Origin of the sequence: Paraburkholderia fungorum (assembly GCF_003610895.1) — a bacterium.
GTDB lineage: Bacteria > Pseudomonadota > Gammaproteobacteria > Burkholderiales > Burkholderiaceae > Paraburkholderia > Paraburkholderia fungorum_B.
The window spans coordinates 113173-170353 of record NZ_MCAS01000008.1 but is presented as its reverse complement, the minus strand read 5'-3'; the positions used below and the strand labels follow the sequence as shown (position 1 = coordinate 170353).

The 57181-nt window shown below is 63.4% G+C and carries 50 protein-coding genes and 3 pseudogenes (2 of these 53 running past the window's edge); 29 read left to right on the top strand and 24 right to left on the bottom strand.

The features are described from left to right. The 8 genes in view from BCY88_RS10040 to BCY88_RS10005 are tightly spaced (at most 52 nt apart) and all read left to right on the top strand, a layout consistent with a single transcriptional unit that may run on beyond the window. Window positions 1–1333, top strand: the 3' portion of a protein-coding gene (locus BCY88_RS10040; RefSeq protein ID WP_120344103.1) for a TadA family conjugal transfer-associated ATPase. Its footprint begins 35 nt before the window's first position; the window shows 1333 of its 1368 coding nt (coding positions 36–1368); the start codon falls outside the window, past its left edge; its stop codon occupies window positions 1331–1333. Continuing rightward, window positions 1326–2333, top strand: coding sequence for a type II secretion system F family protein (locus BCY88_RS10035; protein WP_120344102.1), 1008 nt, complete (start codon window positions 1326–1328; stop codon window positions 2331–2333). Before BCY88_RS10040 ends, BCY88_RS10035 begins: the two co-directional genes overlap by 8 nt. Next, a complete protein-coding gene (locus BCY88_RS10030) occupies window positions 2330–3331 on the top strand; it encodes a type II secretion system F family protein (RefSeq protein ID WP_120344101.1) in 1002 nt (333 codons plus the stop codon). The genes BCY88_RS10035 and BCY88_RS10030 overlap by 4 nt, the downstream gene beginning before the upstream one ends. Before the next feature lie 22 nt (window positions 3332–3353). Further along, the gene (locus BCY88_RS10025; protein ID WP_120344100.1) at window positions 3354–4178 is read left to right on the top strand and encodes a tetratricopeptide repeat protein; all 825 of its coding nucleotides are present in this window, start codon (window positions 3354–3356) and stop codon (window positions 4176–4178) included. A 52-nt stretch (window positions 4179–4230) separates the two neighbouring features. Beyond that, on the top strand, window positions 4231–4551 hold the full coding sequence (locus BCY88_RS10020) for a DUF3613 domain-containing protein (RefSeq protein ID WP_259461352.1): 321 nt from the start codon (window positions 4231–4233) through the stop codon (window positions 4549–4551). Between the two features lies 1 nt (window position 4552). Then, on the top strand, window positions 4553–6361 hold the full coding sequence (locus BCY88_RS10015) for a TadG family pilus assembly protein (protein ID WP_120344098.1): 1809 nt from the start codon (window positions 4553–4555) through the stop codon (window positions 6359–6361). A 10-nt stretch (window positions 6362–6371) separates the two neighbouring features. Continuing rightward, window positions 6372–7763: a sigma 54-interacting transcriptional regulator gene (locus BCY88_RS10010; RefSeq protein ID WP_120344097.1), complete on the top strand. Its 1392-nt coding sequence runs from the start codon at window positions 6372–6374 to the stop codon at window positions 7761–7763. Window positions 7764–7810: 47 nt separating this feature from the next. Next, on the top strand, window positions 7811–8527 hold the full coding sequence (locus tag BCY88_RS10005; RefSeq protein ID WP_120344096.1) for a DUF2968 domain-containing protein: 717 nt from the start codon (window positions 7811–7813) through the stop codon (window positions 8525–8527). A 733-nt stretch (window positions 8528–9260) separates the two neighbouring features. Here BCY88_RS10005 and BCY88_RS10000 read toward each other — a convergent pair. From BCY88_RS10000 to BCY88_RS09990, 3 genes are all read right to left on the bottom strand, one after another. Continuing rightward, window positions 9261–10286, bottom strand: coding sequence for an IS110 family RNA-guided transposase (locus BCY88_RS10000; RefSeq protein ID WP_120344095.1), 1026 nt, complete (start codon window positions 10284–10286; stop codon window positions 9261–9263). A gap of 196 nt (window positions 10287–10482) precedes the next feature. Next, complete coding sequence (locus BCY88_RS09995) at window positions 10483–10674, bottom strand: hypothetical protein (RefSeq protein WP_120344138.1); 192 nt, start codon at window positions 10672–10674, stop codon at window positions 10483–10485. Between the two features lie 88 nt (window positions 10675–10762). Then, window positions 10763–11017, bottom strand: a complete 255-nt coding sequence (locus tag BCY88_RS09990) for a hypothetical protein (RefSeq protein ID WP_120344094.1) — start codon at window positions 11015–11017, stop codon at window positions 10763–10765. Here BCY88_RS09990 and BCY88_RS09985 point away from each other — a divergent pair. Then, the gene (locus BCY88_RS09985; protein WP_120344093.1) at window positions 11016–11243 is read left to right on the top strand and encodes a hypothetical protein; all 228 of its coding nucleotides are present in this window, start codon (window positions 11016–11018) and stop codon (window positions 11241–11243) included. The two genes, BCY88_RS09990 and BCY88_RS09985, sit on opposite strands and share 2 nt — an antisense overlap. 21 nt (window positions 11244–11264) lie before the next feature. On the opposite strand, the gene hfq is transcribed toward BCY88_RS09985, so the two are convergent. Continuing rightward, window positions 11265–11750, bottom strand: coding sequence for an RNA chaperone Hfq (hfq, locus tag BCY88_RS09980; RefSeq protein WP_120344092.1), 486 nt, complete (start codon window positions 11748–11750; stop codon window positions 11265–11267). A gap of 350 nt (window positions 11751–12100) precedes the next feature. Here hfq and BCY88_RS39810 point away from each other — a divergent pair, with 350 nt between their 5' ends. The 6 genes from BCY88_RS39810 (at window position 12101) to BCY88_RS09955 (ending at window position 16486) form a co-directional block, all read left to right on the top strand. After that, on the top strand, window positions 12101–12247 hold the full coding sequence (locus BCY88_RS39810; RefSeq protein WP_183081330.1) for a hypothetical protein: 147 nt from the start codon (window positions 12101–12103) through the stop codon (window positions 12245–12247). A 15-nt stretch (window positions 12248–12262) separates the two neighbouring features. Further along, entirely contained in the window at window positions 12263–12805 is a 543-nt protein-coding gene (locus BCY88_RS09975) for an RNA polymerase sigma factor (RefSeq protein ID WP_120344091.1), read from the top strand. After that, window positions 12805–13674: an anti-sigma factor gene (locus tag BCY88_RS09970; protein WP_120344090.1), complete on the top strand. Its 870-nt coding sequence runs from the start codon at window positions 12805–12807 to the stop codon at window positions 13672–13674. Before BCY88_RS09975 ends, BCY88_RS09970 begins: the two co-directional genes overlap by 1 nt. Before the next feature lie 390 nt (window positions 13675–14064). Then, window positions 14065–14442, top strand: coding sequence for a hypothetical protein (locus BCY88_RS09965; RefSeq protein WP_259461347.1), 378 nt, complete (start codon window positions 14065–14067; stop codon window positions 14440–14442). A 39-nt stretch (window positions 14443–14481) separates the two neighbouring features. Continuing rightward, window positions 14482–16059, top strand: a complete 1578-nt coding sequence (locus BCY88_RS09960) for an FAD-binding oxidoreductase (RefSeq protein ID WP_120344088.1) — start codon at window positions 14482–14484, stop codon at window positions 16057–16059. Window positions 16060–16063: 4 nt separating this feature from the next. Next, on the top strand, window positions 16064–16486 hold the full coding sequence (locus BCY88_RS09955) for a hypothetical protein (protein WP_120344087.1): 423 nt from the start codon (window positions 16064–16066) through the stop codon (window positions 16484–16486). Here the strand turns inward: BCY88_RS09955 and BCY88_RS09950 are convergent. The 8 genes from BCY88_RS09950 to BCY88_RS09915 all read right to left on the bottom strand — a co-directional run bounded on the left by BCY88_RS09950 (window position 16483) and on the right by BCY88_RS09915 (window position 28792). Then, window positions 16483–17514, bottom strand: coding sequence for a DUF1571 domain-containing protein (locus tag BCY88_RS09950; protein ID WP_259461345.1), 1032 nt, complete (start codon window positions 17512–17514; stop codon window positions 16483–16485). The two genes, BCY88_RS09955 and BCY88_RS09950, sit on opposite strands and share 4 nt — an antisense overlap. Window positions 17515–17563: 49 nt before the next feature. Continuing rightward, window positions 17564–19405, bottom strand: coding sequence for an AMP-binding protein (locus tag BCY88_RS09945; RefSeq protein ID WP_120344086.1), 1842 nt, complete (start codon window positions 19403–19405; stop codon window positions 17564–17566). Window positions 19406–19554: 149 nt separating this feature from the next. Further along, window positions 19555–20856, bottom strand: coding sequence for an acetyl-CoA C-acetyltransferase (locus tag BCY88_RS09940; RefSeq protein WP_120344085.1), 1302 nt, complete (start codon window positions 20854–20856; stop codon window positions 19555–19557). Window positions 20857–21053: 197 nt separating this feature from the next. Next, window positions 21054–21974 (bottom strand): MaoC family dehydratase, encoded by a 921-nt coding sequence (locus BCY88_RS09935; protein WP_120344084.1) that lies wholly within the window; start codon window positions 21972–21974, stop codon window positions 21054–21056. 2 nt (window positions 21975–21976) lie between these two features. Then, the gene (locus BCY88_RS09930) at window positions 21977–23395 is read right to left on the bottom strand and encodes a 3-oxoacyl-ACP reductase (RefSeq protein ID WP_120344083.1); all 1419 of its coding nucleotides are present in this window, start codon (window positions 23393–23395) and stop codon (window positions 21977–21979) included. A 123-nt stretch (window positions 23396–23518) separates the two neighbouring features. Continuing rightward, window positions 23519–26017: an acyl-CoA dehydrogenase gene (locus BCY88_RS09925; RefSeq protein WP_120344082.1), complete on the bottom strand. Its 2499-nt coding sequence runs from the start codon at window positions 26015–26017 to the stop codon at window positions 23519–23521. Window positions 26018–26298: 281 nt separating this feature from the next. Then, window positions 26299–27192, bottom strand: coding sequence for a TetR/AcrR family transcriptional regulator (locus tag BCY88_RS09920; RefSeq protein ID WP_120344081.1), 894 nt, complete (start codon window positions 27190–27192; stop codon window positions 26299–26301). Between the two features lie 379 nt (window positions 27193–27571). After that, on the bottom strand, window positions 27572–28792 hold the full coding sequence (locus tag BCY88_RS09915) for an MFS transporter (RefSeq protein ID WP_120344080.1): 1221 nt from the start codon (window positions 28790–28792) through the stop codon (window positions 27572–27574). A gap of 406 nt (window positions 28793–29198) precedes the next feature. On the opposite strand from BCY88_RS09915, the gene BCY88_RS09910 reads away from it, so the two are divergent. Both BCY88_RS09910 and BCY88_RS09905 read left to right on the top strand, forming a co-directional pair. Then, entirely contained in the window at window positions 29199–29573 is a 375-nt protein-coding gene (locus tag BCY88_RS09910; protein ID WP_120344079.1) for an MAPEG family protein, read from the top strand. Between the two features lie 213 nt (window positions 29574–29786). After that, a complete protein-coding gene (locus BCY88_RS09905) occupies window positions 29787–31118 on the top strand; it encodes a chloride channel protein (protein ID WP_120344078.1) in 1332 nt (443 codons plus the stop codon). Between the two features lie 65 nt (window positions 31119–31183). Here the strand turns inward: BCY88_RS09905 and BCY88_RS09900 are convergent, their stop codons facing one another. Next, a complete protein-coding gene (locus BCY88_RS09900) occupies window positions 31184–31564 on the bottom strand; it encodes a cupin domain-containing protein (protein WP_120344077.1) in 381 nt (126 codons plus the stop codon). On the opposite strand from BCY88_RS09900, the gene BCY88_RS09895 reads away from it, so the two are divergent. The 3 genes from BCY88_RS09895 to BCY88_RS09885 are packed head-to-tail and all read left to right on the top strand — an operon-like array spanning window position 31556 to window position 34586. Continuing rightward, window positions 31556–32725, top strand: a complete 1170-nt coding sequence (locus BCY88_RS09895) for an ABC transporter substrate-binding protein (RefSeq protein WP_220669661.1) — start codon at window positions 31556–31558, stop codon at window positions 32723–32725. The genes BCY88_RS09900 and BCY88_RS09895 overlap by 9 nt on opposite strands. Window positions 32726–32739: 14 nt before the next feature. After that, window positions 32740–33816: an ABC transporter permease subunit gene (locus tag BCY88_RS09890; RefSeq protein ID WP_259461337.1), complete on the top strand. Its 1077-nt coding sequence runs from the start codon at window positions 32740–32742 to the stop codon at window positions 33814–33816. After that, on the top strand, window positions 33813–34586 hold the full coding sequence (locus BCY88_RS09885) for an ATP-binding cassette domain-containing protein (RefSeq protein WP_120344075.1): 774 nt from the start codon (window positions 33813–33815) through the stop codon (window positions 34584–34586). The genes BCY88_RS09890 and BCY88_RS09885 overlap by 4 nt, the downstream gene beginning before the upstream one ends. Window positions 34587–34661: 75 nt before the next feature. On the opposite strand, the gene BCY88_RS09880 is transcribed toward BCY88_RS09885, so the two are convergent. The 8 genes from BCY88_RS09880 to BCY88_RS09845 all read right to left on the bottom strand — a co-directional run bounded on the left by BCY88_RS09880 (window position 34662) and on the right by BCY88_RS09845 (window position 44803). Next, window positions 34662–35999, bottom strand: a complete 1338-nt coding sequence (locus tag BCY88_RS09880; RefSeq protein ID WP_120344074.1) for an LLM class flavin-dependent oxidoreductase — start codon at window positions 35997–35999, stop codon at window positions 34662–34664. Window positions 36000–36029: 30 nt separating this feature from the next. Continuing rightward, window positions 36030–37766, bottom strand: coding sequence for a dipeptide ABC transporter ATP-binding protein (locus BCY88_RS09875; protein ID WP_120344073.1), 1737 nt, complete (start codon window positions 37764–37766; stop codon window positions 36030–36032). Then, entirely contained in the window at window positions 37763–38632 is an 870-nt protein-coding gene (locus BCY88_RS09870) for an ABC transporter permease (RefSeq protein ID WP_120344072.1), read from the bottom strand. Before BCY88_RS09870 ends, BCY88_RS09875 begins: the two co-directional genes overlap by 4 nt. A 14-nt stretch (window positions 38633–38646) precedes the next feature. Further along, window positions 38647–39675 carry an ABC transporter permease gene (locus BCY88_RS09865; protein ID WP_259461334.1) on the bottom strand — a complete coding sequence of 343 codons (1029 nt, stop codon included), beginning with the start codon at window positions 39673–39675 and terminating at the stop codon, window positions 38647–38649. Window positions 39676–39712: 37 nt separating this feature from the next. Further along, on the bottom strand, window positions 39713–41386 hold the full coding sequence (locus BCY88_RS09860; RefSeq protein WP_259461332.1) for an ABC transporter substrate-binding protein: 1674 nt from the start codon (window positions 41384–41386) through the stop codon (window positions 39713–39715). 3 nt (window positions 41387–41389) lie between these two features. Further along, window positions 41390–43036, bottom strand: a complete 1647-nt coding sequence (locus BCY88_RS09855) for an ABC transporter substrate-binding protein (protein WP_120344071.1) — start codon at window positions 43034–43036, stop codon at window positions 41390–41392. Window positions 43037–43154: 118 nt separating this feature from the next. Further along, window positions 43155–43694 carry a GNAT family N-acetyltransferase gene (locus tag BCY88_RS09850; RefSeq protein WP_120344070.1) on the bottom strand — a complete coding sequence of 180 codons (540 nt, stop codon included), beginning with the start codon at window positions 43692–43694 and terminating at the stop codon, window positions 43155–43157. Next, a complete protein-coding gene (locus BCY88_RS09845; protein WP_120344069.1) occupies window positions 43691–44803 on the bottom strand; it encodes an MsnO8 family LLM class oxidoreductase in 1113 nt (370 codons plus the stop codon). The genes BCY88_RS09850 and BCY88_RS09845 overlap by 4 nt, the downstream gene beginning before the upstream one ends. A 278-nt stretch (window positions 44804–45081) precedes the next feature. On the opposite strand from BCY88_RS09845, the gene BCY88_RS09840 reads away from it, so the two are divergent. Both BCY88_RS09840 and BCY88_RS09835 read left to right on the top strand, forming a co-directional pair. Then, on the top strand, window positions 45082–46413 hold the full coding sequence (locus BCY88_RS09840; RefSeq protein WP_120344134.1) for an NtaA/DmoA family FMN-dependent monooxygenase: 1332 nt from the start codon (window positions 45082–45084) through the stop codon (window positions 46411–46413). A gap of 38 nt (window positions 46414–46451) precedes the next feature. Further along, window positions 46452–46655: pseudogene (locus BCY88_RS09835) on the top strand (hypothetical protein); the annotation flags it as partial. Window positions 46656–46715: 60 nt separating this feature from the next. Here the strand turns inward: BCY88_RS09835 and BCY88_RS09830 are convergent. Next, window positions 46716–47288: a phasin family protein gene (locus BCY88_RS09830; RefSeq protein WP_120344068.1), complete on the bottom strand. Its 573-nt coding sequence runs from the start codon at window positions 47286–47288 to the stop codon at window positions 46716–46718. A gap of 380 nt (window positions 47289–47668) precedes the next feature. On the opposite strand from BCY88_RS09830, the gene BCY88_RS09825 reads away from it, so the two are divergent. Next, entirely contained in the window at window positions 47669–49258 is a 1590-nt protein-coding gene (locus BCY88_RS09825; RefSeq protein ID WP_120344067.1) for an ABC transporter substrate-binding protein, read from the top strand. A 117-nt stretch (window positions 49259–49375) separates the two neighbouring features. On the opposite strand, the pseudogene BCY88_RS40310 reads toward BCY88_RS09825, so the two are convergent. Then, a pseudogene (locus tag BCY88_RS40310) lies at window positions 49376–50206 on the bottom strand (TauD/TfdA dioxygenase family protein); the annotation flags it as partial. A gap of 63 nt (window positions 50207–50269) precedes the next feature. After that, window positions 50270–51526: pseudogene (locus BCY88_RS40085) on the bottom strand (acyl-CoA dehydrogenase family protein); the annotation flags it as partial. A 306-nt stretch (window positions 51527–51832) separates the two neighbouring features. Between BCY88_RS40085 and BCY88_RS09815 the strand changes: the two are divergent. The 6 genes from BCY88_RS09815 to BCY88_RS09790 form a co-directional block, all read left to right on the top strand. Beyond that, window positions 51833–52852, top strand: coding sequence for an aliphatic sulfonate ABC transporter substrate-binding protein (locus BCY88_RS09815; protein WP_120344065.1), 1020 nt, complete (start codon window positions 51833–51835; stop codon window positions 52850–52852). 215 nt (window positions 52853–53067) lie between these two features. Further along, window positions 53068–53976 (top strand): TauD/TfdA dioxygenase family protein, encoded by a 909-nt coding sequence (locus tag BCY88_RS09810; RefSeq protein WP_183081329.1) that lies wholly within the window; start codon window positions 53068–53070, stop codon window positions 53974–53976. A 77-nt stretch (window positions 53977–54053) separates the two neighbouring features. Next, entirely contained in the window at window positions 54054–55106 is a 1053-nt protein-coding gene (locus BCY88_RS09805) for an ABC transporter substrate-binding protein (RefSeq protein WP_120344064.1), read from the top strand. An 82-nt stretch (window positions 55107–55188) separates the two neighbouring features. Further along, on the top strand, window positions 55189–56022 hold the full coding sequence (locus BCY88_RS09800; protein ID WP_120344063.1) for an ABC transporter ATP-binding protein: 834 nt from the start codon (window positions 55189–55191) through the stop codon (window positions 56020–56022). Continuing rightward, a complete protein-coding gene (locus BCY88_RS09795) occupies window positions 56019–56897 on the top strand; it encodes an ABC transporter permease (RefSeq protein ID WP_120344062.1) in 879 nt (292 codons plus the stop codon). Before BCY88_RS09800 ends, BCY88_RS09795 begins: the two co-directional genes overlap by 4 nt. A 137-nt stretch (window positions 56898–57034) precedes the next feature. Continuing rightward, on the top strand, window positions 57035–57181 hold the 5' end (the start) of the coding sequence (locus tag BCY88_RS09790; RefSeq protein WP_120344061.1) for a selenium-binding protein SBP56-related protein. The gene runs 1260 nt beyond the window's last position; the window shows 147 of its 1407 coding nt (coding positions 1–147); it begins with the start codon at window positions 57035–57037; its stop codon lies off the right edge, out of view.

Here is a 57181-nt window from a genome sequence, read left to right as displayed (position 1 = left end):
TTCGTTCGCGCATAGCCAGCAGTTCCAGGACATCAAGAACGCGGCGCACGAACATCTGCTCACTCGGATCGAGGAGCTCGGCTCGGAGTTCGGCCGCTGGTCGCGTAATGCGATCAACCAGTTCGTCGATCTGGAGATGGACAGCTTTGTCCGGCTGCGCAGAATTCCGATCAACGAATCCGAGGTCCGCGCGATCGCGGAGGCGCTCACCAAGGAACTGGCCGGCTTTGGGCCCATTGAGGATCTGCTGAACGATACGGCCGTTGAAGACATTCTGATCAACGGCTACAACGACGTGTACGTATCGCGCCACGGCATTCTGACCAGAATTCAGGTGCGCTTTGCCGACAACGCACATTTGTTGCGCATCGTACGGCGTATTCTTGCGCCGATTGGCCGTCGTCTTGATGAATCGAACCCGATGGTCGATGCGCGCTTGCCAAATGGCGGCCGCGTCAACGTGGTGATCGAACCACTGTCGATCGACGGGCCGATCGTATCGATCCGCAAGTTCCGTAAAGATCCGCTGCGCCCCGATGATCTGCTCGGCAACGGTACCTACAGTCCGGAAATTGGCGCGCTGCTCGAAGCCGCGGTGGCTGCGCGCTGCAACGTGCTGGTATCCGGCGGGACAAGTTCGGGAAAAACGTCGTTGCTCAATGCTCTGGCGTTTCACGTCCCTGATGCGGAACGCGTCGTGACGATCGAGGACACGGCCGAGCTTTCGCTTAACCATCCGCATGTGGTGCGGCTCGAAAGTCGTCCGGGTGGATTCGACGGCGCGGGTGTCGTAACGATTCGCGACCTGCTGCGCAATACCTTGCGGATGCGGCCCGACCGCATCATCGTCGGCGAAGTGCGTGGCGGGGAAGTACTGGAAATGCTGCAGGCAATGAACACCGGTCACGACGGCTCGATGGGCACGGTGCACGCCAGCTCGCCGCGTGAATGTCTCTACCGGCTGGAAATGCTGGCGGGGTTCGCGGGCTTTCAGGGCACCGAGTCGAGCCTGCGCCGCCAGATCGCCAATGCGATCGATTTCATTGTGCAGATCGGCCGCCTGTCGAATGGGCGCCGGCGGATTTTGTCGATTACCGAAGTGACCGGGCTTTCCGACAACATTATCGCGACTCAGGAACTCTATCGTTACGAGCCCGTGATGACACAGGATGGAGAGGAGCTGGACCAGTGGGTCTCGCTCGGCATTCATCCGCATTCGCCCAAGCTGGCGCGTTTCAGGCAGGTGCTCGGCGGTTCGACTAACACGGGTGGCTTCGGCGGCTCGGGCTTCGACACGGGCGGTGGCGGTTTCGGCGGGGGCTTCAATGTCTAGCGCAGTCATGGTCTTTGTTGCGCTTGCGCTGCTCTGCGCAGCAGGCGCGCTGCTGATATTGCAGCGCGGTGCGCAACGCAAAGACCAGGCGAGTACTGCGCGTTTCATCGACAGCCGGATGGCCGCTGCCCAGCCGGCGCCGACCGTGCAGGTGTCCCGTACTGCGACTGCGCGCCGTACGGCGCCTGCTGTTTCGTTTATGCCACAGGCTCCAGCGCCCGGGGCAGGCTGGAATGAACAATGGCGGTACATCAAAGCGCGAGTTGGCTATTCATTCGGAAACCTGATGAATCGTGCGGGTTTGCGAAATTCCCGCGCCCTTACGCTGATCGTTGCAGGCATCGGATTGGCGTTGTGCCTCCTCGCGGCAAAGGAGGGAGGCGCGCTGGCAGCCGGTGTGACGTTAGCCGCATGCCTCGTGTTTCTCTACTTCGTGCTGTCGATGCGTGCGAGCAAGCGCCGCCAGACAATCGTCCGGCAGTTGCCGTCGTTTCTTGATGGCATTGTTCGCCTGATAACGCTGGGTAACAGCGTGCCAGCGGCCTTCCAGGCCGCATTGCAAACCACCGAAGCACCGCTGCGCGAGTGCCTCGATCATGTCTCGCGGATGCTGCGCTCCGGTGTCGAGATCGATCGCGCGCTCTCTCACGTTGCGTTGCTGTATGGCGCGCGCGAGCTGGAACTAGTGGGAGCGGTATTGCGCCTGTCCGTCAAATATGGCGGTCGGGCCGACGTGATGCTAGACAGGATGGCGTCGTTCATGCGTGACCTGGAACAGGCCGAACGCGAGCTGGTGGCGATGTCCTCGGAGACGCGCATGTCGTCGTGGGTGCTCGGTATGTTGCCGGTCGGGATTGGGGGGTTTCTGATTCTCACCAATCCGAGCTATTTCGGATCGATGTGGTTCGATCCGAGCGGGCGCCAGTTGCTGTATCTCGCATTCGGTCTGCAACTGCTTGGCGCATATTTGTTGTACCGATTGGCTCGGCTGAAATCATGACAGCACAACCCAATTATCTGATTGCCCTGGCGCTTGGTCTCGCGGCGTTGGCTTCGCTCCTGATCGCGGGACTTTTGATCGCGCGGATCGTTGCCGCGCGGCGCAGCGACCGTACGCTCACGCAGGCACTCGACGAACGCGCGTTGCAAAACTCCGTCGCAGCGGCGGCACGCGGCGCTAATGCCGCACCGGCCAGGCAGGATATGGGCGTGCCTGCGAGTGGCATGAAGGGGATGCTCGAGCGCTTTGCGCATACCGGCATTCGCTGGCTCGATACGCCAATTGGCCGACACATCGTGGCGGAGGAAGATCGCCGCCTGCTGGAGCAATGCGGCTTTGTCGATGCGCGTTCTCGCGGGCTTTTCCTGATTGCCCGGATCGCCGGCGCAATCGTTTTGCCCCTGCTTGTCGGCATGATTCTCGGCGGTCATATAGATGGGCCGCGCTACGTGATGCTGGTGCTCGCCGGGATGGCGGCCGGTGTCATGCTGCCGAAGATCGTCCTGAGCAGACGCGCGGCGGCGCGGCGCCGTGGCGTCGTCGATGAATTGCCCATGCTGGTCGATCTCTTGCGCTTGCTCCAGGGCGTCGGCTTGTCACTGGATCAGAGCCTCCAGGTGATGGTCAATGACTTCCACGGAATATTGCCTGTGTTGTCTAGCGAGTTGGAGATTGCACAGCGGCAATTTGCTGCCGGCCGTACCCGCGAGCAGTCGTTGCAGCGGCTCGCTTCGAGTTACGAAAATGAGGATTTGCAAGCGGTGGTACGTTTGCTGATTCAAGTCGATCGTCACGGGGGGGCGGTGCAGGAGCCGCTCAAACAATTTGGCGACCGCTTGCGCGAAACGCGCCGCGCGATGTTGCGGGAGCGTATCGGTCGAATGACGGTGAAGATGACCGGCGTGATGATTTTGACCTTGCTGCCGGCGTTGATGATTGTCACAGCGGGGCCCGGCGTTCTGTCGGTATCGCATGCGCTGAAAGCGATGAATCGATAGGAGCATGGCGATGACTTTAAACATGAAATCGAATGGCTTTGTACGGGCGGCGCAGGGCGTCGTTCCAGTCATGGTGCTTGTGCTGCTTGGCGCTTGCGCAAAGGATATGGGCTATGGTGTCGGCCCGCAGGCCGAGCGGCAGGCTTTAATCCAGCAGGCCAATCGGGACCCTGCGCCGGATACACCCGGCATGTATCTCGGGTTGATCGACCGCATGCAGTCGCAAGGGCTGTACTTTGCCTCGCTCGCGCATATCGACGCTTATGAGAAGCAGTATGGGGTGACGCCAGACACGATTCTGTTGCGCGCCGACGCGTTGCGCATGACAGATCAACCTGAGGCAAGCGCGAGCGCGTATGCGCGCTTGCTGCAAACGCCGCTCGCGTCGCGCGGGCATCGTGGTCTGGGCTTGATCGCAGGCGCTTCAGGTGATTTCAGTCGGGCCGTGGATGAATTGCAGCAGGCGGCACAACTGGCGCCGACAGATGCATCAGTGCTCTCGGATCTCGGTTATGCGCGTATGCGTGCCGGTGATATCAATGGTGCCCGGGTGCCGTTGATGAAAGCAGCGGAGCTTGACCAGAACAATCCAAAGATCGCCAGCAATATTGCGCTGTATCTGCTCGTCGACGGAGAGGCGGATAGGGCGCAGGCGCTGATGAACCAGCAGAAATTCTCGCTGGACTTGCGTACGGCGATTCGCAATGAAGCGGCCAAAGTCGTTGCGGCAGCACGCGCACAGCCACCGGGAGCGGCGCGTTCACCAGGAACCCAGCCAGGACCTGTCGCCAGTGCTCAGGCAATGATGGAACCCGCGCCGCGTTTGCTGCAGCGGTTTGCACAATAACAGGCCGACGGGCAGGAGAGACCAAATGAAATATCAGGGAAGAAGCAGGGGAATGCCGAGGCTGGCCTGTGGCGCGCTGGTCGTGATGCTGGCGGCCGGCACGCTGGAGATTGCGCACGCTCAGACCGCTTCCGAGCCGCCGGTCGCCCGCAGCGAAGTCGATCATGCGACAACGGCGTGGCTCGATCTGCAACGCAGCAATAGTCAAGCTGCTCCGGAACAGCCGATGCTTGGCGAAGAGGCCGGTCTTGCATACCAGCGTTACATGGCGTCGTTCAAATCGAAGATCCCCGATATGTACGGGTCGGCGATCAACCAGGGCAGCGGAGGCGGGCAAGGTGGCGGCATGAGCGGGCAATTGCCCCAGAATTAACATGTTTTCACGCATTGCTTCCCACCCCTCCGTCCAGCGCTTGCGCAGTATGCGCAAGCGCCGCACGACCGCCATGTCGCCCCGCTCGCAGCGTGGCGCGGTTTCATTTCTGGCGGCCGTATGGGTGAGCATCGCGGTCATCACAATGGCTGCAATCGATATCGGCCACTTCTACTATGTGCGCCGCGATTTGCAACGCATCGCGGATCTTTCCGCTGCGGCGGGCGCACAGACGATCGGCAGCGCGGGTACCTGTACAGCGGCGATGAACTCGGCTCAACTGAATGCGACGGCGAATGGCCTGTCGAGCAGTGGCGCCCTCCAGCCAACTTGCGGCCGATGGGATCCCTCGGCGACCTCAACGCAATCTCATTTTGTGTCTGCCACGGCGTCGCCCACCGCTGTACCGCTTAACGCAGTGCAGGTCGTGGCGAGCCAGCCCGTATCGTTTTTGTTTCTGGTGGGGCAGACACGCACGCTGACGGCGACAGCGACCGCGCAGGCAACGAATATCCGGTCCTTTTCGCTTAGCACGTCGATAGTCGCCCTGTCGGGTGGGCTGGTAAATGGCCTGTTGAACGGTTTGCTCAACACGAGTCTTAATCTGGACGTGGGGTCGTACCAGGGTCTGGCGACCGCCCAGATCAAGCTGCTGGATCTGGCGATCGCGCTTGGTGTGAGCTCGATGAACGACCTGCTCAAGGCGCAGGTCACGGTCGCACAACTTGCGACGGCGATGGCGACGGTGCTGAGTCAGGGCAACGTAGCCAGCGCCAACGTAGTAAGTGCGCTGGGCACCATTGCAAGCGCGTCGACGGGCACGACGACAATCAACATAGGCAATACTTCGTCGCAGAACGGTTTGCTGGCCATTGGTCTCGGCGACCCGCAGGCGGCCGCCACCGCCACGGTCAACGCGCTTGACGTGCTGATGGCGGCTGCCGAGATCGCGAATGGGACGGCGGCCATCAATCTCGGTGCGGCGCTTAATCTCGCGCCGATTGCGAGCATCACAGCACAGGCTCAGATTATCCAGCCACCTGTCATCGCAGTTGGCGAGGCAGGCACCTACCCGGACGGCAGCTACCGGACCAGCGCGCATTCCGCCGTGGTGCGGCTGTACCTGAACGTGAATCTCGTCAGCGTGAGCATTCCGCTGGTCGCGACCATCAATGCATTGAATTTGCCGATCTACATCGAAGTTGGGCAGGGGAACGCTTATTTGCAGACCACGCAGTGTTCGACCCAGCGCGCGACTAGCTACAGCTGGATTTCCGCGACGCCGGGAATCGCGGGCCTATGCATCGGTGGCGATGCCGCCAGCAATATGACCAACACGACCGTGCCAACCAGTTGTAGCCAGCCGGCGACGATCACCCAAGTGTCGCTGCTTGGGATCGGGCTGGTAAATGTTTCGGTTCAAAGCTCAACCGGAGGCGGACTTAATCTTGCTGTGCAGGCCTCACCTACGGTTCTGAAATTTAACGGCGTGCAAGGGGACAGCGATGACTACCAGAGCACCAACACCAACGGCATCGGCTCAGCGGCAGGCGGTCTGCTGACGCAACTCGCTAGCGGATTTTCAGGGACGTCAGGAAACCCTGGAGCACTCCACGTATGGCTGTTGGGTATTGACGTCACCGGTTTGGCCGCACCCCTCGTCAGCGGCCTCGTGACATTGCTGACGCCCGTCCTGCAGTCGCTGGACGGACTGCTTATTCCTCTTTTACAACTCCTCGGTGTCCAGATCGGCGTAGCGACGGTCCACGATCTCGGGCTTGCCTGCGGTCAGGCACAACTGGTTTATTGATTTCGCGCTTATGAGAACCAACCCCAAAATCGAGGAACTCGATATCTACGTCTGGGAGGGCAAGGCCGACATCGTCGACCGGGTCGCGCGCTGCATGGCGAGCTTCGACGTCGAAGTGATCCGCGCGGACGATATCGCGATCTCGCCTGAACGGACCGCGCTGCGGCCGTCGCTCGCGATCATCAGTGTTTCGGTGATCGACAGCGGCGCGCTGCTCATGCGCGACTGGCAGGCCGCGCACGGCATCCCCGTGGTGTGGGTCGGCGCGGCACCGCGCGACCATGATCCGGCGACTTACCCGTCCGACTATTCGCATATCCTGCCGCTCGACTTCACCTGCGCCGAATTGCGCGGCATGGTTATGAAGCTCGTGCTGCAGCTGCGCGCGCACAGCGCCAAGACGCACGAGTCGGATGCGATGATCGCTAACTCGGAGTGCATGCAGGCGCTGCTGCACGAAGTCGATACGTTTGCCGACTGCGACACGAGCGTGCTGGTGCACGGCGAAACCGGCGTCGGCAAGGAGCGCATCGCGCAACTGCTGCACGAAAAACACACCCGCTACGGGCAGGGTCCGTTCGTCGCGGTGAACTGCGGCGCGATTCCGGACGGTCTGTTCGAATCGCTGTTTTTCGGCCACTCGAAAGGCTCGTTTACGGGCGCGGTGGTCGCGCACAAGGGTTACTTCGAGCAGTCCGACGGCGGCACGCTGTTTCTCGACGAAATCGGCGATTTGCCGCTCTACCAGCAGGTCAAGCTGCTGCGCGTGCTCGAAGACAGCGCGGTCACGCGAATCGGTTCGGCCACGCCGGTGAAGCTCGACTTCCGGCTGGTCGCGGCGACCAACAAGCATCTGCCGCAACTGGTCAAGGACGGCACTTTCCGCGCCGATCTTTACTATCGGCTTGCCGTGATCGAGTTGAAGATTCCGTCCCTCGAAGAGCGGGGCGCCGTCGACAAGATTGCGATCTTCAAGGCGTTCATCGCGCAGGTTGTCGGCAGCGACCGTCTTGCCGCCTTGCCGGACCTGCCATACTGGCTCGCCGACGCGGTAGCCGACACTTACTTCCCCGGCAATGTGCGCGAACTGCGCAATCTGGCCGAGCGGATCGGCGTGACGGTGCGTCAGATCGGCGCGTGGGACGCGGCGCGCCTGCAGCGGCTGCTCGCGCTTGCCCGCACCAGTCAGCCGGTGCCGGCCGAGAGCGCCGCCGAGGTGCTGGTGGACCGCAGCAAATGGGACATGGCCGAGCGCAATCGCGTGCTGGCCGCGCTCGACGCAAACGGTTGGCGCCGTCAGGACACGGCGCTTTATCTGGGTATCAGCCGCAAGGTTTTGTGGGAGAAGATGCGCAAGTACCAAATTTTCGACGAAGAGCCCGAAACCCGCGAAAGTGAGTAATAATGAGACGGTTGTACTAAAACAAAAACTGTTCAAGCAGGATTTACATGGACCGAAAGTCGAAACTACGGCAGATTGCCCTGGCCGCATTCATCGCGATGGGGGCCGTGCAGGGCGTGAATGCGCAGGCTTTGCCGGATAGTGGATCGAGCGCTGGCGTCGTTTCCCAGCCGGGCACGACGACGGCTTTGCCGGCCAATACAGTGGCTGGACAGGCGCAGACGAACGCGTTGACGCCGGACGAAGCCAAGCAGTCTGCTGCGGGCAATGTGGCGGAATTGCAGCAGATGATCCGCGGCTCGGATCTGAGCGAATTGCGCACGACGTACAACGGCAGTTACGGCGCGAGCTTGCTGTTTTACGGCAAGGAGATGACGTACTACGTGGCGTTGTTCCAGCAGAAGAATTTCTGGCGTGTCATCAAGACGCAGGATGCTTCGCGTGCCGACATGATTTACAAGGATTTTGTCCGTCAGACGGTGCAGTTGTCTGACGTCGAGATTCGCCGCACGCAGCTGGAAGCGCAGAAGGCGTTCACGGAGCGGATGATCGCGTTGTCGCAGGACCGTGCGAACCGCTTGCAGGCTGACCTTGACGTCGCGCATCAGCAGCAGACGATTGTTACGAACCAGCAGACGCAGACCCGTGCCGAGGCAACGGCGCTGGCGCAGCAGAAGGCTGCCGCGCAAGACCAGCTGCGCGCCGCGCAACGTCAGGTTCGCGAATTGCAACGTCAACTGGAAACCGGGCTGCCGACGCACTGAGCGGGCAGCCGGGAGGCGGGGAGACAGAAATGGGAGGGCGGCGCAAACGCGCCGCCTGACCCATTGGACGTTCATGGACGTATTTGGGCATCCAAGGACGTACAAACCGTTTAGTAACGCAGGTCAGCTATCAGTAGTAAAAACGGCGTTTCCGAAGCGCCGCAGCCACCAAGCTGCAATTTCCCCTTTCCGAAACACCGCAGCCGCGCAGCGGCCGTTCAGCATACTCGCCTGATCTCCGCACAGCGCGGCCGTCGACCGGCAATCACCGACCCACTCTTGGTTTCCCTGGCATACCCATCCGCGACGCACGCAGTGCGAAGTGGGAGCGGATGAGCCCTGTGTCACTAAAGCCGAATGTGCGGGGGCACAGATTCCAGATGCACCACTACCGTGGCTGCGCGGGGGACCCGCTTATGAGCTGGCGGTGTAAAGCCGCTTTCTTTGCTTATCTTTCTTTGCGGCGGCAAAGAATGTATGGTCAGCCTGGTTTCTGCAACCTCGATTTGTGAGTAGGATGAAACGGCTTGCGCAAATGTATCCGGGCTCGGTGTTGGGCGTGGTTGGACGCCCGGCCCTTGATGAGTAGCCGCACCCGATTGACCTAGAAAGTAAGGCAGTCTTGATGACTGGATTCTTTGTCAGGTTTCCGATCGGGCCGTGTGCCGTTGGTCTTCATCACAGCTCAGTGGTCGCAAAAGCAGGCATGCCGTAGCAGGCAGGTAGTACTTGATCAGGCGGGACAGGGTTGTGCCCGGTACTCGCCGCCTCTGGCCAGAATCGCCCAGACGATTCTGGCCATTTTATTGGCCAGCGCACAGGCGACGACATTGGAGTGACGGCGTTGCAGCAGGCCGCGTACCCATGTGCCGAGTGCGTCATGGCGCCGCTCGATATGTTGCATGACGGCGCGCGCGCCCTGAACCAGCAGACTGCGCAACTGGGCGTTGCCGCGCTTGCTGATGCCCAGCAGCGTGGCGCGTCCGCCAGTGGAGTGCTGTCGCGGCACCAGCCCGAGTGAGGCCGCAAAGTCGCGGGCGTGCCTGAAGGCGTGCGCATCACCGGCCACCGCGATCAGCCTGCTGGCGGTAATCGGGCCGATGCCCGGGATGGTGAGCAGGCGCTGTGCAGCCTCGTCTTCAGCGAGCTGGGCCTTGAGATCCCTTTCGATGTCGGCGATTTCATCGCTGAGCTGGCCATAGCGCCGATGCAGCCGTAGCAGCGTGGCGATGAGCCGCGGTGGCAGCTCGTGTGCCGGCTCATCGAGCAGGGCCGGCAGGCGGGCAATGGTGCGCGCCCCGGTTGGCAGGCTGATGCCAAATTCGAGCAGGAAGGCGTGAATCTGATTGCTGGTGGCGGTGCGCTCGGACACCAGCGCTTCGCGCACGCGATGCAGCGCGAGCAGGGTTTGCTGCTCGGGCGTCTTGATGGCCACAAACCGCATGGATGGACGAGAGGCGGTTTCGCAGATGGCGTGCGCGTCGCCGAAGTCGGTCTTGTTGCCCTTGACGAACGGTTTGACGAACTGCGGGGTAATCAAGCGTGGCTGGTGCCCAAAGGACTGGAATTTGCGGGCGAGCCAATGGGCGCCGGCACACGCCTCCATGGCCACGGTGCAAGGCGGATGCTGGGCCAGCATCGTGATGAGCTGATGGCGGGTGAACTTCCTGCGCCAGAGTTGCTGTCCACGGGCGTCCTGTGCGTGAACGAAAAAGAAGTGCTTGCCCAGATCGATACCGATCAACTTTGCGTCTGCCATGATGGCCCCCTTTAAAAAGGAAACGGCCCACTAAGCGTAAGCCTATGGGCCGTTTCGGTCAGGCTGACCATCTCATTAGTAAGTGCCGCCCCGCACAGGGGCAACACTAATAGACCACGAACAAATCAAGAAAAGGCCAAAGAAGCCAGAGCAAGGAAAAACCAACCCACGCCGCAAGGCAACCAAAACCCCAACTTCAATGCCGCTTCTTCCCCCCGGAGGGTTCCCCTTCCACTGGCGAGCGCCGCTTGGGCTCCCCCACATCGACGGCGATCGGATCACTGGCGGGAAAGCTTTCCTCGAGAGCTTCATCGAGGCGATCTTCTGCGGATTCAGCGGGCTGGGCTGTTTCCTTGGGATGAGATACCTGATGTTTCTGCGTGGCCATAACGTACTCCGTTAGAAGAAGAAAAGCCGACAAGTCCAGCATAGCGCAAAGCGGCACGACGCGAGCACCGGCCAGACTGCCTGGACACTTACACCGCAAGCCTCTCCTTCAGCCCCAAAACCCAGACCAGAAACCCAAACAGAAAATCCAGACAAAAAGCCAACAGAAAAAAACAAAAGTTAAAACCATCCCGCATCAAGTCGTTTTCCGAGTGTCGCCTGACAACAAAAGCATCCACCGGCCGCACCGGCCGGCGAAACCACACGGCATACCGTGAACGGGCAACATCCAGCTCGGGAGGGGAGCAAACAGAAGCAGCGAACACCAAGGCAGCGAACGACATGGACCGAAAAAACGCTCCGCGCGCGCAGCGCTTCAACGCGTCACACGTAGTGGAAGCCGAACTGGAACATCTGGATTGGGCAACACGGCAACCGGCGCTGCGCATGCTGGACGCCGGGTACTGGCGGCGCCGCGTGCTGGCGGTCAAATGCGGATTTGAACTGACGGACTTGCAGGTAATGCGGCTGGAGAAAATCTTGCAGCGGCTCGGCTATCCCTCGGACTAGCAAAGCCGCTGCGGCGGCGGTTTATTCGTTACCGCCACCGTTGCCACCATGATTGCCGCCGCCATGGTTGCCACCGTCGCCGCCACCGGTGCCGAACAGACGCCGGCGGCGCGTTACCACGACCGGACCGTCGGACGTGCTGCCGCTGCGATCGGGCGCGGGGCGATCCGAGGCCGGCGCGCCGTACGACTCACGCGGTTCGCGCGGCTCGCGGTGGTCGCGCGGTTCACGCGAGCCGTGCGGGCCACGCGTGGTGTGCTCACCGTGCGAAGGCCGCCCGGCTCGTGGTGCCGGACGTGTGCCGGTGTCGAGCTGGATCGTCGAGATCGCGCGCTTGTAGATGCCTTGCAGGCCAACCGGCGTGCGCAGCATCACCAGATACTGATCGAACGACTCGATGCACCCTGTCAGGCGAATGCCGTTGACAAGGTAGATCTCGACGCGCTTTCGTTCTTTGCGCGCAGCGTTCATGAAATCGTTTTGCGGATGCGATTCTGCGGAAGCCATGGACAATTCAGGTTAGTAAAACGGTTGTTCGCCGCGATTCTACCCTGTGTGGGGGCAGAACGCCTCGTCGGCCGAACTGCGTCCACTATAACGGCTTGCGCGTACATAAGCATCTGATAACTATTGACTGTAACGTTGAGTTACGAATCTGCGGACGAATGGCGCCTTCTTCGGCCACGTTCGAGCGCGCCCGATGGGGATGGCGGAAAAAGAACGGCCCGCAGTTGCCATATGTGGAATAAATCGCGGCCCGCTCACGTTAATCCATGCATGGCTGCACCGCATGTCGCAGGCGGCCGACCGGATCCCGGCTCGCAGGCGCTAGCCTTGCGCTCATCAGGAGACTCACCATGACACTATCCAGGCTCTTTTCCGCTGCATTCGTGCTGTTGGCGCTCGCGCTCGGCTCGCTCACAACGAGCGGCTGCACCTCCGCCGCGACCGACAATAGCGCTTCGGGTACGAGCGGTAACTCAGGCAGTGGCGGCGGCTACTGAGCGTTGCCACGCCGGGTGAATTTCGAAGCCGAAGTGATTTCGTGGCTCCCGCAGCTGCGCCGCTATGCGCGTGCACTGACGGGCGACCGCGCCTGGGCCGACGACCTCGTGCAGGATACGGCGGAGCGCGCGCTCGCTCGCTGGGCGGCGTTTCGTCCGAACAGCAACCTGCGGGCGTGGCTCCTGACGATCCTGCGGCATCTCTACATCGATCAGCTGCGCGGCCGTCGCGAGATTGCCGTCGACGACGAAAGCGCGCCGTGGCGCAATCTTGAAGCGCCGCATGGCGAAGTCGACGGTCTGGTGCTGCGTGATCTGCAGCGGGCGCTGTATTGCCTGCCGGTCGAGCAGCGCGAGGTGCTGCTGCTGGTTTGTGTGGAGGAGCTGTCTTATCAGGAAGCGTCGAAGGCACTCGGCGTGCCGATCGGCACGGTGATGTCGCGGCTGTCGCGCGCGCGGGAACACATGCGCGTGCTGATGACGGAGGGGCCGCTCGAAGGGGGCGCCGTGGGGTTGGCGCGTAAAGTCCCGCCGCTGAAAGTAGTGAGAAATCCGTGATGAATAACGACCACGATTCCAGCCTGCCTGAGGGGCCCGATCTGCGAACGCTGTCAGCGTTTATAGACGGCGAGTTGCCGCCTGCCGAGCACGCCGCGATCGAGGCGCAACTGACCCGGCAACCGGAGGCTGCCGCGCGGGTGGCCGCGTGGCGCGCGCAGAAAGCGGCGCTGCAGGCGTTGTGCGGGGCGTCGCCGGGCAAGCGCGAGCGTCACGGACGTGAGGGGCGTGAGGAGCGTGAGGAGACTACGGAGCAGAGCGGCGCCGGCGAGCCGGCCTTCATCGTGGTGCGGCGGCCAACGCCGTGGTGGCAACGCGCCGGTCTCGCGGCGTGCTGGCTTGCGGCCGGCGCGGGTCTCGCGCTCGCCTTGGGGCCGCTGGCGCCGCGTCTGACGGGCGGCGCATGGAACGGGCTGGGCGGCCAGCCGCCGAGCTTTGCCGAGCGTGCCGACATCGCCTACGCGGTGTACACGCCCGAGCGGCGTCATCCCGTCGAAGTCGCGGCGAACGAGGAAGAGCATCTGGTCAGCTGGCTGTCCAAGCGCCTGAACCGGCCATTGTCGGTGCCGTCGTTGCAGGAGTACGGTTACTCGCTGGTGGGAGGGCGCTTGTTGCCCGGCGAAGCGGGGCCGGCTGCGCAGTTCATGTACGAGAACCGTGGCGGCGAGCGGCTTACGCTGTACATCACGGGTATTTCTCGCGACGAAACCGCCTTCCGCCTGTTCCGCGACGGCAACCGCCGGACCTTCTACTGGGTCAACGACCGCATGGGTTACGCCTTGTCCGGGCCGATCGCGGAAGACAAGCTGCGCTCGATCGCCATCGAGGTGTGCAGCGCGCTGGGCGGCAAACCGGAGACCTGGCAGTAGCGCCCAGGAGCGCGGCAGGCGCCTCGTCCCCGTAAAACGCCCGTGACAAGATCTACACGATCTCCTCGCAACACGTGGTAACAGAAACGCTTCGCACGCGCGTGCGAAGTCGGAATAGCGCCGCGTGGCATTTCGTTTACTCGTTGCCGGACCCTGTTCTCCCGCGCTCACCTGTGCGCCGGGACGGCACGGTCCCGTGCGAGGCGAACCGACGGGGTCTTTACGGTGCCGACGCGCTTTTTGCGAGTCGCAACGCCGGCGCGTCGAGGTAGCGAAATCATGCGTACTTTTCATCAATCCGGCGTCAAACTGTGTTCCAGCGTAGCGTGTCTTTGTCTGTGCGCCGCGAGCGTTGCGCAGGCCCTGGCGCAAACAGACACGAATGCGCCGTTGAACGATACTTCGACGTGCCGCTTTGTCGTGGGTCAGACGGAAATCGACGGTGTCATCCAGCAAGTCGGCGGGCGGGCGTGCCTGCAGCCGGACGGCAGCTGGCAGATCGTCGAAGACGATGCCGGCGCGCTGGCCTTCGGCCCGGCTCCGGTGTATTACTACGATCCATGGTACTGGGGGCCGCCGGTGTTTTTCGGTGCCGGTGTGTCGATCGTATTCGTCGACCGCTTCCATCATTTTCATCACATGGATCATGTGCGTTATGGACACGGATCGTATGGAATGGGGGCGCGCGGAAACTGGCATGGCGGGGCATCGATGCACGTCTGGAGCGGCATGTCGCACGGCGGCATGGGTGGCGGCATGCGCCGCTAGCTTGCCGTCGCCCGCCTGCGTGCCCGCAAGGGAGGCACCTTGACGCGTAACCTGCCGCCCAAGGTGTCCGCCGCCGGGTTCGATCGCGCGCTGGCCGCGTGGCGCTCCATTCTCGGTGAGCCGCAGGTGATAACCTCGGCCGCCGGGCTCGCCGCGTATCTCGATCCGTTCGCGCCTGGCGAGCGCGAAGCGTTCTCGGCGTCGGCCGCGCTGCTGCCTGCATCCGTCGACGAGATTCGCGCGGTACTACGGATTGCCAATCAATTTCGCATTCCGTTGTGGACGGTCTCGACCGGGCGCAACTTCGCGTACGGTGGCGCGGCGCCGCGCCTCGCGGGTTCGGTGGTGCTCGATTTGCAGCGCATGAACCGCATCATCGAGGTGAACGAGACGCTCGCCTACGCGCTGGTCGAGCCGGGCGTCAGCTACTTCGATCTCTACGCGCATCTGCGCGAACACGGCTACAGGCTCTGGGTCGATCCGCCCGCGGCGGGTTGGGGCAGCGTGGTCGGCAACACGCTCGAGCGCGGCTTCGGTTATACCGCGTACGGCGATCATGCGGCGGCGCAGTGCGGCATGGAAGTGGTGCTCGCCAACGGCGACGTGCTGCGCACCGGAATGGGCGGGATCGAAATCGGCACGGCGTGGCAGTTGTATCAACCGGGCTACGGGCCTTCCTTCGACGCGATGTTCATGCAATCGAACTACGGCATCGTCACGAAGCTCGGCGTCTGGCTGATGCCCGCGCCGCCCGCCTATCTGCTCGGCGAAATCCAGTTCCGGCACGAAGCGGATCTCGAGGCGGTTGTCGATATCCTGCGGCCGTTGCGGCTCGATGAAACGATCCGCAATCACGCGGTGATCGAAGGCGGTTTGCGCCGGGCGGCGGGGTTGTCGGCCCGTCAGCAGTGGTACGAAGGCAAAGGCGCGATGCCCGAGACCGCGGTGGCGGCGATGCTCGACAAGCTGAATGTGGGTCGCTGGAATCTTCATTTCGCGCTATACGGCACGCCTGAGCTGATCGACGCGCACTATGCGATCGTGCAGCGCGCCTTCGCGCGCGTGCCGCAGGCGAAACTGTCGGCCGCGCGTTACGCGGGCGACGCGCAGCCCACCGCGGGTGGCGATCGCAACATGGCCGGCATCCCGGCGATGAGCGCGTTTCGCATGCTCGACTGGCGCGGCGGCGCGGGCGCCCATGTGGACTTCGCGCCGGTGTGCCCGGCGACTGGACGCGATGCGCTGCGCCAGTACACGATGGTCAAGACGCGCGCGGCGGAATACGGCTTCGATTACTACGGCGGCTTTACGGCGGGGGTGCGTCATCTGCATCACATCTTCGCGGCGATTTTCGACCGCGACGACGCGAACCAGGTCGAGCAGGCGGGCGCGCTGCTGCGTTCGTTGATGAGCGATGCACGCGCCGCGGGCTATGGCGAATATCGCGCGCATCTCGCGTATATGGATTTCGCGGCGGCGCAGTACAGTTTCAACGACGGTGCGTTGCTGCGGCTCTCGGAAACGATCAAGGACGCGCTCGACCCGAACGGCATTCTCGCGCCGGGCAAGCAGGGCATCTGGCCGGCGGCGTGGCGCGACCGGCGGGGTTATACCTAAGACCATGGACCGACGCGCATTCATGATGACCGGTGCATGGCTTTCGAGCGCGGCAGGCGCTGCGTGGCCCTGGCTTGTGCATGCCGCGGCTCGCCCCGATACGCTCGCCGTGATTGATCCCACCCTCGCGAACAGCCCGGCATTCGCCAACTACGTCGCGCAGATGAAGCTGCCCGTCTTCGAAACGGGCGATGACATCGGCGTACTCTGGTACACCACACTGGCGCCGCGTCTCAGGCAAACGCCGGCGCAATCGTGCGCGTCGCTGATCGGTCTCACGCGCGCATCCGATTACTTCGTGCTCAGGGAACTTGCCACCCGCGCAGGCCACATGGTCGAGCACAGCAGCGAATGGGTCGAACGGGGTGAGAGACCCGTGGCGCATGTCGCCTTCGCGCTGACGCCGCGTCTTGTCCGTTTGCGCTAGAACTTATAGGCCTTGTTGTTCGGATCGAAAGTCGAATCGTCGAAGGTTTTCGGCGTAATGCTTTCGAAGACGATCTTCTCGAAGATCTTGCCGTCGTTGCTATAGGACTCGACCGTGCGGAAATAAGGATGCCGCAGGTCGAGTCCGAGCGTTTCTTTCTTCGCATAGAACTGCGGCTGGCCGTTCGGTGTTTCGAAAGTGAAGGCCACCACGCGCACGCCGTCGATCGTTTTCACTTCCACCTGGGTCGAGCGCGGCAAGCCGGCCTCAATGTACTTCTTGCCTTCGGCAAGGTACTGGCTGGCAATGTACTCGGTGCCGAGATCGCGCACCTGGTGGTTCGATTGCGCGCGGGCGAGCGCGCCGGTGAGCGAGGTCCACAGCGGCATTACGTTCATGATGCCGCCAAGGTGGCCATACATTTCGTCGGTGCGCTTGGATTCGTCGTAGATGATTTCCTGGCCGGCGTGCGCGCCGTCGGGCAGCCACTTCGCGTAGATTCGCAGCGGATCGTGGGCGATGCGCACCAGCATGTGATCGGGCTTGTCGGGCCACTGGCCGTGAATGCGTTCCGAGCGCGACATGACGAACTCGTAGGCGGGGTAGCCGTTCGGTCCTTCCTTGATGTAACGCGGCAACGCAAGCGGGTCGAGCGACTGGAAGAGAGCAACCAGCTGTGCGTCGTCGAGCTTCTCCATGGCGCCGCTTTGTTGCGCGGCGCGCAGCCACTTGACCTGCTGATCGAGTGTGAGCTTGCCGACCTGCGAGGACGGCGTGGTGGGGGCCTTCACGGCACTGGCGGTGTCGAGCGCGGGCGGCGTGTCGTCGTTCTGCGCGAAGGCCGGCGGCGCAAATGTGGCGACGCCGGCGACGAGGACGACCAGTGCGCCGATCAGCAGTCCGCGAGATGAAAGCGCGCGTAATGAAGCAGTCAGGGACACACCCGATGTTGTGGCCGCCGGCGCAAAATGGGCGAGACGCATGAAGGCCGGTGAGCGGTTCGAATCTGCGGACATGCTGTGCTTCATGAATCTCTCCGAAAGATAGCGCTGCCTGTGGTATCAGGCGCCTTGCCTGTCAGGCAGGTTTTTGCTTCGCGAGTTCCTCGTCGCGCAGCGCGCGGCGCAGAATCTTGCCGACATTGGTTTGCGGCAGCTCGTCGCGAAACTCGACAAGCTTCGGCACCTTGTACCCCGTGAGGTTCTTGCGGCAGTGAGCGATCACCTGTTCCGCGGTGAGCGACGGATTGCGCTTGACGATAAATACCTTCACGCGTTCGCCTTGCGCCTCATCGGGCACGCCGATTGCGGCGACTTCGCGCACGTCCGGAAGCGCCGCGATCACGTCTTCGACTTCGTTCGGATAGACGTTGAAGCCCGACACCAGGATCATGTCTTTCTTCCGGTCGATCAGGCGGATAAAGCCGCGTGAATCCATCACGCCGATGTCGCCGGTAGCGAGCCAGCAGTCGTCGTCGATCACCTTGGCGGTTTCTTCCGGGCGATTCCAGTAGCCTTTCATGACCTGTGGCCCCTTCACGCACAATTCACCCGCTTCGCCGATGTTTGCCCACGTACCGTCGTCTTTCCTGAAACGCACTTGCGTGGATGGCGCGGGCAAACCGATCGAGCCTTCGAAGTCGCGCAGATTGGTCAGATCCACCGGATTCATGGAGACGATCGGCGAGCACTCGGTCAGCCCGTAGCCTTCGATGATCGGTTTGCCGGTGACCGCCTTGAAGCGGTCGGCGACCGATTTTTGCGTGGCCATGCCGCCCGCCATCGCGAGCTTCAGGTTCGAGAAGTCGCGCTTGCAGAATTCCTCGTTGTCGAGGAACGCGTTGTAGAGCGTGTTGACCGCCGTCATGCCGGTGAACTTCTCGTGACGGATGATCATCATCACGCGCTTCATGTCGCGCGGATTGGCGATCAGAATGTTGCGCCCGCCGAGCCCCATGAAGATCAACGCATTCACGGTCAGCGAATAGATGTGATAAAGCGGCAGCGGTGTGAGCACCGTTTCGATCTCGCCGCTCAACTGGCCTTCGGACCACGCCTTCGCCTGCAACAGGTTGGCGATGATGTTCTTGTGCGTGAGCATTGCGCCTTTGGCCACGCCGGTGGTGCCGCCGGTGTATTGCAGGAAGGCGATGTCGTTGTGAGTGGGGTGCACGGGCGTGAGCGGCCGCGTGTAGCCGATCGCGAGCGCGTCGAGCAGCGGCACGGCTTTCGGCAGGTTGTACTGCGGCACCATCTTCTTCACGTGGCGCAGCATGAAATTGAGCAGGCGTCCTTTGAGATTCAGGCCGTCGGCGAGCAGGTCGCCCAGACCCGTCACGATCACGTTCTGCACCTTGGTGCCCGGCAACGCGTCTTCAACGGTCTTCGCGAAGTTCTCGAACACGATGATGGTTTGCGCGCCGCTGTCCTTCAACTGGTGCGCAAGCTCGCGCACCGTATAGAGCGGATTGACGTTGACCACCACGCCGCCGGCCTTGAGCACACCGAACAACGAGACCGGATACTGAAACGTGTTCGGCAGCATGATCGCAACGCGCTCGCCGGCCTTGACGCCAATGCCCTGCAGATAGGCAGCGAACGCAGCCGCCTTGCGGCCGAGTTCGCCATACGTCATGTTCGCGCCGACGCTGACATACGCGATGCGCTCGCGGAACTGCGCAATACATTCGTCGAAGAACTGCACGAGCGATTCGTACTGGTTGACGTCGATCTCATGCGGCACATCTGCCGGATACGATTCGTACCAGATGCCGTCGGTATTGGGCGCGTGATTCGGCGCATGAGTCGGCGCATGAGTCGGCGCGAGACCTGGCGCCTGACTGGACGCCTGGTCCGCCGCATTCGCGGGCGCTGCGGATACGGTGGCGGACGAGAACTGGGCTTGCGTGGGCTGGGTCATCGGTCGTCTCCTGAAGCCGGGGCTTCATCTGTTTGTGTGCTGGTTTTGCAGCCAGTCATGCGGTAATCAAAGCAGCAATCGATGCGGTCATTGCAGCAGGTTTCGAAACAAGGCATTCATTGATGCACATGCAACGCCAGGCGTGACGCTCAACGCTCCAGAATCGCCACCACGCCCTGGCCGCCTGCCGCGCAGATCGAGATCAGCCCGCGTGCGGTGCCGGCCGGTTTGTCGAGTTGCGCCAGCATTTTCGCCAGTCCGGCAACGATGCGGCCGCCCGTGGCCGCAAACGGATGACCGGTGGCGAGCGAGCTGCCGTTCACATTCAATTTTGCCCGATCGATCGCGCCGAGCGGCCCGGGCAAACCGAGCTGCGTGCGGCAATATTCGTCATCCTGCCACGCTGTGAGCGTGCACAACACCTGTGCGGCAAAGGCTTCGTGAATCTCGTACAGATCGAAGTCCTGCAAGCTCAGCCCGGCGCGCGCCAGCATGCGCGGCACGGCGTAAGCGGGTGCCATCAGCAGGCCTTCTTTTTTGTCGAAGAAGTCCACGGCGGCGGTTTCGGACCAGCTCAGATACGCGAGTACCGGCAGTCCATGTCTGGCCGCCCATTCCTCGCTTGCCAGCAGTACGGCCGAGGCGCCATCGGTCAACGGCGTCGAATTGCCGGCAGTCAGCGTGCCGGCGTCGCGATCGAATACCGGCTTCAGGCCGGAGAGTTTTTCGAGCGTCAGGTCGGAACGCAGATTGTTGTCGCGCGCAAGGCCACGGTACGGCGTCATCAGATCGTTGAGGAAGCCGCGTGCATACGCCTCGCTGAGCTTGCGGTGGCTGTCGTAGGCGAGCACGTCCTGCGCTTCGCGCGAGATGTTCCAGCGCTTGGCCATCAGTTCGCAATGCTCGCCCATTGAAAGCCCGGTGCGCGGCTCGCCGTTACGCGGCAACAGCGGTTTGAAGAACATGCCTGGCCGCAATTTAGCCAGTGCGCCGACGCGTTGGCCGGTGCTCCTGCCGCGATTCGCTTCGAGCAGGATCTTGCGCATGCGCTCGTTGACGCCGATCGGTGCATCGGAGGTCGTATCGACACCGCCCGCGATCCCCACTTCGATCTGTCCGAGGGCGATCTTGTTGGCGACCAGAATGGCCGCTTCCAGCCCGGTGCCGCAGGCCTGCTGCACGTCGTAGGCCGGTGTTTCGCGGGCGAGCGTGGTGGACAGCACCGATTCGCGCGTCAGGTTGAAATCGCGCGAGTGCTTGATGACCGCGCCGGCCGCGACTTCGCCCAGACGCTCGCCGTGCAGGTTGTAGCGGTCGATCAGGCCTTGCAGCGTGAAGGTCAGCATGTCCTGATTCGACGCTGTCGCGTAAGCGGTGTTCGAGCGGGCAAACGGAATCCGGTTGCCGCCGACAATGGCGACGCGGCGCACGGCGGGCTGCGGGTTGGACATGCTCGGCTCCTTTGGGTCGTTCCCTGGTTATCGGATGGTGCGAATAGTGCGGATGGTGCGAACGGTACGATCGGTGTGACGGGCCGGTAAGGCCTGGTTGCGTCGATATGGCTGTAAGCTGAACAACGATTCGCAGGCGGTTTCCATTCCACGCCATGAAGAAAAGCCGCCCGTGCGTGGCACTGTGTGCGAGCGCTTCATAGCAGCTTCCACTGCATACGGCCGCGCAAATGCGGTTTTTCCCCCGCGATGTCACGCACCTCGAAGTCGCGCTCGATCAGCGAGGGCGATGCGCTCCACAGCGATGCTTCACCGGGCAGCAGCATCGGCAACTTGAATTCGGCGGACAGCGTGGCTTCGGCGAGCGGCTTCGGCGGTTGCAGCGCGGCGGCGGCGCGCGCCAGGGTCCACATGCCGTGTGCTATGGCGCGCGGAAAGCCGAACACCTTCGCGGACAGCGCGGTGAGGTGAATCGGGTTGTAGTCGCCGGACACGCGCGCGTAGTCGCGGCCCAGTTGCGACGGCAACTGCCAGCGCGAGAGTCGTTCCAGCGCAACGGGTCCGGGCTCCAGCGGATCGAGCAGGCTGCCGCTCGCCGGCACGCCGCGTTTCAGATAGACGCTGTCGCCGTCCCACACCGCTTCGCCGCGGCGGTACATGCGTGTATGCAGCACGAACGCCTGACCCTTGTCATGACGCAGCAGCGCGCCGAACTCCACCTCGACGCGCAGCATGTCCTTGTAAGTGAGGGGCCGGCGCAGCCGCACGTGGTTCGCCAGATGCACGAGGCCGAGCGCGGGCCAGGGAAATGCCGGGTCGGTCAGCATCAGCAGATGCAGCGGGAAGGCGAGCAGATGCGGATACGTGAGCGGCACGCCGTGCTCGGGGATGAAGCCGCAGACCTGCGAATAACGCCAGATCGACCCGGGGTCGAGCGCCACCGCGGGGCGCACGAGGCGCAACGCCGGCAAGTGCGTGTCGCGCCCGCGTTTGACGATGCCGGCCAACGCGCGCCCATACAGCTTGGCCGGCGCGGGCAACTGCTCGATCAGGACGGTCTTCGGACGGCCCGCGCTCGCGGCGTGAGCGCTCCGGAACGGATCACCCGGCTCAGCCATGCTCACGCTCCAATCAGGCTTTGTCCGCACACGCGCACGATCTGGCCGCTCACGCCGGCCGATCCCGGATGCGCGAACCACGCGATGGTTTGCGCCACGTCCACCGGCTGGCCGCCCTGGCTCATCGAATTCATGCGGCGGCCGGCCTCGCGGATGGTCAGCGGAATCTTCGCGGTCATCTGCGTTTCGATGAAACCGGGCGCGACCGCGTTGATCGTGATGCCGCGCGCGCGCAGATGCGGCGCCATGCTTTGCACCCGGCCGATCACGCCCGCTTTCGAGGCGGCGTAATTGGTCTGGCCGAGATTGCCGGCAATGCCGCTGATCGACGACACCGCGACGATGCGGCCGCCGTCGCGCAGGATACCGGCCGCGAGCAGGGCGTCGTCGATCCGTTCCTGCGCGGACAGGTTGATGTCGATTACGCTTTGCCAGGCGGCGTCGGTCATCTTCGCGATGGTTTTGTCCTTGGTGATGCCGGCGTTGTGCACGACGATATCCACGCCCTGTTCGTCGAGCGCCGCGGCGATTTGCGCGGGCGCTTCGGGCGCGGCGATGTCGAAGGCGAGGGCTGTGCCGTTCAACTGGCGCATGGTCGAATCGAGTGCTTCGCGCGCCGACGGGATGTCGATGCCGATCACGTGCGCGCCTTCCGCCGCGAGCACGCTCGCGATCGATGCGCCGATGCCGCGCGCGGCGCCGGTGACGACGGCGCGCCGCCCCGCGAGCGGCTGAGTCCAGTCAAACGCCGGCAGGGCCCCGGCGCCGAGGCCGGCCGGCACGCCGACGCGCACCACCTGGCCCGACACGTACGCGGAGCGCGGCGACAGAAAGAATCGCAACGTCGCTTCGATGCCGTTCTCGGCGCCTTGTTCCACGTAGACGAGGTTCGCGGTGATGCCGCGCCGCGCTTCCTTGCCGAGCGAACGCGTGAGGCCTTCGAGCGCGCGCTGCGCGGTCCATTGACGCGGGTTTGCGCAGGCTTCCGGCGGCCGTCCCAGCACGATGATGCGGCCACATTTGCCGAGCGAGCGTAACGTATCGTGGAAGAAGCCGTGCAGCGATTCAAGCTGACTACTGTCTTCGATGCCGCTCGCATCGAACAGCAGGGCGGCGAGCTTGCCGTGCGAACCGGGTTCGGCCGCCTCGAAACGGCCCGTCATCAGACCATGCCGATTCGCGAGCGGCACCCACAACCCCGCGCTTTCATGCGCGACGCTGGTCATGCCGACGCTTGCCACGAGCGTCGCGAGCGCGTCGAGCAGATGCGGTTCGCGGCCCGCGCCGATCGCGATCAGGCCGTCGAACTCGGGCTGGTCCGCGCGATAGCGGCGCAGTACCTCAGGCTTCGGTAGGCCCAACGAGCGCGCGAGGCGCGCGCCGAAAGGCGAATTGACGAAGTTCAGATAAGAGTCGTTCATTGTGTTCGTTGCTCCGCTGGCCAGGCCCGAAGGACGTCCATCTGGGGGACGCCGGACGTGTGTCAGTGTGCACCCAGTTTGGGGCATCTGCGTGTGCCCCGCCTGGATGTTTTTTTAAGGCACTCAGGCCGCGAGTTCCAGCGCTTTTTCCAGCATGTCCTTGCGTTTCTGCAAATTGGCGAGCATGTCGAAGTCGGGCGGGAAGTCGTCGACCTGCACGACTTGCGCGCCATACCGTGCGTAGTCGTCCAGCACCCGGTGATCGTCGGCGTCGATCAGGCCTTTCTGCTGGGCGTTTTCCGTCCATGCGGCCAGTTGCGGCAGGCTTTGCGGCATCGCTTCGAGCAGGCCTTGCTTGACCGCTTCACGCAGTTTCTGGTCGATCTGCGTGAAGCGCGGGTTCAGTTCGAACACGAGCTCGCCGTAGCCGAGCGCATCGACGTCCGGATGCGGCACGTACGAGTCGGACACCAGCCGGTTGCGCGCCGCGCCCGGCGTTTGCATCAGCTCCGCGATCTCGGTGCCGAGCTGGTCGGACGGTTCGCGGTGCGGCAGACCGAACGGAAAGGCCAATGCGCGCACCAGACCCGCGGCGAAGCGGTTCGGATAGTTCGCGAGCACGCCGTCGAGCGCCTGTTGCGCCTTGTACAGAGAGTCTTCGACACCCCAGCGCACCAGCGGCAGATCTTCTTCCTGACGGCCTTCGTCTTCGAAACGCTTGAGCGTCGCGGAGATCAGGTAGAGCTGCGAGAGCACGTCGCCCAGACGCCCCGAGATACGTTCGCGCCGTTTCAGGTCGCCGCCGAGCACGAACATGGAGACGTCGGCGAGCAACGCGAACGCGGTGGAGATTCGGGTCGCCGCGCGGTAGTACGGCAACAACGGCACGTATGCCGTGCGCGGTTTGGCGATGAACGCGCCGCCGGTGATGCCATAAACGAAACTGCGCACTACATTGGAAAGCGTGAAACTGACGTGGCCGAAGAAGGCGGCATCGAAATCGCGCAGCGCCTTGGCGCGATCCGTTTCGCGCGTGGCCTCCATTTCCTTCAGCACGTACGGATGACAGCGGATCGCGCCCTGGCCGAAGATGATCAGGCAACGCGTGAGAATGTTCGCGCCTTCCACGGTGATCGCAATCGGCACCTGCTGATAGGCGCGCGCGAGAAAGTTCGACGGCCCCATGCAGATGCCCTTGCCGGCGGCGACGTCCATGCCGTCGTTGATGACCATGCGGGCGCGTTCGGTGATGTGATACTTCGCGATCGCCGAGATCACCGAGGGCTTCTCGCCGAGGTCCACCGCATGCGCGGACAGGCGGCGCGCGGCGTCCATCACGTAGAGATTGCCGCCCATGCGGCCGAGCGCTTCCTGCACGCCCTCGAACTTGCCGACGGCGGTGCGGAACTGACGGCGAATCGCGGCATAGGCGCCGGTGCCGCGCACGGCGATTTTCGCCATCCCCACATTCGACGACGGCAGCGAAATCGCACGGCCCGCCGCGAGACACTCCATCAGCATGCGCCAGCCGTTGCCGACCTGGGCACGGCCGCCAATCACCCAGTCGAGCGGAATGAAGACGTCTGTGCCCGAGTTCGGGCCGTTCTGGAACACCGCGTTCAGCGGCCAATGACGGCGGCCGATGTTGACGCCAGGATGATCGGTCGGAATCAGCGCGCAGGTGATGCCGGGTTCCTCATTCGAACCGAGCAGACGATCGGGATCGAGCGCGCGGAACGCGAGGCCGAGCACGGTGGCGATCGGTCCGAGCGTGATATAGCGCTTGTCCCACGTAACGCGAAAACCCAGCGTTTCGCGGCCTTCAAAGATGCCCTTGCAGACGATGCCGACGTCCGGAATCGCGGCGGCATCCGAGCCCGCGTAAGGGCTCGTCAATGCGAAGCAGGGGATATCGTCGCCGCGCGCGAGGCGCGGAAGATAGTGGTTCTTCTGCTCTTCGGTGCCGTAGTGCATCAGTAGCTCGGCGGGGCCGAGCGAGTTCGGCACCATCACCGAAACGGCGGCAGCCGAGCAGCGCGTGGAGAGCTTCATGATGACCTGCGAATGCGCGTAAGCGGAGAACTGCTTGCCGCCGTACTGCTTCGGAATGATCATGCCGAGAAAGCCGCGCTCCTTGATGTACTGCCAGGTTTGCGGCGACAGGTCCTGCCACACCATGGTGGTTTCCCAGTCGTTCGCGAGGTCGCACAGGTGCTCGCATTCGACGTCGAGAAACGCCTGTTCCTCGGCGGAGAGCGTGGCCGGGCCATAGCCGAGCAGCGTGTCCCAATGCGGGCGTCCGGAGAACAACTGGGCGTCCCACCAGACGGTGCCGGCTTCGATGGCGTCGCGCTCGGTCGGCGACATCTCCGGCAGGATTTTGCGGAAGATGTCGAGCACGGGTTTCGTGAGCCACATACGGCGCAGCGGTTTGAGCGTGAGGACGAGCGCGGGGAGCACGAACACGATGGCGAGCACCGCCGTCGCCACCGGACCCGCTGCGCCACTGACATGCGCGGCCGCCACCCAGACGATCATGAAGGCAAGCCACCATGAGGCGCGCGCCTGAACGTAGACGAGCGCGAGCGCGGCAATGACGAGTACCAGGTTGAACCACGACATGACGTTTCCTCCTGTTTCGATGGTGCGTGCGAACGCATCCACGGGTCGCGGACGGCTCGCGTTCTATTGATCTTCCAACTGGCGGTGTTGCTGCTACGTCGCGTGCTTGAGGCGCTTTCGCGTTGCGCCCCTGCTGCGTTTTTCGTGTCGTGTTTTCAGTTCGACAGCGTGACGTTGTTTAGGTGCGGGACTTAGACGTGCTGCTCGGATATGCGGTATTCCTTCATGCTTCGTTACGCGGACGGCCCACCCCGGCGCCGCCCGCATTTCTTCAGCCTGATTCAGGCCGTGCCGTGCAACGCGGGCAGAAACGAACTCGCCTCGACGTTGCCGCCGCGCCGTTCACCGTCCGAGACCGCCGGCGCCGACGCTTCGAATCCGCCAGACTCACTCGATCCGCCTGACACCGGTTGCGTACCTGCAACGCCAGCAGCAGGATTCGCGCCTTCTGTCTGGCCTTCGGGAGCGCTTTCGGTCGCGTCGCCCAATACCGCGGCGAAGGTGGCCAGTTGCGAGCCGTCGGGCAGGGGCGCTTTCAGCGCGGCCACCATCAGCGAAGCGAGACGCGCGATCAGTTGCAGATCGTTCATCGACTTGCCCTGCGAGAACTCGGAAATCAGGCTGTCGGTATCGGTGCCGGCCAGCACCCCGGACAGCGCGCCGATCGCGAAGTGCAGACGCCAGCCGAGTTCCTCACGCGGCAGATGCGGCAGCGCACGCTGGAAGGCATCGAAAAAACGCACCGCGACCGACTCGTAATGCGCATTCAGAAAGTCGCGAATGAACGCCGACGGATCGGTATAGGCGCGCCCCAGCAAGCGCAAAAACGCCTTGCCGCCGACGCGCGGATCGCGCGAGAGCCGCAGCGCGGGAATGAACATGGCGCCGAGCACGTGCTCGCAGGTCAGGCGCGCGCCGAGCATGTCGTCGAAGCGGTCGAGCAGCTTGAGCCGCTCCTGGTTGAGCCGGTCGAGCCGGCGCGACAGCATCGAATGAATCAGCGATTCCTTGCTGCCGAAGTGATAGTTGACCGCCGCGAGATTCACTTCGGCTCGCGAAGTAATCTGGCGCAAGGACATGGCCTCATAGCCGCATTCGATGAAGAGTGTTTCGGCGGCGTCGAGGATGCGGGACTTCGTGTCGCCGGCGTGCCGGCCTGTTGTGCGAACTGCCATTTTGCGTCTCCCAGTTGCCGGGCATCCGGCCCGCAAACAAGCGATTCAAATGACTATTTGAAACAGTCGTTTTTTTCAGGATAAAGAAGGATGAGGACTGCGATCAAGGGCTCGGTGTGGACTAACTCCTCTAGAAGACCTGACGAAGGTCCGTCTTTCCAATGCGCGCGGGCACGTCAAACCGCGCGGAAATAAAAAAGGCCGTTCCGATCGAAATCGGAACGGCCTCGTATTGCTTGCTACCTGTGTTGGCCTTGCGTTCTGTGTTGCGCGGCGCCGCTCGTTGGCGGTGCTTATTTGCTCAGTGGCGGTTCGAGCCCGCCTTTGCGGCTATTGTGCCTGATAACGCGCCGGCGAAATAGCTGTTTAGTTCGAACGCTTAAAGCTGTGCCGCGACCTGTTTCGCGGACTGCGTCATGTCGATGCCGCGGCGCTCACGGCTAAACGGAATCAGCACCGCGATCGCCACGGCCACGATACCGATCACGACGGCCATGATCAACGCGTAGTTGTTGCCATGCGCTTCAGCGGCGCTCGCCTGCAGCGGGCCGTTGACCGACGCGATCAGATTGCCCAGCTGGTACACGAGACCCGGGAACGTCGCGCGAATTTCATCGGGCGAGATTTCGTTGAGGTGCACCGGAATCACGCCCCACGCGCCTTGCACGGAGATCTGCATCAGGAAGGCGCCGGCCGCGAGCAGCACAGGCGTCGTGGAGAAAGCCCACAGCGGCAACACCGGCAAGGCGATCAAGGCGGCGATGAAGATCGCGCGCTTGCGGCCGATCTTCTCCGAGAACCAGCCGAAGAACAGACCGCCGCAGATCGCACCGATGTTCAGCGTGATCGTGATGAACGACACCGTATGCGCGTCGAATCCATGCTGCACGCGCAGGAAAGTCGGATACAGATCCTGCGACCCGTGCGAGAAGAAATTGAACGCGGTCATCAGCACGATCGCGTAGAGCGACAGCCCGACGTTCTGTTTGAGCGTAGCGACGAGACCCAGACGCGTCTTCTTCTCGAGCGTCTTGAAAGCCGGCGACTCCGGCACATGTGCCCGCACATACAGGACGAGCAAGGCCGGCAGCACGCCGACGAAGAACATGCCGCGCCAGCCAATGTATTGATAGAAGACACCGAACACGACCGAAGCGAGCAGGTAGCCGCTCGGATAGCCGGCTTGCAGCAGACCCGAGACGATGCCACGCGATTTCGGCGGCACGGTTTCCATCGTCAGTGCGCCGCCCACGCCCCATTCACCGCCCATCGCAATGCCGAACAGGGCGCGCAGCACGAGCAGGGTGGTCAGATTGGGTGAGAAGCCGGACAGCAATTCCAGCAGCGAGAAGCACGCGATATTGACCATCAGCGTGGGACGGCGGCCGTATTTGTCGGCGAGCCACCCGAAAATCAATGCGCCGACCGGACGCATAATCAGGGTCAGCATAATGCCGAAGGCAACCGTGGGGATTTTCGTATTGAACTCCGCCGCGATATCTTTCAATACGAACACCATTAGAAAGAAATCGAATGCGTCGAGAGTCCAGCCCAGATAGGCGGCGATCGTGACGTTTCTCTGTTCCCGTGTCCAGCTCATTGATTGTTCTCCTGAGTCTCCAATAACCCGTGTTTGACGACGGGCGGCTCTGCAGCCCCGTGTGCCCTGTGCTGTGGGCTTCGAGCGAGTGTACGCCGAGCGTTAAACGCTTGCATGATTGAACCCGCATTTATCCGTATTAATCCCTGGAGCGAATTTCAGGCTGAATCTCGCTGCATGGAGAATGTTTGGAAAACGTAATTATTGTATTAATTGCGTTTGATTCATTGTTGGTTATTTGTAATATAAATCCGGCGGCCGCGAGCGGGAATCCACTCAATCGGATTTGCCGGTTTCGACCGCTGGTAGAGGCGGCCCTCGCGGGATTCAGGTTGGCGGCGGCGGATGCCGGCAGGTATAAAAGCGGCTCGCGGCATTCACGCCGCGCATACAGGGAGACCGAAGAATGACAATTCCGCATCTGTGCCTGCTCATCGTAGTGGTGCTGCCGTTTCCATGGATCATGCTCGCGAAGGTCAGCAAGCGCTACGACAACGGCGCGCCGCGCACGTATCTCGCCGGCCTCGAAGGCTGGCGCGCGCGAGCTTACGCGGCGCATCAGAACGCATGGGAAGCTTTGGCGATGTTCACCGCGGCGATCGTCGTGGCTGGGCAGGCAGGTGGGGCGAGCCCGTGGATCAACTGGCTGGCGATCACTTTTGTCGTTGTGCGCGTGCTGCACGGCCTGCTGTACGTGGCGAATCTGGCGTCGTTGCGCTCGCTGGTGTGGTTTGTCGGCGTCGCGTGTGTTGTGTCGATGTTTTTCGTATCGGCGAGCTAAGCAGGACGAACGGCGGCCCGATGCCGGCGGATACGCACCGCCGGCGCTCGCGATCCTGATTGCTTTGCGCGTTCATGGTCTTTGTCCAGGAAGACGGATGCGCTCAACATATGCGTACAGCGCATTAGTCGAGCAGAAAAATTAATTGGATTCATGTTGCGACGCGGAATAAGATGATCGCCATCCCATTAATGTCGCCGGTCCCGACGCGCCATGTCACTCAAATCACTCATTTCAGCGCCTGCGCGGCGCGGGCAAAAACCGTTTGCGGTATTGGCCGTAGTCACCTTGCTGACCGGTATTGGCGCCGGCCTCGGCGGTATGTTGCTCGCCTTGCTGCTGCACGGCATTCAGCACCTTGCCTACGGCTACAGCATGACGCACCTGATCAGCAGCGAGAGTTTTCTGCAAGGTGTCACCGGCGCCGCGCCTGAACGCCGCCTGCTGGTCCTGACGCTATGCGGTCTCGTGGCGGGACTCGGCTGGTGGGCGTTGTACCGTTTCGGGCGGCCGCTCGTGAGCATCCGCCAGGCCGTCAAATCCGACGATCCGCGTATGCCGATTCTGAGCACGATCGTGCATGCGTTGCTGCAGATCGTGACCGTGGCGCTCGGCTCGCCGCTCGGGCGTGAAGTCGCGCCGCGCGAGATCGGCTCGGTGCTGGCCGGATGGTTGTCGTATCGCGCGGGCCTGTCGGTCGAGCAGAGCCGGATCATGGTCGCATGCGGCGCCGGCGCGGGATTGGCTGCTGTCTACAACGTGCCGCTCGGCGGCGCGGTGTTCGTGCTCGAGGTCCTGCTGGGGACGTTCGGCTGGAAGGCGTTGGTGCCTGCCGTGGTGACGTCCGCGGTGGCGGCACTGATCGCGCAGTTTGGTCTTGGCAACGAGCATCAGTATCTGGTGCCTGCGCTGACGGTGAGTACAACGCTGGTGGTCTGGGCCGTGGTGTGCGGGCCGCTTTTCGGTGCCGCAGCATGGGGTTTTTCGGAAGTGACGAAGCGCGCGCGGGCTCAGGCGCCGAAGGATTGGCGTTTGCCGGTGTTGTCGCTGTTGAACTTCGCGATCGTCGGCGTGCTGGCGATGCACTTTCCGCAGTTGCTCGGAAATGGCAAAGGGCCGGCGGGACTGGCGTTCGACGGCAACCTGACGATCACGCTCGCGGCCATGTTGCTGGTGCTGAAGGTGGTGATTACCGTGAGTAGTTTGCGCGCGGGGGCCGAGGGCGGTCTGCTGACGCCGGGGCTCGCGAATGGCGCGTTACTGGCGATCGTGCTCGGCGGTGCCTGGAGTCTTTTCTGGCCGGGGGCTTCTTTGGGCGCGTTCGCCGTTATCGGTGCGACGGCATTTCTGGCCGCATCGATGCAGATGCCGATAACCGCCGTGGTGCTCATGTTCGAATTTACCCGGGTGGGTCACGACTTTCTGATTCCGGTTCTGTTTGCCGTCGGCGGCGCCGCGTTGAGTTTTCAGGCGTGCGTGAAGTGGGCGCCGGCGTTGCAGTCCGGTTCTGGTTTCAACTGGGGTGGGGCGGGCAAAGCGCGCTAGCGTGCTTCGCGCTTGCTGCAATGAAAAGACCTCACGCGGGTCCGCCAGCGTGTTGCAAGGAATCCTCAGCGTGAGCCCCCAGCAGGGCTTGCGCTCACCGAATCGAAAAGCTGATCGAGCTCGTACATGAGCAGGAACATGCACCCGGTCACGCTGCAAAATCCTCGTTCGATCGTCCCCGCTTCCGCCACGCCGACGCATCCGCGCGCTAGCGGCCGGCCGTTCCATGTCACTTCGCCCTCAAGCACATAAATGAACTCCGGGCCCGTGTGAAGGTGGTCGGGAAACGTTGCTCCGGGTGAAAAACGCACGAGCTGAATTGCGCGGCCGTTCGCCTTGCCCAGGTTTTTCACTTCGACACCCTTCGCGAGGGTCGACGGTATCCAGGGGGCGCCGTTCGAATCGCTCCAGCGAAATTGTGGTCCTGCCGATGGATCATGAGTCATGTCGTCTCGCCTTTCCGCCTGCGTACGCACAGTTATATGCGGAAACGATGCAGGAAAACACCAGGGTCGCGACCAACGCTCGCCAGTATACTGGCCCACTGCCAGACGCCATCACTTCAGGAAAGTCGGAACGCGTCAGGTGAAGCGCCGTTCGTCGGACTCAACAGGAGGAAGGCAAAAATGAAGCGCGTCGTTTCCCACTATCTGGTTGCACTGGCAACGTTCGTTGCCTGTTCTTTCACCGGTGTGGCGCACGCGGATGCCGCGCATCCCGTCGTCGCGTTGCTGCCGGGCGTTACCGATCCTTTCTACTTCACGATGCATCGTGGCGCCGAGCGGGCCGCGAATGAAGAGCACGTCCAGTTGTTATTCCAGGTGCCCAAGGCGTGGAATACCACCGAGCAGGTGCCGATCCTCAAGGCGTTCATCGCCAAACGCCCGGATGTCCTGCTGGTTTCGCCGGTCGACAAGCAGCAATTGATCGGACCGCTAAAGGAAGCGGCTGACGCAGGCATCAAGATCATCACGGTCGATACCTATATCGGCGACGGGCACTATCAAACCGGCAAGGGCGACGCGGATTTCCCGCTCTCCTATATTGCTTCGGACAACCTGGAAGGCGGCCGCGTGGCGGCGCGCGCGCTTGCCAAGGCCATCGGCGACAAGGGGACGGTCTATTGTGAAAACAACAAACCCGGCATCTCCAGTACCGACGCGCGCGCCGAGGGTTTCCTCGATGAAATGAAGAAGCACCCGAACATCAAGGTGCTGCAAACGCAATATAACGAAGACGATGCGAACCGCGCCGCATCCCACGTCGCTGCGGTGCTCGCGCGCAACCCCGACCTTGCCGGCGTGTTCGGCGCCAACACTTTCTCCGGCAGCGGCGCCGCGCAAGGCGTCAAAGCGGCCGGCAAGCAGGGCGTTGTCAAGGTCGTGGTGTTCGACGCCGTGCCCGGCATCGATCAGCAGATCAAGAGCGGTCTCGTGGATATCGCGATCGCGCAGCGTCCGGACGAGATCGGCTATTACGGCGTGAAGTTCGCGGCGGATCTGATCCACGGAAAGAAGATTCCGCCGTTCAAGAGCACGGGCTTTGTCGTGCTCGATAAGACCAACATCGACCAGCCGGATATGAAGCAGTACATCTATTCCAACTAGGCACGCGCTGTCGAATGAGGACAACCCCCGTGCGCGCCGATGCGCGCACTCGGGCGCCACTCCAGGCCACTCCCGATTTCCCGGACGATTCGATGGACAACTCGGTGGACAACTCGGTGGACAACTCACGACTCGACAGGCTCGCACTGGTCAGCAAGGTCTGGCCCTGGCTTTTCCTCGCTGCGTTACTGGTGTTTTTCGAAGTCTGGGCGCGGATATCGGATCATCGCTCGTTTATCTTCAACGCCTATAACCTGCAGTCGATCGGACTCGCGGCCAGCGCGCCGCTACTGCTCGCGATCGGCCAGACCTTTGTGATCATCACGGCGGGTATCGATCTGTCGGTGGGATTCGTCATGGGACTGGCCGCCGTGTGTGTCGCGCAATTTACGCTATTGGGCAGCGGCTCGCCGTGGGTTCTGCTGTTTTCCATTCCACTGACCGTCGCGGTGTGCGCGATTCCAGGGCTCGTCAACGGCGTGCTGATCGCGCGGCTCGGCGTACCGGCCTTTATCGGCACGCTCGGCATGTATGGTGTCGCCCGGGGCGCGGGGTTTCTGGCGGCCGGAAGCGGCATGACCGTGGCGGTGGACAACGCCGGACTCGTCTGGCTCGGCCGCGGCTGGACGCCAGTGGTGCTGACCGCCGTGTTGCTGATCGTCATGCATTGGGTGTTGTCAAAGACGCGATTCGGCCAGTACACCTATGCAATCGGCGGCAATCCGCAGTCGGCGATGCGCGCGGGGATCAATGTCAGACGCCATCTGCTGGTGATCTATCTGATCGCCGCCGCGTTTGCCGCGATCGGCGGCATCGTCTATACGGCCCGCTTTGCCGCGGGTGCCGCCAACGCCGGGGAGCCGATGCTGCTCGACTCGATCGCGGCGGTCGTGATCGGCGGGGCGAGTCTGTTCGGCGGCACCGGCAATGTGATCGGCACGCTGATTGGCGCGTTGATCATCGCGGTGATCGAATTCGGACTGGTATTCATCGACGTCAACGCGTTCTGGCAATTTATCGTGGTCGGCATTGTCATCATCATGTCGGTGCTGATCGATCAGTACAAGGAACGTCTCGGAGGCGCGCAATGAGCATGCCGATCCTCGAGGCGCGCGACATCTCGATCCGTTTCGGCGGCGTGGAGGCGCTGCGGCGTGTCTCGCTGCGGCTGATGGCGGGCGAAGTGCTGGCGCTCGCGGGCGACAACGGCGCGGGCAAGTCGACCCTCATCAAGATCATCTCCGGCGTCTACCACGCCGACGCCGGCCACCTGCTGTTCAACGGCACACCCTTGCAGTTGCGCGACCCGCAGGACGCGCGCAATCAGGGGATCGAGACGATCTATCAGGATCTCGCGCTCGCCGACAACCTCGATGTGGGAAGCAACATCTTTCTCGGGCGCGAGCCGACACGCCGCCAGTTCGGGCTGCAGGTGATCGACCGGGCGCACATGGCGAAGGTCGCGCGCGAAGTGCTCGAGCGGCTCGATATCGTGATTCCCGAGCGCAAGCTTGGCGCGCCGGTGAAGATGCTCTCGGGCGGTCAACGGCAGGCGATCGCGATCGGCCGCGCGATTTACTGGAATGCGCGCGTGCTGATCATGGACGAGCCGACCGCCGCGCTCGGCGTACCCGAACAACGCAAAGTCATGGAGTTGATCGCCGCGCTGAAAGTGCAGGGCGTGTCCGTGATTCTGATCTCGCACAATCTCCACGACATCTTTGCGATTGCCGATCGCGTGGTTGTGTTGCGGCGTGGCGAGGTGGCGGGCGAACGTCTCGTGGCCGGGACCAACGGCGACGAGATCGTCCATCTGATGGTAGGCGACACCTACGCGAACGCACGCGGATCGGATCACTAAGCACTGCGTTCGGCCGGAGCCGCGATCTATAGGGCGGCCTGCGCGTCTACAAATGAGCGAGGCCGCCGCTGCCGCTCAGGCTGTCCGCGCGAACTGGTTGACCGGATAGTCCAGCCCAAGATGCTCACGCAGCGTCGCGCCTTCGTAGTCGCGCCGATAGGCGCCGCGCTCCTGCAGGATCGGCACCACCTTCGTCGCGAAGTCGGTGAAAGCAGTCGGCGTGCCGCCGCGTACGATGAAGCCGTCGGTCGCACGGGCGTCGACCCACGCCTGCAGCCCGTCGGCGACCTGCTCGGCTGTGCCGGCGAAACTTGGGCGCGGTGTTGCCGCTTCGAGCGCGGCTTCGCGCAACGTCAGCCGGCGCTCGTAGGCGTCGCGCTTGATCGCGTCGGTGGTGCTGCGGAACTGATTGCTGCCGAGTTCGCCGAGGTCCGGGAACGGCGCATCGAGCGGATACTGCGAGAAGTCGTGGTGATCGAAGTAGCGGCCGAGATAATCCAGCGCGTTGTCGATCGTCACCAGCCGCGCGGTTTCCTGGTAGCGCGCCTCGGCGTCGTCGGCCGAATCGGCGACGATCACACTGATTCCCTGGAACACTTTCAGACTGTCCGGTGCCCGGCCGTGCGCGGCAAGCCGTTTCTGCACGTCCGCGTAGAACGCCTGCGCGAGCGGAATCGTCTCCTGGCGGGTGTAGATCGCGTCCGCATGCTCGGCCGCGACGGCCTTGCCGTCCTCGGACGCGCCTGCCTGGAACAGGATCGGCCGCCCCTGCCGCGAGCGGCCGATGTTGAGCGGTCCCGCGACCGAGAAGAACTCGCCGCTGTGATTCAGCGTGTGCAGCTTGTCAGGGTCGAAGAACACGCCGCTCGCCTTGTCGCGAACGAATGCATCGTCCTCCCAGGAATCCCACAGTCCCTTTGTTACGCTCAGGAATTCCGCTGCGATCCGATAGCGCAGCGCGTGCTCGGGATGTTTGTCGCGCGAGAAATTCTTCGCGGACCCCTCGAGCGGCGACGTGACGACGTTCCAGCCGGCACGGCCGTCGCTCAGATGGTCGAGGCTCGAGAACTGGCGGGCGACGGTGAACGGATCGCTGTATGACGTCGAGAGCGTGCCGACGAGGCCGATCCGCTCGGTGATGGAGGCGAGCGCCGACAGCAGCGTCAGCGGCTCAAAACGGTTCAGAAAGTGCGGGATGGATTTCGCGTTGATGTGCAGGCCGTCCGCGACGAACAGCAGATCGAACTTCGCGGCTTCGGCCTCGCGCGCGAGTTGCTGGACGAAGTGCACATTGATGCTTGCGTCGGCGACGGCGTCCGGGTGCCGCCAGGCCGACATGTTGCCCGATGGCCCCTGGATGATCGCGCCGAGATGGATCCGGCGCGGCGACGCGGTGATGGAGGACTGGCTCATGGTGGACTCAGGTGGAAGAGAGGGTGGGCGTCACGCGAGTGCCGCGTGTGTCGCATGCGGCGCCCGCTCGGGAAGACTCGGCAGCGCGTCGAGCAACGATGCGGTGTACGGATGCGTGGGCGCGTTGAACACGCGCTCGACGGGTCCGGTTTCGACGACGCGGCCGTGCCGCATCACGATGATCCGGTCGGCGACGTGATGGACCACACCGAGATCGTGCGAGATGAACAGCATCGCGGTGCCGTGTTCGGCTTGCAGGTCCGCCAGCAGATCGAGCACCTGTGCCTGGATCGACACGTCGAGTGCGCTGACGGGTTCGTCGGCGACGAGCAGCGCCGGATTCGGCGCGAACGCGCGCGCGATCGCGACGCGCTGCCGCTGACCGCCCGACAGTTCGCGCGGGTAGCGGTCGTAACAACCGGGGCCGAGCCTCACTTCGTCGAGCAGTTGCAGCACGCGGCGGCGGCGCGCGTCGCCTCGCACGCCGCTGGCATCGAGGCTCTCGCCGACGATCTGGCCGACGGTGTAGCGCGGATCGAACGAACTGTAGGGGTCCTGCGCGATCAGCTGGAGTCCGGCGCGGCGAGCCCGGCGCGCGGATTCGGGCAGGCTGCTCCATGGTTGGCCGTCGAGCGTGACCTGTCCGCTGTCCGGCGCGAGGAGACCGAGCACGATTCGCGCGACGGTCGACTTGCCCGAACCGGATTCACCGACGATGCCGAGCGTCTCGCCTTTGGCGAGAGTGAACGACACCTCGTCTACCGCGGCGGGGGCATCGGCCTGCGCGCCGTAGCGCTTCGTCACCGCTTCGACTGACAGCACCCAGTCCTGCTGGACGATCCGCTTTTGCGGCAGCGGGATTCGCTCGACGGCCGGCGGGTTGTCCGTGGGCCGCGTGTCGGGCGCGAGCCGGAAGCCGCGCGACGCGGGCCCCGGGATCGCAGCCAGCAACTGCCGCGTGTACGGATGGGAGGGCGCGCTCAGCACCTGGTGCGTGGGTCCCTGTTCGACCACGCGGCCCGCGCGCATCACCAGCACGCGGTCGGCAAGCTCGGCGACGACCGCGAGGTCGTGGCTGATCAGCAGCAGCGCGTCGCCCGCGTCGCGGCGCGCGCGCAGCAGCGCCAGAATCTGCCGCTGCACTGTCATGTCGAGCGCGGTGGTCGGTTCGTCGGCGATCAGCAGCGACGCCCCGCCGGCGATCGCGGTGCCGATCAGCACGCGCTGCCGCAGGCCGCCCGACAACTGATGCGGATATTGCGGCAGCCGGCGCTGCGGATCGTCGATACCGACCGAGCGCAGGAGCGCTGCGCTGCGCTCGCGGACCTCGCGCGCCGGTACGCCGCGCTGCGCCTCGGCGACCAGATCGCGAACCCGCCACAGCGGATCGAGCGAGACGAGCGCGTCCTGCAGCACGTAGCCGATCTGGCGGCCGCGGATGGCGCGCCAGTCGCGCTCACGATAGCGGCGCGCGTCGTTGCCGGCGATCTCGAAGCGCTCGGCCTGCCACTCGGCGTTCGCACCGTTCAAGCCCACCAGGCTGCGTGCGGTCACCGATTTGCCGGAACCCGATTCGCCGACGAGCGCGACGCATTCGCCCGCATACACGCTCAGGTCGAGCGGGCCGACAACCGGCTGCGTTGCGTGCCGGCCGCGAAAGCCGATGCTCAGATTGTCGATGCGGACCACGGGTTCGCCGCGCGTGCGCACGCTGGCTGCCGCACGCACGGAAGAGACGAGGGGAGCTGGAATAGCGGTGGCGTTCATTCGGTCTCCCGACGTTCGAAACGTGCTTGCCAGTAGCCACCTAGCGTATTCACGGCGACCACCGCAAGCGTGATCGCGACGCCTGGCCAGACGGCGATCCACCACGCGTTGTAGAGATAATTGCGGCCCTCGGCGAGCATCAATCCCCATTCAGCGGTCGGTGGCTGCGGCCCCATGCCGAGGAAGCTGAGCCCGGACGTGCCGATGATCGCGGTGCCGAGTCCGATCGTCGCCAGCACGGGCACCTGGGCAATCGCATGCGGTAGCACGTGCCGCCACACGAGTACCCACGGCGCGAGGCCGAATGTCCTCGCCTGTTCGACGTAACCGGATTCCGCGACCACGAACGTCTGCGCGCGCACGACCCGCGCGAACCGCGGCACCGAGGCGACGCCGAGCGCGAACAGCAGGTTGACCGCGCCGGGCCCGGTAAACGAGATCAGCATGAGTGCGAGCAGCAGGTCCGGGAAGGCCGACACGACATCGAGAAAACGGGTGATCGCCTCGTCGAGCCAGCCTCGCGCGAGCCCGGCGATCAGGCCGAACAGGGTGCCGGCGAACGTCGCGACGGCAATCGCCGCTGCGCTGATCGACAGCGAGTAGCGCGCGCCGTAGACGACCCGGGCGAAGATGTCGCGGCCGAGCTGGTCGGTGCCGAGCCAGTGTTCCGCGCTGCTGCCGAGCTGCGCGGACACCGGGTCCGCCGCGAGCGGATCGTAGTGAGTCAGCCACTCGGGTGCGAACACCGCGACGACGTTGAGGATCAGGTACACCGCAGCCAGCGCAAGACCGGGATGGCGGCGCACCCAGCCGGCCGCGCGCAAGCCCGCGTGTGCGCGGTAGGGCAATTGAAGAGGAACGGACATGGCGGATCTCCGGTTCAGCGGCGCGAGCGCCGCTCGCGCAGGCGCGGATCAATCAGTAGATAGAGCAGGTCGACCGCTGTGCTGAGCGCGACATAGATCGCGGCCGACAGGATCGCGATGGCGAGAATCACAGGCATATCTCTCGCGAGCACGGCGTCGACGGTGATCTTGCCGAGACCCGGCCGGCCGAACACCTGCTCCGTGATGACCGCGCCACTCAGAAGCCCGCCGACCAGCCAGCCGGCGAGCGTGACGGCCGGCAGCGCCGCGTGCCGCAGCGCATGCCGCACGCGCAGCGCGAGCTCGCCGACGCCCCACGAGCGCACGGTCAGCGCGAACGGCTCGTCGAGCGCGCGTTCAATGCCTTTGCGCAGCACACGGCCGATCACGGCGCCCTGCGCCAGCCCGAGCGACAACGCAGGCAGCACGATCGACGCAAAGCCGCGATCGCCGGCCACGGGGAACAGCTTCAGCGTGAAGCTGAAAACGAACAGCAGCATGATCCCGAGCCAGAACGAGGGTGTCGACGCAAGCAGCAGTTCGAGTCCGGACGCGGCGCGGCTGCCCCAACGGCGGCCGGCGCTCAGCACCGCGAGTCCGACCGCGAATACGATCGTCACGACGAGCGCGGCGCCGGTCAGCTTCAGCGTCGGCCACAACTGGCTGATTACGAGCGGCGCCACCTCGGTGTTGAGAATGTAGGAGCGGCCGAAATCGCCGTGCAGGACGCGCCACAGATAGTGCAGATACTGCAGGTAGAGCGGCTCGTCGAGCCCCCACTCCTGGCGGATCGCCGCCTGGATCGCGGGCGTGCTCAGCTGTTCGCCGATCAGCAGGCTGACGATGTCGCCGGGCGCAAGCTGCACCGCGGCGAACGACAGCGTCACGGCCGCCCACAGCACCAGCACACCGGTGACGAGGCGCGTCGCCACTGGCGAGCGCAACCATCGCCTGCGCGACGCGCGTGTGGCTGTGGGCGACGAGATGAGCAAGGCGGGCGACGTGCCGGCGCCAGGGTCGGGAAGGGTGGTCGGATGCGTCATGGTCGGATTACCTCGTGCTTGCGATGCCGGGCCGGCGTCAGTGTGGGTCGAGCCACACGTCGTACGGCGTTTCCGGCATCTGCTTGAAACTGCGGAACGACAGCCCGTGTACCCGTGTGCTTGCCGCGATCTGGTCCTCGGGCTGATACAGCGGAACGGCGTAGGCTTCGTCGACGATTACCGTCTGCTGGAGCTGGCTGTACAGGCGTGCACGGGCGGCATCGTCCCGCGTGCGCGCGGCCGCCTGAAGCCAGTCGGCGAGGCGTGGGTCCGCGGTGCGGCTGTAATTGATCACGCCGCCGCGCTCGATCGGCAGATAGTGGTTCTCCGTATCGATGCCGTCGGTGTCCGTGTTCGAATTCGGGATCGCGCCGAAGCGCCCGCTGTTGCGCGCGTCCACGTAGGTGCCGGCATCGACGTAGCGGATCTTCAGTTCGACGCCGAGCCGCTGCCGCGCCTGCGCCTGCACGCCCTGCAGCAGCACGTCGCGCTGGTCGCGCACGGTGGCGAGCGCCTGGACGACGTCGATCGACAGCCGGTGTCCGTCCTTCGTCCGGTAGCCGGCGCTGTCGCGCGCTTGCCAGCCGGCCTCGTCGAGCAGCCGGTTCGCGAGCGCCGGATCGTTGCCGTAACGGTGTTCGATGCCGCGGTCATACAGGGGATCGACGGGGGAGGTGATGCCCCACGCGCGCGCGCGCTTGCCGCGATAAATCGCGGCGACGAGCGCGTCGAGATCGAGTGCCTGCAGGAGTGCGCGGCGCACGAGCTGATCGCTCGTTGGTGGCTGCGTGACGTTCAGATAGAGCGAATACGGCGAACCGGTGTTGAGTGCATGGAGGTAACGCAGGTTCGGCTGCTTCTCGATCAGGCCGGCATCGTTGCCCGAGATGCCCTCGATCACGTCGACCTGCCCGGACAGCAGCGCGCCTGTCCGTACCGACGATTCGGGCAGAAACCGGTAGACGATGCGATCCAGGTAGGCGGGACCCTGATGGCCGGCCGTCGCGGCAGCCCAGCGATAATCCGGATTACGAACAAATTCGGCTTCCTGCCCCTTACGGTACGACGCAAGGATGAAGGGGCCGGTGCCCGCGACGTCGTGACCGCCCGATTTCAGCTGCGGCGACGCATACGCGGTGGGCGAGATCAGCTTCAACGCGGCCGCGAACGACAGGAACGGTGCATACGGCTCTCGCAGCGTCAACCGGACCGTATGCGGATCGATCGCGCGCGCCTCGGCGAGGCGTGTTGCGATTCCGCAGATGCTCGATCCCGCACAGTACGACGGGTCGCGGACCTGCTCGAAATTCCTGACCACGGCGGCCGCGTCGAACGCCGTGCCGTCGCTGAACTTCACGCCGTCGCGCAATGTGAAGGTATAGGTCTTGCCGTCGGCGGATACCTGATAGCCGGTCGAAAGCCACGGCACGTAGCTGCCGTCAGGCTTGCGCGCAAGCAGCGATTCGAAACTCGCGCGCAGGATCAGCTCGGCCTTGGCCTGGCCGTTCAGTTGCGGGTTAAAGGTCGTCGGCTCGGTTTCGACGCCCCATGTCAGCGTGCCGCCGGATGGCGGCGCGGCGCATGCGCTGCTGGCGCCCGCCGCCGTTGCCGCCGCGAGCGCGCCGGCCACCAGCGTGTGGCATACGAAGCGTCCGGCTGCCGATGTGGGGCGGCCAGCCGGGGTTCGGTTCTCGATGACGGGAAGTGTCACGGCTTATTTCTTCAGCCAGATGTCGTACGGGTTCTCGGGCATCTGCGCGAACGAGCGGAAACGAATGCCCTGCACGGCCTTCGCGGCGGCAATCTGATCTTCAGGCTCGTATAGCGGTACCGCATACGCCTGCTGGTTGACCGCGAAGCGCTGCAGTTCGCCGTACAGCTTCTTGCGTTCCGCGAGGTTCTGCGTTTGCGCGGCCGCCGCGAGCCAACGGCTCAGTTCGGGCGCCGGCGTGCGGCTGTAGTTGAGCGCGCCGCCACGATCGACCGGCAGATAGTGGCCTTCGATGTCGATCCCGTCGGGCGGCGTGTTCGAGTTCGCGATTGCCCCGTACTTGCCGCTCTTGCGGTTGTCGACGTACGTGCCGTCGTCGACGTACTGGATCTTCAGATCCACGCCGAGCCGCTGCCGGGCCTGCGCCTGCAGCGCCTGCAACAGCACGTCGCGCTGGTCACGCACGGTCGCCTGCGCCTGGATCACGGTAATCGTCAGCCGTTCGCCTTGCTTCGTCCGGTAGCCGGCCGGGTCGCGCGCGCTCCAGCCTGCCTCGTCGAGCAGCGCGTTCGCGAGCTTCGGATTGTTGCCGTACGTGCGCTCGACGCTGCTGTCGTACAGCGGATCGATCGGCGACGTGACGCCCCACGCGCGGGTGCGTTCGCCGCGGTAGATCGACTGGATGATGCCGGTCACGTCGAGCCCTTCGAGCAGCGCGCGGCGCACGGTCACGTCCTGCGTCGGGCCGTATGTGACGTTCAGGAACAGCGAGTACGGCGTGCCGGTGTTCAGCGCGTGCTGATAGGTGAGGTCGGGATTCTTGCGAATCAGCGCGGCGTCGTTGCCCGAGACGCCCTCGATCACGTCGACCTGCCCGGACAGCAGCGCGCCGGTGCGCACCGACGATTCGGGCAGGAACCGGTAGACGACGCCGTCCAGATACGCGGGGCCCTGGTGACCGGCCGTCGGCGGGGCCCAGCGATAATCAGGATTCTTGACGAACTCGATGTCCTGGCCTTTTACGTACTTGCGCAGGATGAACGGCCCGGTACCGGCGATGTCCGGACCGCCCGACTTGAGGCCCGGCCGGTCGAACGCGTTGGGCGACAGAAGCGGCAGGCGCCCGGCGAACGTGAGAAACGGCGCATACGGCGCGTCGAGTGTGATTTCCACGGTATGCGTGTCGGGCGTTTTCACACCGCTGACATGCGAAATCAGGCGCGACAGGTTGCTGCCGGCCGAGTAGGTGAGATTGCGCGCGTTGAGAAAGTTGCGGGCCACGGCTTGTGCGTCGAACGGCGCGCCGTCGGTGAACTTGACGCCGTCGCGCAGCGTAAAGGTGTACGTCTTGCCGTCGGCGGATACCTTATAAGCGGTGGCGAGCCACGGCACGAAGCTGCCATCGGGCTTCTGCGCGAGCAGACTTTCGTATGCGTTACGCAGCAGCAGTTCGACCTTGTCCTGGCCGTTCAGCTGCGGATTGAGCGTGTGCGGTTCGGATTCGACGCCCCAGGTCAGCGTACCGCCGGACACGGGTGTGCCCTGTGCGAACGTGAGGTGTGGCAACGCGAGCGCGAGGAGGATGGCGGCCGATGCGGCGCGTCGCGATGCCCGCTGGGCAGACTGCAACGCCGGAAACGAAAATGTCATGGATCGGATGCCTTCAGGAAAAGAGCGGGGAATAGAAACGATGTCGCAGCGTCCACGCGGCATGGCGCGGTTTCATGGACGCCGGCGACTGTTGTGGTCAGGTGTGTCCGGGTGTGCCCTAAGCCGGCGAAGTGTCCCGATAGAGCTTTGGCAGCAGAATCTTGCGCAACCAGACGAGCGGCGTGCCGAGCTGGTTTGTCGAGCGATCAAACGCCACGTACCCGTGACGTTCGTAGTAGGGCTTCAGCCACGGGTGCTCGACGGCTGTCGCGAGATAGACCGCCGGCGCCTTGACCTGCGTCTTCAGGAAGGTTTCCTCGACGTGTTCGAGCAGCGTGTTGCCGACCCCCTGCCGCTTGTAATCGGGCGCAACCGCGAACCAGTGGATGAACGGATGTGGCGTCAGATGCCGATCTTCCGGGGTCCACGGAAAACGGACCGTCAGCGTCGCGGCAAGCGCCTTGCTGCCGTCCACCGCCGACTCGCGTTCGAGCACGAACGTGGTGTGGCTTGCGACTGTGTGCTGAACCCGCTCGATTGGCGAGCGGGTAATCGTGAAGTGGACGCCTTCGCGCGCGAGCGGCGCATAGGCTTGCTGAAGCAGGTCGTACAGGGCCGGCACGTCGTCCTCGCCGGCGATGCGAATGAGGTCGGTCATTTTTCCGTCACAGCAAGGGAATGATGGGCGCGGGCCGGATGTGCATCCGTTGCAGTATGGGTGCCGCCGTGGCCGCCGGCGAGCAGGCGGAGCGACGCGATGCGCGGCGCGGCCTCGACAACCGGCGTGTCGACAATGAACTCGGCGGGGCCGTAGCGGCGCTGCAACTCGCCGAGTTCGCGCAGTGCGTCGTCGCGCGTGCCGTGGACGATATAGGTCTCGCGTTCTTCGATCCGATGCGCGCCGCCCCCCGACTGGCGAACAAATGTGTGGGCCTGTTCGAGGCTGCCGACGTTGACGGCCTGAGCGTTGCCGACCTGCACGCGAAAGCGCCGGAAGCCATCGGCGAGACGGGCGGCTTCGGCACGCGTGCCGGCAACGACGACGGAAATCGCGAGCAGCGGCGCGCGTCCGCCGGAAGCGGACCGGTAGCGCTCGAATGCGCGCTCGATGTCCGCGGGCGCGGCGTTGATGTGCGCCGCATAGACGAAATCCCAGCCAAGCTGCGCCGCGAGTGTCGCACTGTCTACGCTCGCACCCAGCAGGAACGGGCTTGCCGATGCGGGCGGCAGTGGCGTCGCGCGCAGCACGGCTTCATTGTTGTCACTCTCGGCTGCCGGTAGATCGGTCGCGCGCAGGTACTGGTTCAACGCGGACGCCAGTTCCGTGAAATCGCGCCGATGTGACGGATCGGCCGTGCCTTGCAGCGCGCGCGTGGACAGCGGCAATCCTCCCGGCGCCTTGCCGATGCCCATATCGACACGGCCGGGTGCGAGCGCGGCGAGCAGATTGAAATTTTCCGCGATCTTGTACGGACTGTAATGCTGCAGCATCACGCCACCCGAGCCGACCCGGATCCGGTGCGTATGCGCAAGCACGTGAGCGATCAGGATTTCGGGCGTCGGGCAGGCGAGCGCGCTCGTGTTGTGGTGCTCGGCGAACCAGTAGCGGTGATAGCCCCACGCTTCGGCGGCACGGGCGAGTTCGACGCTACGCGCAAGCGCGTCGGCCGCACTTTCGCCATGGGCGATCGGACTCTTGTCGAGAACACTCAACCTGAACGCCGGTTTCGCAGCGGCGTGATCGGGTTGGCTGGCTTGATATGTCATTGCGTGGGAATCGAATATGGGACAGATAAATCGAAATCGGCGATTCGATTCGGTATCCGACATTATTTTCATGACCTGTCGGGCGGTCAAACAATCAAGAAGAATATGGAAAGCCGAAAATATTTGTTCCGGACGGCAGGGTGGGTTGAGGTATGGTTGGCGAATCAACAAGGAATCCTTATGCATGAGAGAAAAGAGCCGCGGCCCGGATGTCGTGGCGACCGTATCGTGATATCGGCGCTTGCGGCGCAGTGGCGCTCGAACGACGGGAGCGCAGCATGAGCGTCGCGCGCAGGCGGTTGAAGACGCTGGTCGGCGCAGGCAATGTGCTGTATGCGAGCGGCGACGCGGACTTCGCGAAGGGCATTCGCCGCGCGGCTGCGCTGGCGCGTACCGCGGAGGCGGAAAAGATCACGGGTCTTTTTACGGCGGATCTGCTGCAGGCGGAGCCGGCCGGATTGGCGGGCGGCACCGGCAGCCAGGAGCCGATCGTCGCGCTTGCCGCGCTGAGTCAGGCCACCTCGCATATCGGGCTCGTCGCGACCGTGTCGACGACCTACCACCATCCATACAACATCGCGCGGTTGATCGGCACACTCGATCACGTGAGCGGCGGGCGCGCCGCGTGGAACGCGGTTACGTCGTCAGTCGGTGAAGAGAATTTCGGCGACGGCACGCTGCCCGATCCGGAGCGCCGCTATGCGCGCGCAACGGAGTTTGTCGAGATCGTCAACGCGCTGTTCGACGCGAACGATCCGGCGGCCTCGCGGCGCACGGCGTCAGGCTCGGTATCGGTCGACCCGCGCAAGCTCGGCACGATCGACTATCGCGGCGAGCATTTTCAGGTGCAGGGGCCGCTCAACGTGCCACCGCCGCCGCAAAGGCGGCCGGTGCTGTTTCAGGCCGGGCAGTCGGCGAGCGGCGTGACGCTCGGCGCGCGTTACGCGGAAGTCGTCTACACGTCGCAGCCTGCACTCGACGACGCGCGTGCGTTTGTGACCGAATTGCGACGGCAGGCGGCGGATTTTGGACGCGCGAACCGGTTGCCGTTCGTGATGAACTCGTTTCACTCGGTGATTGGCGAATCCGACGCGGACGTCGCGCGGCGGCTGCGCGAGAAGCACGAACGGATTGACTATGAACAGGGCAGGCTGAAGCTCGCCGACATGCTCGGCGGCGGCATCGACCTGAGCGGGCTGGCGCTCGACCGTCCGTTGCCCGAAACACTGCTGCCGGCGATCGACAGCGTGAACCGGCGGCGCGGTCGCGTCGCGATCTTCCGTACTTATGCGTTGCAGGGGCTCACGTTACGCGAGCTGATCATTCGTGCGCAGGAAACCGGTCACTGGTTTGTCGCCGGCACACCGGAGCAGCTTGCGGATGCAATCGAGGAGCGGTATCGCGCGGGGCTGGTCGATATCGTCTCGCTGCATGGACTCGGTCAACCGGACCAGCAGGACTTGCTGCTGAACGGGTTGCTGCCGGAACTGCGCCGGCGCGAACTCATCGACACCGATTATCGCGGCGACGATCTGAGATCGAATCTCGAGCTTCCACCGTTGCAGACAGGTTCGATCGAGGAAAAGCGGTATGCAGCGAATGCCGGTTGAGCCGCAGTAGCCGGCTGGTTGCAGCTCACGCCATTCTCAAACTGTATGACGTGCATGACAAGGGCATCGGCCGCGATGCGAAGGACTTGCTGCGCAAGGTGCAGGTCGCTCAGCACGTGGCGTCGCATCCCGGCGAAGTTTGCCCGGCGAAGTGGACACCCGCTGCCGCAACACTGACACCGTCGCTCAACCCGGTGGGCAAAATCTGCTTGAGTGCTGTAGCGCCCCGGCCCGTTCGGTGACGTGGAATGGACGATCCCGGCGCCTGGGTGCATCACCCCGCGCGCCGGGTATTGTTTTTATCAGGCTGCCTTGGCGGCGGCGCGCGACGACTGTGCCGCGGAGTCTTTGGACGCTTTCGATGCGGCGGCGGTTGCGGCGTCGAAATTGCTTTCCGCAATTTCGACTGCCTGCCGGGTTGCCTTGTTAGCCGTGTCGTAGGCGGTAAAGGCGGCGGTGATTGTCGACTTCAACAGGGCCACTGCGCCTTCCGAGCCAGCCGGTGCGTTCTTTGCCACGCTATCGACCAGGTTTTGCACGTTCTGGTTGTATTCGGCAAATTGCGTTTCGGCAAACTTGACGAATTCGGCATGTGTTGCCGAGAGGATTTCATAGGCGTGACGGCTGTACGCACGGGTCTTTTCGGCAGCCGGCTGCGTGAGAGCGTTCTGAAGCTCGAGCAGATCCTGCGGGTCTTTTCCGGACAGTGCTTTCCCGGTCGCATCCTGAGCTTCGGCAATGATCGACTTCGCGGCCTGCAGATTGAGCGTGGTCAGTTTTTCGAAACCGTCGAAGACCTTGCCTGTCAGGCCGAAGAATGTCTCGGCATGGTGCTTTTGCGCTGCGGTGAACTGTTCCTGAGAAAACTGGGTCATCTCTATACTCCCTGGTAGACGTGCACTGGTGACGACTTCGGAAACATGGCGCGAACGTGATACGCCGCAACACGAGATTCATTCTTGGTGTCGATAGTAGGGAAGTCAAATGACTTATTCGTGATAGCAAAGGTGAACCTGCATCTAACCCGGATGACTCCGGCGCCAGGGCGGCTGGCGAAGCATTGATCGAGGACGGGATGCCGGCCGGGTTCGCCTGATGCATGCGAGGGACGTTTGCAACGACTACGTGAGCGCTATTCGAGTCAGGCGGACCAGATGGATCACGCCAGAATATGCAAAGCTAATGACACTTGCTTGTTTTCCGATCCTTTCGAAACGCCTTAGTATCCTTGATTCTTATAATAAAGAGGATACCTATGAGCTTGCAGAACAGGCTGCGGGGAAGCGTTGTCGGCACATTGCTGGCGGCCACACTGATTTGCACCGGCACGATGCCCGCTCTCGCGGCGCCCAATCACGGTGGAACCCTGACATGGATCGTCACGCCAGAGCCGGCGTCGATCATTCCTTTGACGACGACCGCCGGAGGTAACGCGGAGATCGGTCCCAAGGTGGTGGAGGGCTTGCTGACTTACGACAAGGATCTCAATGCGAAACCGCTGCTGGCCACCGCATGGTCTGTCAGCAAGGACGGACTTCAGTATCGCTTCACCTTGCGCCAGGGTGTGAAGTGGCACGACGGCAAGCCTTTTACATCCGCTGACGTGGCTTTCTCGATCCTGACGCTCAAGCAGGTTCATCCGCGCGGCCGAAGCACGTTTGCCAACGTGACCGATGTCAGAACGCCGGACCCTTACACGGCGATCATCGAACTGTCGAAGCCGGCGCCGTTTCTGCTGACCGCGCTTTCGGGCTCCGAATCGCCGATCATCCCGAAGCATCTGTACGAAGGCACGGACATCGTTACCAATCCGTACAACAGTGCGCCGGTTGGCACAGGCCCGTTCATTTTCAAATCGTTCGTGCACGGCAGCTACATTCTCCTCGAGCGCAATCCAGACTACTGGGACAAACCCAAGCCATACGTCGACAAGGTCGTCGTGCGCTTCCTGCCTGATGGCGCAGCCCGGGCAGCGGCGCTCGAATCAGGCGCGGCGAACCTTGGCGACCAGGCGATCCCCTTATCGGACGTCAAGCGTTTCAGCGCGCTGCCGAACTTCAATGTGGATACGACCAACTGGCCCTATGTCAGCAACCATCAGCAGTTGATCTTCAATCTGGACACACCGGTCCTCAAGGACAAGGCGGTGCGCAAGGCGATCTCCCAGGCTGTCGACGTCAATGCGTTGAACCGGGTTGTCTGGTACGGCTACGGCCAGGTCTCGGCCGCGGCGATCGGCGCGGCGAATACGAAGTATCACGATGCCGGCATCCACTACTTTCCGTATGATCTGTCTCAGGCCAATGCCGCGCTGGACGCAGCCGGCCTGAAGCGCGGTGCGGACGGTACGCGCTTCAAGCTGCGGCTGCTCTTCAATCCCTTCCAGGACCCTCGTGCCGCGGATTTTGTGCGTCAATCGCTGGCGCGTGTCGGGATTGACGCCGAGATCGAGAGCTACGACTTCGCGACCTACGTGAAGAAGGCCTACACCGATCGCGCTTTCGACATCACGCTCGAAGCGCTCGCCAACGTGTTTGATCCGACGGTAGGCGTACAGCGCGTTTTCTGGTCGAAGAACTTCAAGATCGGCCTGCCGTTCTCCAACGCGGCTCACTATTCGAACCCGGAAGTCGACCGTTTGCTCGAAGCGGCTTCGGTAGAGACTGACGAAGCGAAGCGCCGCCAGCTATTCATCCAGTTCCAGCAAATCGTCCACGATGACATTCCGTCAATCGAGTTCGGCGCGAACCCCAACATCACCATCGTCTCGAAGAAGGTGAAGGACTATGCGCCGACTGGAGAAGGTCTGCGTGGCAATTTTGCCGACCTGTACATTCAGCCGTAGCGCATTCTTCGCCGCAGCCTCTCTTTGGATACATCAGCGCATGTCCGGCGCCGGCGACTTCTAACGTCGCCGCGCATGCCGGCACACCTTCTGCCGGCATGCGCGCGGCGCGCTGCTTCAGAACGGCCGGCTGCCTGACAGGCTGATGCGCTTGAGCACGCGCCGTAGTGACGGATCGAACTCCGTGCGCGCATGCAGCGTGGCCTGGTTGTCCCAGTAGACGATGTCGCCGGCTTGCCAGCGGTGCGTGTAGAAGAAGCGGGGCGAGCTCAGATGCGCACGCAGCTTCTCGATCAGTGCGGCACCTGCCACGGGGTCGTAGCCGACGATCTCGACTTCGGTGCGCGCGCCCAGGTACAGCAAACGCTTGCCGCTTTGCGGGTGCGTGCGCACCAGCGGATGCACGGTCCACGGTTCGAGCGGCGTGATGTCCGGCGTGCGGTAAAGCGGGAAGCCGCTTTCCAGCGGGAACTGGCGGCGCAGGAACGGGTTGTAGGTGATCAGCTTCAGGTCGTCGATCTGGGCGCGCGTCGCTTCATCGAGCGCGTCATAGGCGGCCACCAGGTCATACCAGCTTGTGTCGCCGCCTTCCTCGGGAATTTCGAGCGCATACAGCAGCGATCCGGACGACGGTTCGGGCGTCCAGTGGTGATCGGAATGCGCGGGCAAGTCCAGGTTGCCGAGCAGGCCGTCATCCACATTCGATACGACGACGATATCCGGCACGATGCCCGATGCGTCCGAGCCAAGCACTGGCGCATTGCGCGGCGGCGTGTAGACGGAACCGAAATAGGAGGCAAGGCGCCGGAATTGGGTGTCGTCCAGTTGCTGGCCGCGAAACACGAGAATGCGATGGTCGAGCAGGCCCTGCTTGAGCGCGAGCACCTGCTGCGCGTCGAGTGCGTTCGCCGCATCGAGCCCGGTGACCTGCGCGCCGAGCGCGGCGTCGAGGCGTTTGACGGCGAAGGGAGCGTGTGCCGCCGCGGATGATCTGTTTTCGTTGGAAGCGTGGGCAAGGCTGAAGCGTTCGTTGGGTGGCGCACCGTTCAGATGGAATGCACCAATCGCCTTTTCGCGCTGAATGGCGGGGTTATGTGAGGCAATCACGCGAGCGTTACGCCAGTGGCGATCGAGCCGCAGCCGTTCGCTGGTGGCCGAAGCGCCACCCACTTCGAAGAGCAGCGTGGTGGCTTCGAGCACTTGCCCGATCACGATCTGTTGCGCCTGATAGGCCTCGATGTCGAGCGCGACATAATCGGCGTCGGTAGTGGTGCCGGCTGCACGCGCCTGATAGATCCGCTCCAGACTGGCCGATACCGTGTTGACCACACTTTCCGCCGCGTAAGCCAGACTCGCGAGCCGTCCGATCACGCGCTGCACCAGCGGATTGTCGCGCGGACTCGACTGCCCGGGTACGCCGAAGGTGCGTGTATGGCTGCGGGCAAAAGCGCTCGCATCGCGTAACGCGGCGCGCGCGATACCGGCCAGCGTGGCGATGTGCACAGTCTGATAGAACGCGCTCTGCAACGTGTTGCGCCGCGGCTCTGATGAGCGGTAACGAAACAGGATCTGGTCGTCCGTCACTTCGACGTTATTGAAACGGGTGGTCCCGCTTGCCGTCAGGCGCTGGCCGAAGCCGTCCCAGTCATCGATGCGCTCCACTCCGGAGGCGTCGCCGCGTACCAGCAGATTGACGTCGTCTTCGCCGTCATGCGCGGCCACATTGATCCAGTCGGCGTAGAGCGAACCCGTGCTGTAGTACTTCTCACCGTTCAGACGCCAGCGGCCGCTGTCGTGAGGATCGCGTGTGAGGGTGACGGAGTTGTGGGTCGAACCGGTACGCTCGGAAATGGCGGCGCCGACCAGCACGCCATTGGCGACGAGCGTGAGCCAGCGTTCGCGGGCCGCTTCGTCGCTGCTTTCGAGCCGGGTTTCGATAAAGCCGAAATTGAGCCGCAGAATCTGCGGGAGATTCGAATCCGCTTCACCCAGCCGGGTCAACAGCCTGAAAAACTGCGGGAGCGTGACACCGCCTCCGCCGTAACGTTGCGGCACGCGCAGCGCGGTAAAGCCGGCATCGCGCAACCATTCAACCGCTTCGTAGGCAAGCTCGCGGTTCTGCTCGCGTTCGACAGCACCTGCTGCAATGCGCTCGAATATCTTGCTGAAACGCGCCTCCAGAGCGGCATCGGCCTCGGCGCCGCGGTGGGTGTCAGCGGTGGAATTGAACGTGGAGACTTTGGCGTCGTGCTTCGGCAGTGTCGACATGCTTATTGAGGGGAGGGTCGTGGTAACCCGATACCTTAAGCATTGCAAACTGCCTGATCAAACAACGAAACGCCATATGCATATCGGCCCTGCACGGTGAAGGCTGTTCGAGCGGCGAATTCTGGGCGATAGCGTGGCAAGCCCCGGAGCCGGGTATCGCGTGGGGGATCATCCACTTCAATTCCCAACGCTGTTTTGCCGTTATGCGTCCGGCTGCTAAGCATAGTTAAAACGCTCGCTTATCCGTGCGATCCGGCGTTGCTACGATCACGGTCTTATCGTCTCGACAGACTGGAATTTCGCGCCGTGACCTTTTCCATCTCCCGTTGGCTCGCTCGCGCGGCGCTGACTTCGCTGCTCGCCGTGAGTGCTGCTCACGCGCAGACTTCCGCCAACGCTCCCGCGCCGGTGAAACTACGCATTGGCTATCAAAAGTCTTCGACGCTCATCACCATCCTGAAAGCGCGTGGCTCGCTCGAGCAGGCGCTGGCGCCATTAGGCGTGAGCGTCACGTGGAACGAATTTGCCAGCGGCTTGCCGCTGACCGAAGCGCTCAATGCCGACGCGGTCGACTTGAGCGCCGATGTCGCCGATACGGTTCCGGTGTTCGCTCAGGCCGCTCATGCACGTTTTGTGTATGTGGCGCAGGAGGCGCCGTCGCCCGGCGCCCAGGCCATTATCGTGAAGCGCGATGGGCCGTTGCATACGCTTGCCGACCTGAAAGGCCAGCGCATCGCCGTGACCAAGGCGGCAGGCAGCCACTATCTGCTGCTCGCCGCGCTCGCCAAAGCGGGTCTCGCACCTGCTGACGTACGGATCAGCTATCTGACGCCCGCCGATGGACGTGCCGCCTTCGAGCGCGGCAGCGTGGATGCATGGGTGACCTGGGACCCGTATGTCGCCTCGGTCGATAAAGCGCCGGACGTGCGCATCCTCGCCAACGGCGAAGGACTCGCTTCCTATCAACGGTACTACCTCGCATCCAGCAGCTTTGCCGCGGCGCACCCCGAGATAATCTGCACCGTGTTCGCCCAGTTGAAGTCGGCGGGGGGATGGGTTCGCGCCCATCCTGACGAGGCGGCGAAGCTGCTCGCGCCGATCTGGGGGTTGGACGCCGCGACGATCGAGCGTGCCAACGCGCGTCGCAGCTATGCGGTACGCGCCGTTGACACGCAGAATTTTGCCGAGCAGCAGAAGATCGCCGACACCTTCTACCGGGCGGGTCTTCTGCCGGCGCCGGTCGATACGGCCACGGCGCTACGCTGGAACTTCGCCACGAAGCAGGCCGAAACGACCACCGCTTCGACCACCGCTTCGGGTGGATAGGCCGGCGGACGGCAGCTGGCGTTGCGCTGATTCGCTCTGCCGGAACATGATCGGACGCGCCTGCGCCGCCCGCGGCGCGTTAAAACATCGGGTTTATCACTCCAGCAGATAACCGTATCGGATTTGCTTCGTTGTCGCCGTGCACGTGCGCCGGTAAATTTGTCTGACTTCGCCTTTGCCGGCGTCCTTCGAACAGATTCGACGAAGAGTTTCCTGTGACGACTGCCTTTGCATCCACCGCCGCCAGCGCCGCTGGCCATGTCAATCAAGCCCGTTCCATCGAAATTCGCGCTTTCGATGGTCCTGTCGGCGCGGAAGTTCTGGGGCTCGATCTCAGCAAGCCGCTAGCTCAGGACGATTTCGCACGCATTCACCGAGCGCATCTGGATCATCACGTGCTGGTGTTTCGCGATCAACGCATCACGCCGGATCAGCAGATTGCCTTCAGCCGCCGCTTTGGCCCATTGCAGATTCACGTCCTGCACCAATTCCAGTTGCCGGACTACCCGGAGGTGCTGGTCGTCTCGAACATCGTCGAGAACGGCCAGCCTATCGGTCTCGGCGACGCCGGCCACTACTGGCATTCCGACCTGTCGTACAAGGAGAAGCCGAGCCTCGGCTCGCTGCTGCATGCGCAGGAGTTGCCCTCGGAGGGCGGCGACACCCTGTTCGCCAATATGCATCTCGCGTGGGACACGCTGCCCGCGCATTTGCGCAGCGCGGTGCAGGGGCGTTCGGCGGAGCACACCTATCTCGCGAAGTACGCGGAATTGCAGAAGCGCAGCCCGTGGCGGCCGAATCTGTCGGCGGAGCAGATTGCACAGGTGAAGCCGGTCGTGCAGCCGATCGTACGCACGCATCCTGAGACCGGGCGCCGCGCGCTGTTCGTGAGCGAGCATTTCACGACCCGTGTGATCGGCTTGCCGGAAGACGAGAGCAAATCATTACTCGAGGAAATCTTTGCGCATAGCGTGCGCCCCGAGCATCTGTACCGGCATCAATGGGCCGAACACGACATGGTGTTCTGGGACAACCGCTCATTGATGCATCTGGCCGCCGGCACGCCCGATCACCTGCGCCGCAAACTGTATCGCACGACGATTGAAGGCGACGTGCCGTTCTGACGGCAACGCCGTCCGCGTCGATCACACATGCCTACATGTCCGCACATCCACACACTCACATGCTGACCGGAGTTCCAATGCTTGCCAGGTTTCGCCCGACCGCCGCGCGGTTGTCTTTCTCCCGTCGTCTGACTGCCACGCTGCTGAGCGTGGCGATGGGCGCGGCCGGCTTAGGCGCGGCCATGCCCGCGCATGCCGAAGGCCAGATCCGCATTGCCGAACAGTTCGGCATCGTCTATTTGCTGCTGAACGTGGCGCGTGACCAGCAGTTCGTCGAGAAAGAAGGGCGTAAGCAGGGGCTCGATATCAAGGTCGACTGGGTGAAGCTCTCGGGTGGCGCCGCCGTCAACGATGCGCTGCTTTCCGGCGCGGTGGATATCGCCGGCGCGGGCGTCGGCCCCTTGTTGACGATCTGGGACCGCACGCACGGCAAGCAGAACGTGAAGGGCGTGGCGTCGCTCGGGAATCTGCCGTATTACCTCGTCAGCAACAATCCCGATGTCAGGACGATCGCCGACTTCACGGCGAAAGACCGCATCGCGGTGCCGGCCGTCAACGTGTCGGTGCAATCGCGCGTGCTGCAGTACGCGGCGGCGAAGCGTTGGGGCGACAAGGATTACAACCGTCTCGACAAGTTCACGCAGGCGCTGCCGCATCCCGACGCGGCAGCTGCGATCATCGCGGGCGGCACGGAAATCACCGGACACTTCGGCAATCCGCCATTTCAGGAGCAGGAACTGGCCGGCAATCCGAAGGCGCACATCGTGCTGAGTTCGTACGACGTGCTGGGCGGCCCGAGCTCGGCGACCGTGCTGTACGCGACGGAAAAATTCCGCGACAACAATCCGAAGACTTACCGCGCATTCGTCGATGCGCTGGCGGATGCCGCACGTTTTATTGCCGCGAATCCCGACGCCGCCGCCGATATCTACATCCGCACGAATCAGTCGAAGATCGACCGCAATCTGCTGCTGAAGGTCATCAAGGATCCGCAGGTGCAGTTCAAGGTCGCGCCGCAGAACACGCTCGGCCTCGCGCAGTTCATGTATCGCGTCGGCGCGATAAAAAACGAGCCAAAATCGTGGAAGGATTATTTCTTCGACGACCCGGCAACCGCGGCGGGAAGCTGAGCATGAGTTTCTTCGCGAGCTTCGCCAGTAATTCGTCGGTCCGCGCATCGACCGGTGTAATCGGCCGGCAGGGAGTGATCTGATGGTGGCCAATCCTACTTTGCTGTTTCCGAACGACGCTGTTGAACAGGCCACGCCGGCGACCAGCGAAAGGTTGCTCGCGGTCGAGAACGTCAACCTCGAATATCGCACGCGTGACCGGATCGTTCGCGCGACCCATAACGTGAGTTTCGATGTCTACGGAGGCGACCGCTTCGTGCTGCTGGGACCGTCCGGTTGCGGCAAGTCGACCCTGCTCAAAGCCGTGGCCGGATTCATTCAGCCGAGCTCCGGCAGTATCGCGCTCGATGGCGAAACCGTGCGAGGTCCCGGTGCCGATCGTATCGTCGTGTTCCAGGAGTTCGACCAGTTGCCGCCGTGGAAGACGGTTCTGCAAAACGTCGCCTTTCCGCTGCGTGTAGCGAGAAAGCTGTCGCGCGTGGAAGCCAACGAGCGTGCGCTGCATTACCTGGAGAAGGTGGGGCTCGCGTCGTTTGCCAAGGCCTATCCGCATACGTTGTCGGGTGGCATGAAGCAGCGTGTTGCGATTGCCCGCGCGCTGGCGATGCAGCCGCGCGTGCTGCTGATGGACGAGCCCTTCGCCGCGCTCGATGCGCTCACGCGCCGCAAGATGCAGGAGGAATTGCTGCGCCTGTGGGAAGAGGTGAACTTCACGCTGCTGTTCGTCACGCATTCGATCGAAGAGGCGCTCGTGATCGGCAATCGCATTCTGCTGCTGTCGCCGCATCCCGGCCGCGTGCGCGCGGAGCTCAACAGCCATCAGTATTCCCAGGATAGTTTCGGACGCAGCGATTTTCAGCGCAGCGTCGCGCGTATTCATCATCTGCTGTTCGATGAGACGGAGGCCGTGCAATGAGTTCTCCCGCTACGCTGTTGCCGCCGGTTCGCGAAGAGTACGAGCGTCCGCTCGAACCGCTTGGCGAACTCGCCCTCGAAGCGCCGCTGCCGCTTGGCAAGCGCATCTTCGAACAAGGCTGGTTGCGCAAGACACTGGTGGCACTGGTGCTGATCGTGATATGGGAAATCGCCGCGCGCGCGATCGACAACGATCTGCTCCTGCCGACGTTCGGCGCGACGTTTAGCGCGTTCATACAAGGAGTGTGGTCCGGCGAGCTGCTGCAGAAGACGGCGGTGTCGATGTCCGTGCTGCTGCGTGGTTATCTGCTCGGCGCCGTGCTTGCTTTCGCGCTGACGTCGCTCGCCGTGTCGACGCGCCTGGGCCGTGATGTCCTGTCGATGCTGACGGCGATGTTCAACCCCTTGCCTTCCATCGCGCTCCTGCCGCTCGCGTTGCTGTGGTTCGGCCTCGGTACCGGCAGCCTGCTGTTCGTGCTGGTTCATTCGGTGCTGTGGCCGCTGGCGCTGAATACCTACTCAGGATTTCAATCGGTGCCGGCGACGCTGCGCATGACAGGGCGCAACTACGGGCTCACGGGCATGCGCCACGTGCTGCTGATTCTGGTGCCGGCGGCGTTGCCGGCGATTCTGGCCGGCTTGCGGGTGGGCTGGGCCTTTGCGTGGCGCACGCTGATCGCCGCCGAGCTCGTATTCGGCGCGAGTTCTGGCAGTGGCGGCCTGGGGTGGTATATCTTTCAGAATCGGAACGAGTTGTACACGGATCGCGTTTTTGCAGGGCTGGCCGCGGTGATCGTGATCGGCCTGCTGATCGAACATCTGGTGTTCGATACGCTCGAACGCGTGACCGTTCGGCGCTGGGGCGTGCAGCATTAACGATTCGTTACACGCAACAATGAGAGTGTGGACACGCGCTTAAGTATGACGAAATACGAGGCGCGCGAAAGTTGGGGAACCGTCCGGTTGCGCTCGCCGCTACCGGCCCCGAACCAGATCGACAGGAGGACCCCATCATGGGAATGCGCCCTGATCCTACGTTCCATGCATCGCCGAAACTCGCGATGGATGCGCCTGCGGAAGACTTTGCCTACACCTTGCTGCTCAGCCCCGATTTCTCGCAGCCCGACGCGCTTGTGGTGATCGACGTGAAGCCCGGATCG

Coding starts and splice junctions, on each gene's coding strand:
- BCY88_RS10035 (WP_120344102.1), top strand. CDS start 1,326: ATGTCTAGCGCAGTCATGGTCTTTGTTGCGCTTGCGCTGCTCTGCGCA.
- BCY88_RS10030 (WP_120344101.1), top strand. CDS start 2,330: ATGACAGCACAACCCAATTATCTGATTGCCCTGGCGCTTGGTCTCGCG.
- BCY88_RS10025 (WP_120344100.1), top strand. CDS start 3,354: ATGAAATCGAATGGCTTTGTACGGGCGGCGCAGGGCGTCGTTCCAGTC.
- BCY88_RS10020 (WP_259461352.1), top strand. CDS start 4,231: ATGCCGAGGCTGGCCTGTGGCGCGCTGGTCGTGATGCTGGCGGCCGGC.
- BCY88_RS10015 (WP_120344098.1), top strand. CDS start 4,553: ATGTTTTCACGCATTGCTTCCCACCCCTCCGTCCAGCGCTTGCGCAGT.
- BCY88_RS10010 (WP_120344097.1), top strand. CDS start 6,372: ATGAGAACCAACCCCAAAATCGAGGAACTCGATATCTACGTCTGGGAG.
- BCY88_RS10005 (WP_120344096.1), top strand. CDS start 7,811: ATGGACCGAAAGTCGAAACTACGGCAGATTGCCCTGGCCGCATTCATC.
- BCY88_RS10000 (WP_120344095.1), bottom strand. CDS start 10,286: ATGGCAGACGCAAAGTTGATCGGTATCGATCTGGGCAAGCACTTCTTT.
- BCY88_RS09995 (WP_120344138.1), bottom strand. CDS start 10,674: ATGGCCACGCAGAAACATCAGGTATCTCATCCCAAGGAAACAGCCCAG.
- BCY88_RS09985 (WP_120344093.1), top strand. CDS start 11,016: ATGGACCGAAAAAACGCTCCGCGCGCGCAGCGCTTCAACGCGTCACAC.
- BCY88_RS09990 (WP_120344094.1), bottom strand. CDS start 11,017: ATGTCGTTCGCTGCCTTGGTGTTCGCTGCTTCTGTTTGCTCCCCTCCC.
- hfq (WP_120344092.1), bottom strand. CDS start 11,750: ATGGCTTCCGCAGAATCGCATCCGCAAAACGATTTCATGAACGCTGCG.
- BCY88_RS39810 (WP_183081330.1), top strand. CDS start 12,101: ATGACACTATCCAGGCTCTTTTCCGCTGCATTCGTGCTGTTGGCGCTC.
- BCY88_RS09970 (WP_120344090.1), top strand. CDS start 12,805: ATGAATAACGACCACGATTCCAGCCTGCCTGAGGGGCCCGATCTGCGA.
- BCY88_RS09955 (WP_120344087.1), top strand. CDS start 16,064: ATGGACCGACGCGCATTCATGATGACCGGTGCATGGCTTTCGAGCGCG.
- BCY88_RS09950 (WP_259461345.1), bottom strand. CDS start 17,514: ATGAAGCACAGCATGTCCGCAGATTCGAACCGCTCACCGGCCTTCATG.
- BCY88_RS09945 (WP_120344086.1), bottom strand. CDS start 19,405: ATGACCCAGCCCACGCAAGCCCAGTTCTCGTCCGCCACCGTATCCGCA.
- BCY88_RS09940 (WP_120344085.1), bottom strand. CDS start 20,856: ATGTCCAACCCGCAGCCCGCCGTGCGCCGCGTCGCCATTGTCGGCGGC.
- BCY88_RS09935 (WP_120344084.1), bottom strand. CDS start 21,974: ATGGCTGAGCCGGGTGATCCGTTCCGGAGCGCTCACGCCGCGAGCGCG.
- BCY88_RS09930 (WP_120344083.1), bottom strand. CDS start 23,395: ATGAACGACTCTTATCTGAACTTCGTCAATTCGCCTTTCGGCGCGCGC.
- BCY88_RS09925 (WP_120344082.1), bottom strand. CDS start 26,017: ATGTCGTGGTTCAACCTGGTACTCGTCATTGCCGCGCTCGCGCTCGTC.
- BCY88_RS09920 (WP_120344081.1), bottom strand. CDS start 27,192: ATGGCAGTTCGCACAACAGGCCGGCACGCCGGCGACACGAAGTCCCGC.
- BCY88_RS09915 (WP_120344080.1), bottom strand. CDS start 28,792: ATGAGCTGGACACGGGAACAGAGAAACGTCACGATCGCCGCCTATCTG.
- BCY88_RS09910 (WP_120344079.1), top strand. CDS start 29,199: ATGACAATTCCGCATCTGTGCCTGCTCATCGTAGTGGTGCTGCCGTTT.
- BCY88_RS09905 (WP_120344078.1), top strand. CDS start 29,787: ATGTCACTCAAATCACTCATTTCAGCGCCTGCGCGGCGCGGGCAAAAA.
- BCY88_RS09895 (WP_220669661.1), top strand. CDS start 31,556: ATGAGTCATGTCGTCTCGCCTTTCCGCCTGCGTACGCACAGTTATATG.
- BCY88_RS09900 (WP_120344077.1), bottom strand. CDS start 31,564: ATGACTCATGATCCATCGGCAGGACCACAATTTCGCTGGAGCGATTCG.
- BCY88_RS09890 (WP_259461337.1), top strand. CDS start 32,740: ATGAGGACAACCCCCGTGCGCGCCGATGCGCGCACTCGGGCGCCACTC.
- BCY88_RS09885 (WP_120344075.1), top strand. CDS start 33,813: ATGAGCATGCCGATCCTCGAGGCGCGCGACATCTCGATCCGTTTCGGC.
- BCY88_RS09880 (WP_120344074.1), bottom strand. CDS start 35,999: ATGAGCCAGTCCTCCATCACCGCGTCGCCGCGCCGGATCCATCTCGGC.
- BCY88_RS09875 (WP_120344073.1), bottom strand. CDS start 37,766: ATGAACGCCACCGCTATTCCAGCTCCCCTCGTCTCTTCCGTGCGTGCG.
- BCY88_RS09870 (WP_120344072.1), bottom strand. CDS start 38,632: ATGTCCGTTCCTCTTCAATTGCCCTACCGCGCACACGCGGGCTTGCGC.
- BCY88_RS09865 (WP_259461334.1), bottom strand. CDS start 39,675: ATGACGCATCCGACCACCCTTCCCGACCCTGGCGCCGGCACGTCGCCC.
- BCY88_RS09855 (WP_120344071.1), bottom strand. CDS start 43,036: ATGACATTTTCGTTTCCGGCGTTGCAGTCTGCCCAGCGGGCATCGCGA.
- BCY88_RS09850 (WP_120344070.1), bottom strand. CDS start 43,694: ATGACCGACCTCATTCGCATCGCCGGCGAGGACGACGTGCCGGCCCTG.
- BCY88_RS09845 (WP_120344069.1), bottom strand. CDS start 44,803: ATGACATATCAAGCCAGCCAACCCGATCACGCCGCTGCGAAACCGGCG.
- BCY88_RS09840 (WP_120344134.1), top strand. CDS start 45,082: ATGAGCGTCGCGCGCAGGCGGTTGAAGACGCTGGTCGGCGCAGGCAAT.
- BCY88_RS09830 (WP_120344068.1), bottom strand. CDS start 47,288: ATGACCCAGTTTTCTCAGGAACAGTTCACCGCAGCGCAAAAGCACCAT.
- BCY88_RS09825 (WP_120344067.1), top strand. CDS start 47,669: ATGAGCTTGCAGAACAGGCTGCGGGGAAGCGTTGTCGGCACATTGCTG.
- BCY88_RS09805 (WP_120344064.1), top strand. CDS start 54,054: ATGCTTGCCAGGTTTCGCCCGACCGCCGCGCGGTTGTCTTTCTCCCGT.
- BCY88_RS09800 (WP_120344063.1), top strand. CDS start 55,189: ATGGTGGCCAATCCTACTTTGCTGTTTCCGAACGACGCTGTTGAACAG.
- BCY88_RS09795 (WP_120344062.1), top strand. CDS start 56,019: ATGAGTTCTCCCGCTACGCTGTTGCCGCCGGTTCGCGAAGAGTACGAG.